The organism is Corynebacterium sp. NML120713 (assembly GCF_001875735.1).
Taxonomy (GTDB): domain Bacteria; phylum Actinomycetota; class Actinomycetes; order Mycobacteriales; family Mycobacteriaceae; genus Corynebacterium; species Corynebacterium pseudogenitalium.
On sequence record NZ_MLCR01000016.1, the window covers coordinates 56769 to 105669 of the forward strand.

Annotated in this window: 43 protein-coding genes; 23 read left to right on the forward strand and 20 right to left on the reverse strand. The window is 62.6% G+C overall.

The window, feature by feature from the left end; all coding sequences use genetic code 11:
- Window positions 1-39: 39 nt before the first annotated feature.
- Both BJP06_RS09040 and BJP06_RS09055 read left to right on the forward strand, forming a co-directional pair.
- Window positions 40-6258 (forward strand): G5 domain-containing protein, encoded by a 6219-nt coding sequence (locus tag BJP06_RS09040; protein ID WP_083433257.1) that lies wholly within the window; start codon window positions 40-42, stop codon window positions 6256-6258.
- A gap of 204 nt (window positions 6259-6462) precedes the next feature.
- Complete coding sequence (locus tag BJP06_RS09055; protein ID WP_083433258.1) at window positions 6463-8025, forward strand: alkaline phosphatase; 1563 nt, start codon at window positions 6463-6465, stop codon at window positions 8023-8025.
- A 14-nt stretch (window positions 8026-8039) separates the two neighbouring features.
- Here BJP06_RS09055 and BJP06_RS09060 read toward each other — a convergent pair whose 3' ends face one another.
- Window positions 8040-8699: a hypothetical protein gene (locus tag BJP06_RS09060; protein ID WP_070477328.1), complete on the reverse strand. Its 660-nt coding sequence runs from the start codon at window positions 8697-8699 to the stop codon at window positions 8040-8042.
- Window positions 8700-8996: 297 nt separating this feature from the next.
- Complete coding sequence (locus BJP06_RS09065) at window positions 8997-10544, reverse strand: AMP-binding protein (RefSeq protein WP_070975179.1); 1548 nt, start codon at window positions 10542-10544, stop codon at window positions 8997-8999.
- A 67-nt stretch (window positions 10545-10611) separates the two neighbouring features.
- Here BJP06_RS09065 and BJP06_RS09070 point away from each other — a divergent pair, with 67 nt between their 5' ends.
- Complete coding sequence (locus BJP06_RS09070; RefSeq protein ID WP_070363231.1) at window positions 10612-11424, forward strand: GDSL-type esterase/lipase family protein; 813 nt, start codon at window positions 10612-10614, stop codon at window positions 11422-11424.
- A 7-nt stretch (window positions 11425-11431) separates the two neighbouring features.
- Here the strand turns inward: BJP06_RS09070 and BJP06_RS09075 are convergent, their stop codons facing one another.
- The 11 genes from BJP06_RS09075 to BJP06_RS09125 form a co-directional block, all read right to left on the reverse strand.
- A complete protein-coding gene (locus BJP06_RS09075) occupies window positions 11432-12163 on the reverse strand; it encodes a thioredoxin domain-containing protein (RefSeq protein WP_246814886.1) in 732 nt (243 codons plus the stop codon).
- A complete protein-coding gene (locus BJP06_RS09080; protein WP_070477332.1) occupies window positions 12156-12497 on the reverse strand; it encodes a DUF2304 domain-containing protein in 342 nt (113 codons plus the stop codon). Before BJP06_RS09080 ends, BJP06_RS09075 begins: the two co-directional genes overlap by 8 nt.
- Window positions 12494-13177, reverse strand: coding sequence for a glycosyltransferase family 2 protein (locus BJP06_RS09085; RefSeq protein WP_070975203.1), 684 nt, complete (start codon window positions 13175-13177; stop codon window positions 12494-12496). The genes BJP06_RS09080 and BJP06_RS09085 overlap by 4 nt, the downstream gene beginning before the upstream one ends.
- A 13-nt stretch (window positions 13178-13190) precedes the next feature.
- On the reverse strand, window positions 13191-13982 hold the full coding sequence (locus BJP06_RS09090; RefSeq protein ID WP_071573620.1) for a glycosyltransferase: 792 nt from the start codon (window positions 13980-13982) through the stop codon (window positions 13191-13193).
- Between the two features lie 11 nt (window positions 13983-13993).
- Entirely contained in the window at window positions 13994-14842 is an 849-nt protein-coding gene (rfbA, locus tag BJP06_RS09095; protein WP_070975181.1) for a glucose-1-phosphate thymidylyltransferase RfbA, read from the reverse strand.
- Window positions 14843-14846: 4 nt separating this feature from the next.
- Window positions 14847-15194 (reverse strand): hypothetical protein, encoded by a 348-nt coding sequence (locus BJP06_RS09100; RefSeq protein ID WP_143110608.1) that lies wholly within the window; start codon window positions 15192-15194, stop codon window positions 14847-14849.
- A 10-nt stretch (window positions 15195-15204) separates the two neighbouring features.
- Window positions 15205-16497 carry a dTDP-4-dehydrorhamnose reductase gene (gene rfbD / locus BJP06_RS09105; protein ID WP_071573622.1) on the reverse strand — a complete coding sequence of 431 codons (1293 nt, stop codon included), beginning with the start codon at window positions 16495-16497 and terminating at the stop codon, window positions 15205-15207.
- Entirely contained in the window at window positions 16497-17483 is a 987-nt protein-coding gene (gene rfbB, locus BJP06_RS09110; protein WP_070975184.1) for a dTDP-glucose 4,6-dehydratase, read from the reverse strand. The genes rfbD and rfbB overlap by 1 nt, the downstream gene beginning before the upstream one ends.
- A gap of 6 nt (window positions 17484-17489) precedes the next feature.
- Window positions 17490-18671 carry a hypothetical protein gene (locus BJP06_RS09115; protein WP_071573623.1) on the reverse strand — a complete coding sequence of 394 codons (1182 nt, stop codon included), beginning with the start codon at window positions 18669-18671 and terminating at the stop codon, window positions 17490-17492.
- A 16-nt stretch (window positions 18672-18687) separates the two neighbouring features.
- A complete protein-coding gene (locus tag BJP06_RS09120) occupies window positions 18688-19827 on the reverse strand; it encodes an alpha/beta hydrolase family protein (protein WP_255365834.1) in 1140 nt (379 codons plus the stop codon).
- Window positions 19828-20430: 603 nt separating this feature from the next.
- The gene (locus BJP06_RS09125) at window positions 20431-21705 is read right to left on the reverse strand and encodes an alpha/beta hydrolase family protein (RefSeq protein WP_071573624.1); all 1275 of its coding nucleotides are present in this window, start codon (window positions 21703-21705) and stop codon (window positions 20431-20433) included.
- 107 nt (window positions 21706-21812) lie between these two features.
- On the opposite strand from BJP06_RS09125, the gene lpdA reads away from it, so the two are divergent.
- The 8 genes from lpdA to BJP06_RS09165 all read left to right on the forward strand — a co-directional run bounded on the left by lpdA (window position 21813) and on the right by BJP06_RS09165 (window position 29790).
- Window positions 21813-23225: a dihydrolipoyl dehydrogenase gene (gene lpdA, locus BJP06_RS09130; RefSeq protein ID WP_177224299.1), complete on the forward strand. Its 1413-nt coding sequence runs from the start codon at window positions 21813-21815 to the stop codon at window positions 23223-23225.
- Between the two features lie 542 nt (window positions 23226-23767).
- A complete protein-coding gene (locus BJP06_RS09135; protein WP_070363223.1) occupies window positions 23768-24541 on the forward strand; it encodes a succinate dehydrogenase cytochrome b subunit in 774 nt (257 codons plus the stop codon).
- Between the two features lie 22 nt (window positions 24542-24563).
- A complete protein-coding gene (locus tag BJP06_RS09140) occupies window positions 24564-26582 on the forward strand; it encodes a fumarate reductase/succinate dehydrogenase flavoprotein subunit (protein ID WP_071573625.1) in 2019 nt (672 codons plus the stop codon).
- Window positions 26582-27331 carry a succinate dehydrogenase/fumarate reductase iron-sulfur subunit gene (locus BJP06_RS09145; RefSeq protein WP_071573626.1) on the forward strand — a complete coding sequence of 250 codons (750 nt, stop codon included), beginning with the start codon at window positions 26582-26584 and terminating at the stop codon, window positions 27329-27331. Before BJP06_RS09140 ends, BJP06_RS09145 begins: the two co-directional genes overlap by 1 nt.
- A 30-nt stretch (window positions 27332-27361) precedes the next feature.
- Entirely contained in the window at window positions 27362-27730 is a 369-nt protein-coding gene (locus BJP06_RS09150) for a hypothetical protein (protein WP_070363220.1), read from the forward strand.
- Window positions 27731-27801: 71 nt separating this feature from the next.
- Complete coding sequence (locus tag BJP06_RS09155) at window positions 27802-29082, forward strand: DUF445 domain-containing protein (protein ID WP_071573627.1); 1281 nt, start codon at window positions 27802-27804, stop codon at window positions 29080-29082.
- Between the two features lie 13 nt (window positions 29083-29095).
- The gene (locus tag BJP06_RS09160; RefSeq protein WP_071573628.1) at window positions 29096-29485 is read left to right on the forward strand and encodes a CGLAU_01105 family protein; all 390 of its coding nucleotides are present in this window, start codon (window positions 29096-29098) and stop codon (window positions 29483-29485) included.
- Window positions 29485-29790, forward strand: a complete 306-nt coding sequence (locus BJP06_RS09165; protein ID WP_256472911.1) for a DUF2516 family protein — start codon at window positions 29485-29487, stop codon at window positions 29788-29790. The genes BJP06_RS09160 and BJP06_RS09165 overlap by 1 nt, the downstream gene beginning before the upstream one ends.
- A 6-nt stretch (window positions 29791-29796) precedes the next feature.
- On the opposite strand, the gene BJP06_RS09170 is transcribed toward BJP06_RS09165, so the two are convergent.
- From BJP06_RS09170 to BJP06_RS09180, 3 genes are read right to left on the reverse strand one after another with little or no spacing between them, the layout of a single operon-like run.
- Complete coding sequence (locus BJP06_RS09170) at window positions 29797-30525, reverse strand: DUF2993 domain-containing protein (RefSeq protein ID WP_070975190.1); 729 nt, start codon at window positions 30523-30525, stop codon at window positions 29797-29799.
- Between the two features lie 5 nt (window positions 30526-30530).
- The gene (locus BJP06_RS09175; protein WP_071573648.1) at window positions 30531-31349 is read right to left on the reverse strand and encodes an SAM-dependent methyltransferase; all 819 of its coding nucleotides are present in this window, start codon (window positions 31347-31349) and stop codon (window positions 30531-30533) included.
- On the reverse strand, window positions 31342-31818 hold the full coding sequence (locus BJP06_RS09180; RefSeq protein WP_070477357.1) for a DUF2505 domain-containing protein: 477 nt from the start codon (window positions 31816-31818) through the stop codon (window positions 31342-31344). The genes BJP06_RS09175 and BJP06_RS09180 overlap by 8 nt, the downstream gene beginning before the upstream one ends.
- Here BJP06_RS09180 and BJP06_RS09185 point away from each other — a divergent pair.
- The gene (locus BJP06_RS09185; RefSeq protein WP_071573630.1) at window positions 31780-32838 is read left to right on the forward strand and encodes a UDP-N-acetylmuramate dehydrogenase; all 1059 of its coding nucleotides are present in this window, start codon (window positions 31780-31782) and stop codon (window positions 32836-32838) included. The two genes, BJP06_RS09180 and BJP06_RS09185, sit on opposite strands and share 39 nt — an antisense overlap.
- 4 nt (window positions 32839-32842) lie before the next feature.
- Here the strand turns inward: BJP06_RS09185 and BJP06_RS09190 are convergent, their stop codons facing one another.
- Window positions 32843-34558, reverse strand: a complete 1716-nt coding sequence (locus tag BJP06_RS09190) for a long-chain-fatty-acid--CoA ligase (RefSeq protein WP_071573649.1) — start codon at window positions 34556-34558, stop codon at window positions 32843-32845.
- Between the two features lie 30 nt (window positions 34559-34588).
- Complete coding sequence (locus BJP06_RS09195) at window positions 34589-36286, reverse strand: long-chain-fatty-acid--CoA ligase (RefSeq protein ID WP_071573631.1); 1698 nt, start codon at window positions 36284-36286, stop codon at window positions 34589-34591.
- Window positions 36287-36414: 128 nt separating this feature from the next.
- Here BJP06_RS09195 and BJP06_RS09200 point away from each other — a divergent pair, with 128 nt between their 5' ends.
- The 3 genes from BJP06_RS09200 (at window position 36415) to BJP06_RS09210 (ending at window position 40125) form a co-directional block, all read left to right on the forward strand.
- Window positions 36415-37383, forward strand: a complete 969-nt coding sequence (locus BJP06_RS09200) for a MinD/ParA family protein (protein WP_071573632.1) — start codon at window positions 36415-36417, stop codon at window positions 37381-37383.
- A gap of 13 nt (window positions 37384-37396) precedes the next feature.
- Window positions 37397-38662, forward strand: coding sequence for a D-inositol-3-phosphate glycosyltransferase (mshA, locus tag BJP06_RS09205; protein WP_071573633.1), 1266 nt, complete (start codon window positions 37397-37399; stop codon window positions 38660-38662).
- 497 nt (window positions 38663-39159) lie between these two features.
- Complete coding sequence (locus BJP06_RS09210; RefSeq protein WP_071573634.1) at window positions 39160-40125, forward strand: serine protease; 966 nt, start codon at window positions 39160-39162, stop codon at window positions 40123-40125.
- Between the two features lie 543 nt (window positions 40126-40668).
- On the opposite strand, the gene BJP06_RS09220 is transcribed toward BJP06_RS09210, so the two are convergent.
- A complete protein-coding gene (locus BJP06_RS09220; RefSeq protein ID WP_071573636.1) occupies window positions 40669-41796 on the reverse strand; it encodes a hypothetical protein in 1128 nt (375 codons plus the stop codon).
- A 50-nt stretch (window positions 41797-41846) separates the two neighbouring features.
- On the opposite strand from BJP06_RS09220, the gene BJP06_RS09225 reads away from it, so the two are divergent.
- The 3 genes from BJP06_RS09225 to BJP06_RS09235 are packed head-to-tail and all read left to right on the forward strand — an operon-like array spanning window position 41847 to window position 44466.
- Complete coding sequence (locus BJP06_RS09225; RefSeq protein WP_071573650.1) at window positions 41847-42593, forward strand: phosphoglyceromutase; 747 nt, start codon at window positions 41847-41849, stop codon at window positions 42591-42593.
- A gap of 9 nt (window positions 42594-42602) precedes the next feature.
- Entirely contained in the window at window positions 42603-43742 is a 1140-nt protein-coding gene (locus BJP06_RS09230) for a cell wall metabolism sensor histidine kinase WalK (protein WP_083433259.1), read from the forward strand.
- 25 nt (window positions 43743-43767) lie between these two features.
- Complete coding sequence (locus BJP06_RS09235) at window positions 43768-44466, forward strand: response regulator transcription factor (RefSeq protein ID WP_070363208.1); 699 nt, start codon at window positions 43768-43770, stop codon at window positions 44464-44466.
- Here BJP06_RS09235 and BJP06_RS09240 read toward each other — a convergent pair.
- A complete protein-coding gene (locus BJP06_RS09240; RefSeq protein WP_070975687.1) occupies window positions 44448-45323 on the reverse strand; it encodes a hypothetical protein in 876 nt (291 codons plus the stop codon). The two genes, BJP06_RS09235 and BJP06_RS09240, sit on opposite strands and share 19 nt — an antisense overlap.
- A gap of 33 nt (window positions 45324-45356) precedes the next feature.
- Between BJP06_RS09240 and BJP06_RS09245 the strand changes: the two genes are divergently transcribed.
- The 5 genes from BJP06_RS09245 to BJP06_RS09265 all read left to right on the forward strand — a co-directional run bounded on the left by BJP06_RS09245 (window position 45357) and on the right by BJP06_RS09265 (window position 48565).
- On the forward strand, window positions 45357-46313 hold the full coding sequence (locus BJP06_RS09245) for a Ppx/GppA phosphatase family protein (RefSeq protein ID WP_071573638.1): 957 nt from the start codon (window positions 45357-45359) through the stop codon (window positions 46311-46313).
- Window positions 46313-47068, forward strand: coding sequence for a hypothetical protein (locus BJP06_RS09250; RefSeq protein WP_070363205.1), 756 nt, complete (start codon window positions 46313-46315; stop codon window positions 47066-47068). Before BJP06_RS09245 ends, BJP06_RS09250 begins: the two co-directional genes overlap by 1 nt.
- Before the next feature lie 45 nt (window positions 47069-47113).
- Window positions 47114-47917, forward strand: coding sequence for a pyrroline-5-carboxylate reductase (gene proC / locus BJP06_RS09255; RefSeq protein WP_071573639.1), 804 nt, complete (start codon window positions 47114-47116; stop codon window positions 47915-47917).
- A 227-nt stretch (window positions 47918-48144) separates the two neighbouring features.
- Entirely contained in the window at window positions 48145-48336 is a 192-nt protein-coding gene (locus BJP06_RS09260) for a helix-turn-helix domain-containing protein (RefSeq protein ID WP_070363204.1), read from the forward strand.
- Between the two features lie 127 nt (window positions 48337-48463).
- Entirely contained in the window at window positions 48464-48565 is a 102-nt protein-coding gene (locus BJP06_RS09265; protein WP_003855542.1) for a 30S ribosomal protein bS22, read from the forward strand.
- Window positions 48566-48901: the final 336 nt, after the last annotated feature.

Below are 48901 nucleotides of genomic sequence, written 5' to 3' on the forward strand. Positions count from 1 at the left end.
TTATCAGTTTCTTCTGAAGCAATTATGAGGAGTAAATTAATGGCCGAATCATCTCGGTGTTTACGTAAGTCAACGTCTACTGGCATCGCGGCGACATCCGCGATCGCGCTCGCACTCGGAGGCTTGAGCGTCGTCGCCCCTGGCCCGCTGGCGCCGCACGCTGTGGCCGCCACCATGTCCGGCGGTATCCGCGAGAAGTCCGGCGCGGTGGAGAAGGACGCCCAGAAGGCCTCCGACCTGCCGGCCGGCTCGTGTGTTATCGAAAGTGTCGAGCCGGATGGCAGTCAGGCTGGTTTCAGCTGGAACACCCTGGAACCAAGCGGGAGCAGCCCCTCGAAAACCCGGTGGGGCTTGAGTGTCTCCTTCGATAACTCGAAGGACCGCACGTTCGCTGATTGGAGCTTTACCAATTCAGGGCTGTTGGGGGCAGTTCTCGATACTGGACAGGTTCCCTCTATGGGAGCCGGTCAGACCTTTCTTGGTAACAATGTCACTGACAAGGCTGACGAAAACCTCGCTATTACCGCTTCTAGGCAACAACGAAACCTGAACCTCACTGCGAAATTGACCGACGCGAAAGTCAAGCAGTTCGCTGAGGCCACTGCCGCGAACCCGGTACGTTATGCGTGGCAGAGTAACTACACGAAGGACAATCCTAATGGCCCCAAGGCCACCCAGGGTTCAAGTGCAACTTTCACGGCTGTCGTAAACCCCTGGCCGAGCGAGAACATCGAATGTAACCCGATCACGGTGTCGTGGGAGGATTTCGGACAGCACGTCATCGTCCCTGGTGATGAAACCAAGGTCGGTAAGATTAACATTCCGGATGTGGCCAACGGTGGCACGGATGACTCCATGGGCCGCATGGTCGTGGAGGCCTACGACGGCAACGGCAAGTTCATCGGCACCACGGACCCAGCGTCGTCCGGTGGTAAGCAGCTCCTGCGTATCGACGAAGCGACCGGAGAGATCTACTTCACCTGGCCTGAGTACCGTGGAACCGACCTGGCAACTGACAAGAACGTGAATTTCTCCGTTCTGGCAAAGCCGCGTAGCGTGGACCAGCTCCAGGCCGCTGGTGAGAACAACAATGAGTTTGGCACCACTCAAGTCTTCGACAGCTCCAATTCGCTGACCCGTTACAACAAGGCGAACGTCATCGACTCCAAGGCCTTCTCCTTGGATGACACGGAGTACCACTCTCCGAAGTACGACAAAACGGATGCTTCGATCATCTCCGGCGTTGATAGCGCGACCGGTCCGCTGGCTACCGAGCCGCAGAAGGTCACCTTCACCCAGACCCCTGACCTGATTAAGGACCTGGCGAAGAAGAAGGGTGAAAAGGGGTACGAGGCCAAGGTCGAGCTTGACGAGAAGTACATTTTCGACGGCTGGACCGTCGAGATGGACGACGACTACAACGTCACCGTCACCGCTCCGGAGAACCCGAAGCCGGGTAGCTTTGCGCAGCCAAAAATCACTGTCGAGTACTCGAACGGCTCCACAGACGTACTCCAACTCATGGTGGTCGTTGACCCGAACAACACCCAGGTCACCGACCTGGTACGCCCAGGCCTGACCAAGGGCAAAATCGGTGAGGATCTTACCGCTCAGGTGGGCACCAAGTCCATCATGAAGGGCCACAAGCCAGTCCACCCGGCCAAGTTTGAGATCGACCAATCCACTGTTCCTGAGGGCTGGACTGTTACCGTCGATGAGACAGGCAAGGTCACCGCAAAGGCGGATGACTCTGTTGCACCGGGGACCGTCATCACCCCGAAGGTCAAAGCGACCTACCCAGACCAGACCACGGATGAGATCGAGACTCAGTTCCAGGCGATCGTGGACATCAAGATCCCGACCTACGACACGGTGACAGGTCAGCCAAATGCGAGCGTCAGCCTTACTCCTGAGATCCCAGAGCGCGGCCTGAGCGGTAACACGAACGACGAGGCCCCGACGCGCTACACCTTCGAGGACGGCACCAACCAGACCACCCTGACCAGCAAGGATGGCAAGACCTGGACCGTCTACGTTGACGAGAAGACTGGCGAGATCACGACCACGATTCCGAAGGGTGCGCAGGAAGGCGACATCCTGAACGTTCCGGTTAAGGCTCATTACAGCGATGAAGGCAAGCAGAAACCGCAGACGGTTGTCGGCACTGTCGTCGTCATCAAGGGAGACCTTGAGGCGAACTACAACGTTCAGGTCACTGCTCCGGGCCAGGAAGTGAAGCACCAGGTTGCGGACACGCCGGACGGCTCCAAGTTCTCCTTCGGAACCAAGAATGGCAAGCCGGTTCTTTCTCAGGAAGTCAACGGCTGGAAGTACACGGTCGACCCGAAGACCGGTGAAGTTTCCTCCACCCCGCCGGCGGATGCCAAGCCAGGCGACAAGAACACCGTCACGGTAACGGTTAACGCCCCGGGTGGTTTGACGACTCAGACACCGGTTACCACCGTGGTGACGCTGACCAACAACTGGGAGTCTGAGCCGGTTGTTCCGTCGCAGACGGTCTACCCGGGTGGTACGGCGACCTCGCCGATTGGCGTCGAGAAGCCTGCAGAGATCAACCTTCATCCGGACAAGCCGTTCACGATTGATCCGAAGGGCCTCGAGGCCACAGGTGAGAACAACGAGTTCGGTAACCCGACGTACAAGGTGAAGACGGCAAATGGCGACTGGATCGTCGGCCTGGATGACAAGGGCAACGTCATCTCCACAGCTCCGGAGACCGCGAAGCCGGGTGACAAGATCGATGTTCCGATCATCGTGACCTACGAGGACGGCTCGAAGGACAACACCACTGCGACGGTCAACGTCATCGACGTTCCGGAGCGTGAGGAACCGTTCAAGGTCGAGTACAAGTATGACGACTCCATCCCTGCTGGCGAGTACAAGGTTGAAACCAAGGGCGAGCCAGGCGCAGCGAAGATGCACAAGGACGGTACTTGGGAGCAGACCAAGGCACCGGTCAACGAGGTTGTCCTCATCGGCACCAAGCCTGCCGAGAGCGCCAAGGACGTCAAGTGGACGTTCCCGATTCCGTACCCGACCGAGGTTCGCGAGAACCCGGAGCTCAAGCCTGGTGAGATGAATGTTGTCCAGGAAGGCGAGAAGGGCGAAAAGACCTACACCGCTAAGTTCACCTCCAAGGGCGCTAAGGCACAGGTTGCTGAGGATGAAACCACCAAGGAACCGGTCACTCGCATCATCGAGGTTGGCCCGGGCATCCCTGATCAGGAACTGACCAGCAAGAAGACTCAAGAGGTCCCGTTCGAGATCGAGTACGTCTACGACGACACCCTCGAGTCCGGCAAGCAGGTTGTCGACGAAGAGGGTGTCCCGGGTGAGCAGACGATTACCTCCACCCAGAAGATCAAGGACGGCAAGCCGGACGGCGAGCCGAGCATCAACATCGAGCAGACGAAGGCCCCGAAGAAGGCCAAGATCCGCATCGGTACCAAGACCACCGGTGAGAACACCGAGACTTACAAGGCTGAGGCTCCGTACAAGGTCGTCGTTAAGTACGACCCGAACATGCCTGCCGGTGAGTCCAAGGTGACCACCAAGGGTGAACCAGGCGAGAAGACGGTGACGATCAAGCGTGACATCACCAACTCCAAGCCGGGCGATCCGCAGATCACTGAGGAGATCACCAAGAAGCCTGTTGACGAGGTCATCACCGTCGGCACCAAGCCGTCCGAGACCTCCGAAAAGGTCACCTGGACTGCTCAGGTTCCGTTCGACGTTGAGACCCGTCCGAACCCGGAGTTGAAGCCGGGTGAGATCAAGGTCGTCCAGAAGGGCGCGCCAGGCGAAAAGACCTACACCGCTGACTTCTCTGCCAAGGGTGAACAGGCAACTGTGACCCCTGAGGAGAAGCAGACCAAGGATCCGGTTAGCCAGATCATCGAGTACGGTCCTGCGGCCGAGGACACCTCTGTGGTGACCAAGACCGAGAAACCGGTTCCGTTCGAGACCGAGATTGTCTTCGACAACACCCTTAAGGAGGGTGAGCAGGTCGTCGATGAGCAGGGCGAACTGGGCACCGAGGTGGTTACCTCGACTCAGAAGATCAAGGACGGTAAGCCGGACGGCGAGCCGACCGTGACCACTGAGCAGACCAAGGCGCCGAAGAACGCCAAGATCCGCGTTGGCACTAAGACCACCGGTTCTACTACCGAGACCGTGGAGTCTCCAGTTCCATTCGGTGTGAAGATCGAGTTCGATCCGAACCTGCCTGCTGGCACCTCTGAGACGGTCACTGAAGGTAAGCCGGGTAAGAAGAAGGTGACGATCGAACGCGACATCACCAACTCCAAGCCAGGTGACCCGAAGGTTTCCGAGGAGATCACCGAAAAGCCGGTTGACCAGGTGATCAAGGTCGGCACCAAGCCAGCCGAAGCGCCTGAGGTCACCAAGAAGGTCACCTGGAAGGCGCCGCTTCCGTTCGACGTTGAGACCCGTCCGAACTTGGCGCTGAAGCCGGGCGAGATCAAGGTCGTCCAGAAGGGCAAGCCGGGTGAGACAACCTACACGGCTGACTTCACCGCAAAGGGCGACCAGGCTTCCGTGAAGCCTGAAGAGAAGCAGACCAAGGATCCGGTCAAGGAGATCATCGAGTACGGTCCGGGTCTCAAGGACGGAGATCTGATCAACCGGGTGAAGAAGCCGGTTCCGTTCGAGACCGAGGTCATCCTCGACGACACCCTTGAGTACGGCACGCAAAAGGTTGACCAGCAGGGCGAGCTTGGTGAAGATGTTGAGACCTCCACCCAGAAGATCGTCGATGGTAAGCCTTCCGGGGATCCAAAGGTCACCACTGAGCGCACCAAGGAGCCGGTCAAGCAGATCATCCGCGTTGGTACGAAGAAGACGCCGACTGATCCGGAACCGTCGATTGAAGCAAAGGAAGTCAAGCTTCCGTTCACCACGAAGATCATCTACGACGAGACGCTTGAACCAGGCGAGGAAGTCGAGGATCAGAAGGGTGAAGACGGCAAGGTTGAGGTGACCGTCGAAAAGGGTCAGCCTTCCGTGAAGACGACCAAGGAGCCGGTCCAGCGCATCGTCCGTGTTGGCACCAAGCCGCCGGCTGGTCAGGAGTGGAAGGAGCGGATCCCGTTCGAGGTGAAGGTCAAGTTCGACCCGACCATTGAGGCCGGAAAGCACAAGGTTGAGCAGGAAGGCAAGCCTGGCCTGGTTCACCACAAGTCTGACGGCACCGAAGAAACGCTCGTAGAGAAGCAAGATCACGTCATCCTCATCGGCACCAAGAAGCCGGCCGACCCGACTGACCCGGAGAACCCGGATCAGCCTGAGCAGCCGACGCCTGGTGGCGAGCTAGACATCAAGGTCCGCTACACCACCCGGATTGTCTACGACCCGAGCCTGAAGCCAGGCGAGGAAGTCGAAGACGTTGCGGGTAAGGACGGCCGCTACACCATCAAGGTTGTCGACGGCAGCCCCGTCGCCGAGATGGTGGAGAAGCCAGTTGAGCGCGTTGTTCGCGTTGGCACCAAGCCACCGGCGGGCACCAGCTGGACTGAGGAGGTCGCCTACGACTACGAGGTCGTTGAGGACCCGAACCTCGAATCGGGCAAGCACGAGGTTGTGCAGCCGGGTAAGCCTGGTCAGCGCATCCATAAGGAAGACGGCAGTGTCGTCGAGGTTGCTCCGCAGAAGCTGATCATCAAGGTCGGCACGAAGAAGAACCCGACTGACCCGAGCGAGCCTTCGAATCCGAACGAGCCTTCGACTCCTGCAGAGCCAGGCGCCAACGCCTCGTCCGAGAAGGCGAAGCGCTGCGCTGCGAACGCGTTCGCGGTCAACAGTCCGCTGCTGTGGCTGCTGCCAATCGGTCTGCTTGCTGGTATCGGCTACGGCGTGAACGAAGCGTTCGGCCCGCAGCTGCAGCAGGCTGGTGCTGAGCTGAACGCCCGCTTCCAGGAGTCCATGCCAAAGCATGACTGGGGCCACGGTCAGCAGGGTCGTCGCCACGAAGACCCGGAGTGGGTCCGTGAGTTGCGTGCGAAGGCAGACGCCGTGAACCGTCAGTTCGCTGGCTACGGCGAGCAGCTGCGCCCGCTGGGTATCGCGCTTGGCGCGATTGCCGCGGTCAGCATGCTGGGTGTTCTGATCGCCCAGGCCTGTGAGGAGGACGGCTTCAATAACGGCCTGACCATCCTCGGCTCGTCGAAGGGCGACACGCCTGCCGACAACGCCAAGCCTGGTTCTTCTGAGCAGAAGTAAACCGCGCAGAGCCGAATGAAAGGCGCCACCCACACCGGGTGGCGCCTTTTGGCGTTCCGCGCACTTGGAGGGTTTGCTCAGCGTTCACCCAAAATTGCGCCAACCATAACCGGAATGTCTCCGGAAACTCACATTGCTTTCGCAGAATCGATACGTCGCCAACCCGGCGAGCAACATCAAACACTGATTCTGTGAAGGATTCTCATGGCTTTTACCAACCCACGTGTCGCCGCTGCAGCAACGTCCGCAGTGGTGGCGCTCGCTGTCGTCGCAACGCCTGCAGACGCCGCTGAACCAAAGGCACCGAAGAACATCATCTACATGGTCGGCGACGGCATGGGCTACAACCATGTCGCCGCAGCCAACCTCTGGCAGACCGGCCAGTCCAAGTGGATGCTCAACGGTGACAACAGCATCAACAGCATCTCCAACGTCGACGGCAAACCAGTCCAAGCCTTCGAGCAGGAGGACAAGGGCTGGAAGCACACCTCCATGACCACCTTCCAGTACGGCAACGAGTACGACGAAATCAAGGCGTGGAGCGACCGCGACTGGATCAACAAGAACTTCACCGACTCCGCCGCAGCCGCCACCGCCATGGGCACCGGCGTCAAGACGGACAACGGCAAGATCGGCGTCGACCACAAGGGTGAGAAACTGGAGAACACCTCCCAGCGCGCCGTGAAGCAGGGCAAGGCCGCCGGCGTCGTGTCCTCCGTGCCGTTCAACCACGCCACCCCGGCAGGCTGGGGCGGCCACAACGAGAACCGCAGCAACTACACCCAGCTCGCCGACGAAATGCTCGGGCCCGACAGCCCACTGTCCGTCATCATGGGCGCCGGCCACCCGCTCTACGACGACAACGCCCAAAAAACCGGCAAGTTCAACCCCAAGTACATCACCGAGGAGACCTATAACAAGGTCGCCAACGGCGAAACCGACTGGAGCCTCGTCACCGACCAGGCGGACTTCGAGTCCCTCGCCAAGGCAGCCAACAAGGACGCCAAGAAGATCTTCGGTCTCGCACCCGTGGCCAACACGCTGCAGCAGGGCCGCGACGGTTCCGATGGCGAAGACAAGGCAAACGTCGGCCCGTACCTGACCGAGTTCAACAAGGGCGTGCCAACCCTGGCCACCATGTCGCTCGGCGCCCTGAACACCCTCAACCAGGACGAAGACGGCTTCCACCTCATGATTGAAGGCGGCGCCATCGACTGGACCGGCCACGCCAACACCATCGGCCGCTCCATCGAGGAGACCATCGACTTCTTTGACGCGGTAGAGGCCGTCGAAAAGTGGGTCGAGGAGAACTCCTCCTGGGAGGACACCCTGCTCATCGTCACCGCCGACCACGAAACCGGCTACCTCGCAGGCCCGCAGGACCCATCCAAGTACAGCGAGCTCAGCGGCGAAAAGGGTGCCAAGCCGGAGCACACCTACAACTCCGACAACCACACCAACCAGCTCGTCGGCTTCTGGTACAAGGGCGCAGGCTCCGACGACATCTACGAAGAGTCCACGAAGCACACGGATAAGATCCGCGGCTCCTACATCGACAACACCACCGTCGCCCGCCTCACCCTGGACAAGTGGTGGAACGGCGAAAAGCCAGCAGACAACAAGAAGCCTGCCGACGGCTCCTCCGCCGACTCCCCGTGGCTCATCGCCATCCTGTCCATCCTCGGAGTCGCCGGTCTGCTGGCTGTGATCGCACAGGCAGCACCATCCCTGGTGGACAACCTGCGCACGCAGCTGCCTAAGTTCTAGCAGCTACTACCTGTCTACATAGGAAGCATCGGCAACTTCACGCCGAGCTTCGGCAACGCGGCAATCAGGCCAATGATCGCGAGCACCGCCGCGATCACGCCACCAACAATCGCCGCCACGTTCAGCTCTGGCTCCGCCGTCGGGTACGCAACATCCGCCTGAGCGCCTTTCGCGCAGGCAGCGGCCGCGGCGGAGTCGGCGTCGTCAAGCATTGCCTGCTTCTCGGCGACCTTCCCAGCTGGCGTGGCGGCCCACGCCTTATACAGCGCCTCATCACTCTTCTCGACGCCAAACGGCACCTCAGCGCGCTTCATCTCCGGACCGACCTGGCGCTTGGCCGGGTCGATGCCCTCGAGCGTGCGTTCCTTCGTCGGCTTCGTCTCCTTCACCGTCTTCTGTGCCTCGGCGTACTTCTCGGCGAGCTTGGTTGGGCGCTTCGTGGCGTCCGGGTAAGCAGTATCCACGGCGGCCACGAAGTCGCGTGCCTGCTCATGCAGCCCAATCGCCTTCGACGCTTCGAACCAGGAGACAACGAAGCGCTGCTCGTCGGCAGAGAGCTGCACAGTGCACATGCCGTCCTTGTCCTTCACGTTCACCGTCGCGGCGTGGGCGGGTGCGGCAATGGTGCCGAGCGCGATCGCGGTGGCAGCAGCGCAGGTAACGATACGTTTCATGGTGTCCTCCTTGAGGTCGAGTGGGTGTACTGGGCGTACGTGTTTAGTTTCCGACACCGCATGTTGCGACAGCGTTAACGTGGGAATTCGGGGGTAGGTGGGGGTGGTTTGCGGCTGGTCTCCGGGCGGTTCTCGCTCCGGTCGAGGTGTTCAAGGAGTGCAACGCAGGTCGCCCATTTTCGCGTCGCCTGGCTGATTTTCGGCGACTAGCATCGCACGCTTCTAAGACCTCGACCGGAACGTTTTGGTGCGTCTCATGTGAGGCTGCTACGTGCTAACCCGCGCGCCGAATGCCCGCTACAACTCCCGCGGCACCACTTTGCCGGTGGCGTTGCGGGGGAGCGCGTCGACGAAGTGGACGTCGCGCGGAACGGAATGCTCGGCGAGGTGGTCGCGGACCCAGCCCTGGACGCTGGCAGCCGTCAGCGCCTGGCCGTCTGGATCGTCAGCGCGGACGATCCAGGTGGCGACGCGTTTGAACGTGTCGGGGTCGTCGACGCTGCCGACGTAGAGGTCGTCGATACCTGGCATGCGCTCGAGGACTGCTGCGACGGATTGGGGGTGGACGTTTTCGCCGCCGACGATGATCATGTCGTCGCTGCGGGACACGACGTGCAGGAGGCCCTGGTTGTCGAAGTACCCGAGGTCGCCCATTTCGATGAGGCCGTCGATAGTGACTATGGGCGTGTCGGGGTTGGTGTAGCCGCGCAGGGCGGTTTCGTTGTTGAGGAAGATGCGCCCGACGGTGCCGGTGGGGACTTCGCGGCCTGCGTCGTCGTAGATGCGCAGGGTGGTGCCGGGTGGGACGCGGCCGACGCAGGTCGGGTCATTGGCGACGGTGGTGGCGTCGGCGGCTGCGGCGAGGGCGAGTTCGGTGGAGCCGTAAATGTTGGCGACGATGGGGCCAAAACGGTCGATGAGTCGCTCGGCGAGCAGTGGGGTCAGGGCGTTGCCGGCGGTGCCGATGAAGCGCAGCCGCGAGGTGTCGTAGTCCTCCTCGAGGTCAAGCATGTGTTTGAGGAAGATAGGGGAGGAGATGAGGCCGTCACAACGGAAGTGCTCGAGTTGGCGGAAGGCGTTGGCAGGGTCGAAGACACGCTGCGTAACGATGGTGCCGCCGACCCCGAGTGTGATGTTGAGCGCGGACCAGCCCCAGGTGTGGAACATGGAGGCAGTCATCTGCACGGTGTCGCCGGCGCGAAACGGGATGGCTTCGAGGTAGCCGGCGGCGACGATGGGGAGGGCGGGCTCGGCGCGCAGGATGCCTTTGGGGATGCCGGAGGTGCCCGAGCTCATGAGCACGATGTCGCCGTGCTTCGGGAACAGCGGCAGCGCGGCGTCGCCGCCACCCATACTTATCGACGCCAACTTCGCCTCGTCAACTACCACCATGGCGGTGCCCATGTCTGGGATGCGGGGCAGGAACTCGTCGTCGGTGAAGAGGACGTTGATGTCGTTTTCCTCGATACACCCGCGGAGCTGTTCGGTGGAGGAGCCGACGTTGAGGAGGAAGATGGAGCCGCCGGTGTAGCCTTTGGCGCCCAGCGGCAGGATGATGCCGCGTCCGTTGCGGGCGATGACGCCGATGCGCGGCTGATCGGTGACGCTGAGGACCCAGCTGGCGACGTTGCGCGCTTGGGTGCGGAGGTCGCGGTAGGTGAGGAGGCCGGCGTCGTCGATAAGGGCGGTGCGCTCGGGGGCGGCGAGGTAGCCCTGTTCGATGGCGCGGGCGGTGGTGAAATGGAAGCGGAGCAGATTTGGTATAACCCCTAGCGCTGCTTTCGGGCTGTTGCCGAGGCTGATCATTCCGGCGCGGTGGGTGGCCCTGAGAAAGCGGAGAAACATTGCTCTATTCTATGACATCTGGCAAAGTAGGCGTAGTTCTTGTTGTAGATGTGAAAGAAGTGCACTTGTGTTTCGTAAGTTGACGGCGGCGATCGTCGCGACCGCGCTGGCCATTGTGCCAGCGCAGGCCACCGCGCAGCCGCGTAACATGGTGGTTTTCGGCGATTCAGTCATTGCCGACCCAACAGTCCACGACTGGGCGGCAGGAAAAATCGGCGCCACGCCACAAGGCTCCTCGGATGCGAAGGTCTGGTGCCCAACCGGTGCGAGGAATTGGGGCAAGCAGGCGGCTGCGCGCCTCGGGTTGCGGGCAATGGACTACTCCTGTGCCGGCACCGTTTCAACTCGCGTTGGCCCCTATTTCTCCCTGCAGGTTGACCGCGCGTTGCGCGACCGCGCCCTGAACCCGGCAACGGCCCGCGTCATCATCTCGACCGGCTTCAATGACACCTATTCGACCGGCGGCCGGTCCCCGGAGCAGGTGCGTCGCGCCTTCGTCGACGCGATGGTGCCGCAGGTGAACCGTATCCGGGCGGCGGCGCCGAACGCGCGCATCCAGATTGTCGGCTACCCGAAGATCACGCAGGGCGACCGCGTGTGCCTGTTTCAGCTGGGCAACAACATGCACGACGCCACCCCGATGCCCTTCGTGCAAGCGTGGGAGGACACCGCGCAGTGGATGCAGGTGGACCTGGCGCGCGCAGCGGGTGTCGAATTTTTGGACCTGAAGCCGTCCACGTGGAACAACAACATGTGTGCCCCGGACCACATCCGGATGTGGGCCGGGCTGGTCGATTTCGGCCCTTCGCCACGCAACATGCCGCTGCACGTGAACCAGCGCGGCCACGCCCACGTCGCGGACGTCATCGCGCATTCCTAGAAACTAGCTACTTGGCCAGCGCGTCCTCGATGGCCTGCTCGAAGGCCTCGTAAGGCTGCGCGCCGATGATTTCCTGGCCATTGACCAGGAAGGACGGGGTGGAGTTAAAGCCTGCACGCTGCGCTAGGTTGTTGGCGTCCTGCAGGGCGGCGTCGTACTTGTCGCTGGCGGCGTCGGCCTTGAACTTCTCCATGTCCGGCATGCCTGCGGCTTCAGCGAAGCGGACGAAGTCCTCCATGTCGAAGTCGGGGTGGCCTTTGGCCTTGATGGCCTCTGCCATGTAGGCGTCCTGGTACTCGAAGAATTTGCCTTGGTCGGCGGCAGCGCGGCCGGCGCGGGCTGCTTCGACGGCGGCCTGGCCGTTAACTACGAAGTCGTTGAACTCGATGCGCACCTTGCCCTCATCGACGTAGTTCTTGATGATCTGCGGCATGATCTCAACGTTGGCCTTGATGCAGAATGGGCAGTCCCAGTCGGAGAACTCGGAGAGGACGACGGGGGCGTCGACATCGCCGAGGGCCATTGGGTCGTTGGCGTCGCGGCGCTCGATCTCGGCGGCGGCCTCGTTCATAGTCGGTTCGGCGGCAGGCTCTTCGGCGGCCTGAGACGGTGCAGTCTGGGCGGTCTCCGTGGCGGGTGTCGCGGAGTTTGCGCCGATGACGTAGCCACCCACCCCGGTGCCGACCGCCAATACTGCCGTAAATGCCCACATCAGTGGTGGGATCTTGGTATCACTCATGGTGCTCCTTTGGTTGTTCTGCGTTTTGTAATGCTACCGCCCGCGCCAAACGAGCGTAGCGCAGCTCCTGCTCACGGAACCGGGTCCAGGTCGAGATGGTGGTGAAGAAGAACGCGATGATCAGCACGTACAGCATCAGGTCCGTGCCGCGGGCAACACCCAACCAGTTGGCAAGGATGGTGACGTCGTCGGGGCGCAGGATCGCCCAGATGGCGGCGATGAACATCGCGCCGAAGCCGATCTTCACCCACGCTTTCGCGTTCGCCTTTCGGCGGTTAGCAAAAAAGTAGAGCGCTAACAGGACGGTGGCGCAGATCAGCGCGAATTGGATCATGGGAGCCTCCCTGCCACGATGTTGTCGGCCAGGATGTTGACCCCGTTGATCAGCGACTGGCCCTTGCTCATCGAGTACTCGGTGTACAGGATCTCCACTGGTTCCTCGGCGACGCGCCACTTGCGCTGGTCGATCAGGGCGACGATCTCGGATGCGTGCGACATCCCGTTCATCCGCAGGTTCATCTCGTTGGCCACTTTGAGGTTGAAGGCGCGTAGGCCGTTGTGGGCGTCGCTCAGCCCGAGGCGACGAGTGCGCGGCGAGAGCATCACCACCGTGCGCAGCACCACGCGCTTGATCCATGGCACCTGCGAGGTGTCTTGGCCGGCGAAGCGGGTGCCCACCACGATGTCGAGCGGCTCCGTGCGCAGGCGTTGCACCATGCGCAGCACGTCCTTGACTTGGTGCTGACCGTCGGCGTCGAAGGTGACAAAGTACTTCGCACCCGGCTGGGCCCGCGCGTACTCCACCCCGGTCTGGATCGCAGCGCCTTGGCCCAGGTTCACCGGGTGATTGACCAAGTGGGCCCCGGCGGCGCGGATGGCGTCGGCCGAATTGTCGCGGGAGCCGTCGTTGACGGCCACGATGTTCGGGAACGTAGCCCGCGCATGCTCAATAACCTGCTGGATAACGGGGCCCTCGTTATAGCAGGGGATGATGAGCCAAGTGTCGTCATTCATGTTGACGCAGATGTTACCCGCCGCGGTGGAAAAGCCGCGCATAAACGCGCTTCAGCAGAGGCTTCGGCAGCAGGCGGTAGAGGGTGCGCACCGCGACGTTCACCATCGCGCGCGTGCGCCCGATCAGCCCGTAGCGCACCAGCCGGATCTGCATGTCTACCTCGGAGGTGAACATGTCGCTGCCGGTGCGGCGGTCGAACTGCTCGTCGGTGACGCGGAAGTACGTGAGCGGCTCCTGCATGTTGTAGAGCCTGTAGCCCTCGGCGATCAGCCGCGCGAACAGGTCGTAGTCCTCCATGAGGTGCACGTCCTGGTAGCCGCCCACAGCTTTGACGTCCGCGGTGCGGTACATCACGGAAGGGTGGTTCATGGGGGAGTTCATCTTGGCGTAGTGCGCGGGGTGCTCGGGCAGGCGCCGGATGCCGCCGGTGCGCTCCCCGTCGAATTCCTGCACCGCGGTGCCCACCACCGACACCTCGGGGTGCTGCTGCAAAAACTCGAGTTGTCGCTCGATGCGCTGGGGGAACGCCTTGTCGTCGGAGTCGAGCTGCGCCACGAACTCGCTGTCGATCGTCTCCAGTGCCGCCTGCAGCGCGGGGCCAGCACCGCGGTTTTCGGCACAGCGCACCACGCGCGCCCCATACTTCTCGACGACCCCCTCGACCCCATCCGCCACCGGCCCATCAAACACGACCACGACCTCGTCCGCGGGGCGGGTCTGCTCAGCGAGGGACTGTAGCGCCTCGGCGAGCTGGTCAGGAACGGTGCCGTGGTAGGCAGACAGGAGCGCTGTAACGGTGGACATGGATACCGATACTAGTTGCGTGCGGCGTCGAGAAGAAATGTGCCGTAGCCGGACTTCACCATCGACTCACCCAGGCTGACCAGCCTGTCCACAGAGATGAACCCCTGCTCGTAGGCGGCGACCTCCGGCGAGCCAATCACCAGCCCGGTGCGCTTCTGCAGCACCTCCACGTAGGCGGAGGCCTCCGCCATCGAGTCGATCGTGCCGGTGTCCAGCCACACGTCACCCCTGTTCAGGCGGTGGACCCGCAGCTGGTTCGCCTTCAGGTACGCCTCGTTCACGCTGGTGATTTCCAGCTCACCGCGGGCACTCGGGGTGATCGTCTTCGCGATGTCCACGACCTGATTGTCGTAAAAGTACAGCCCGACGACGGCGAAGTTGGACTTCGGGTGCTCCGGTTTCTCCTCAATCGAGGTGGCCACGCCATTCGCGTCGAAGTCCACCACGCCGTAGCGGTGCGGGTCGGAGACCTCGTAGGCGAAGATGGTGCCGCCGGTGCCGTCATGGCTTAAGTCCAGGGCGCCGTCGAAAATGTTGTCACCCAGCACGAGGGCCACCGAGTCATCCCCGATGAAGTCCTCGGCGATCAGGAACGCCTGGGCAAGCCCGTCAGGGGAGGGCTGGATGCCGTAGTGGAGCATGATGCCCCAGTCGGAGCCGTCGCCGAGGAGGCGCCGGAACGCGGGCGCGTCCTCCGGCGTGGTGATCACCATGATCTCCCGGATACCAGCGCTGATCAGCGTGGTCAGTGGGTAATAGATCATGGGCTTGTCATAAATCGGCATCAACTGCTTCGAAATACCCTTCGTAATCGGGTAGAGCCGGGTGCCGGACCCGCCGGCCAGAATGATGCCCTTCATCGACTTAGCGCTTCGGCAGGATCTTATCCAGCGGCAGCTTCTCGATCACAGCCAGCACCGTGGTCAGAATGCCCATGATGAACAGGACGAGCGCCGGGGTGGACACGTTCGACGTGTCGCCCGCGGACAGCGCCATCGCCGGGTCCGTCGGAGCGGTGTTCGTCGTGGTCGTTGGTGCAACCGTCGGGGTGACCGTCGCCGTCACCGTCGGGGTGACGGTGACCGTGGTGGTTGCTGGGGTCGAAGGAGCAGACGGGGTCGAAGTAGTAGAAGTCTGGGTGGAAGCGAACGCCGGGGTTGCCACCACCAGTGCCCCCGCCACCGCGAGAGCTGCAAGAGAAGTGCGATTCATGCAGTACAACCTACCCAAGATAGAGCGCCAACGCAGCTCTCCAGTTCATGGGGGCAAAGCCCGTCGCCTTAATCTTGTCCAGCGACAGCGTCGATTCCGCAGGCCGCGGCGCCTTGTCCCCGTACTCCTCCGAAGTCACCGGGTGTACCTGCGCGGGGTCCTTGCCCATCCCGATGAACACCGCCATTGCGATCTCGTCGCGGCCCACCGAATCCCCATCCGAAGTGATGTTGTACACCCCGTACTCTGCCTCGTTCGTGAGCAGGTGGCGGATGCCCTTCGCCAGGTCCTCCGCCGACGTCGGCCGCCCGCGCTGATCCTTCACCACCCGCGGCTTTGCGCCGGCCTCCGCGAGGGAGCGCATCGTCGCCATAAAGTTCGCCCCGTCCCCGAACACCCACGACGTGCGCACCACGTAGTGCTTGCGCGCCACCTGCGCCGCCGTCTCCCCGGCAGCCTTCGACGCCCCGTAGCGGCTCAGCGGGCTCGGCAGCTCCTCTTCCGTGTGTACCTCCTGCGTGCCGTCGAAGATGTAGTCGCTGGACACGTGCACCAACACCAAGTCGTGCTCATTGGCTACCCGCGCCAGCCGCGCCGGGGCCTCCGCGTTCACACGCCACGCGCCCGCCGGGTCATCCTCCGCGCCGTTGACATCGTTATACGCCGCACAATTGACCACCGCCCAGTACTGCGACCAGTCCACGCCCTCCAGATTCGTGATGTCCAGCTGCTCCCGCGTACAGAACTCCGCCTCATCCGGCCCGTAAAGCTCCTGCAGCGCCCGGCCCAGCTGGCCGTTCGCGCCCGTCACGAGGATTCTGCGCTGGGGGACTGGGGTGGCGTCGACAAGCATGGGGTGGGTGAGGTCAGCCTCCGAAAGCTCCGTGGGCTCCAGCGGCCACTCGACCTCCCTGTAGGAGCAGTAGGCGTACTGCGCGCCGGGCTGGTAACGCTCGTTGACCAGGTAAATGTACGTCGTGTCGTCCTCGAGCGCCTGAAAGCCGTTGGCCACCCCGCGCGGCACGAACACCGCCGTCTCCGGGCCGATCTCGCAGCTGAACGTCTCCCCGAACGTCGCTGAGCCCTCGCGCATGTCCACCCACGCCCCAAACACGCGGCCCGACGCCACCGACACCCACTTATCCCACGGCTCCGCGTGCATGCCGCGAGTCGCCCCGCGCCGCGCGTTGAAACTCACATTCTGCTGCACCGGCACCAGCTTCTGCCCGGCCCAGTTCTCCTTGAACCAGCCGCGGTTATCGCGGTGCACCGCAAGCTCGTGGACTTCCAACCCAGCAATCATTACTGTCCTCTCGCCTCATAACGCTTTTCGACGTCCCCCTTCGCCCCTTCCCACCACCAGCGGTTCTCGCGATACCACTCGATGGTTTGCTGCAGCCCATCGCGCAGATCTTTCGTGTAACGCGGCCGCCACCCCAGCTCGTTGGTGAGCTTCGTGGAGTCCATCGCGTAGCGCTGGTCGTGGCCGGGGCGGTCGTTGACGTGCTCGTACTCGCCACCCATCAGCTCGCAGATCATCTCGATGACCTGCTTGTTCGTGGTGTGGTCGTTGTCCGCGCCGATGTTATACGTCTCACCCAGCTTGCCGCGTTCCAGGATGGTCAGCACGGCGTCGTTGTGGTCGTCGACGTGGATCCAGTCACGCACCTGCGCGCCCGTGCCGTACAGCTTCGCGGGCTGCCCGCACAGGATGTTCGTGATCTGGCGCGGGATGAACTTCTCCACGTGCTGGTACGGCCCATAGTTGTTGGAGCAGTTCGAAATCGTCGCCTGAATACCAAAACTGCGGATCCAGGCCCGCACCAAATGATCCGAGCCGGCCTTCGTCGCCGAATACGGACTCGACGGCTTATACGGCGTCGCCTCCGTGAACTTCTCGTTGCCCGTCAGCGGCAGGTCTCCGAACACCTCGTCCGTGGAAATGTGGTGCAGCCGCGCCCCGTGCCTGCGCACTGCCTCCAACAACACATACGTGCCGATCAAATTCGAGTGAATAAACGGCGACGGGTCCTCCAACGAATTATCGTTATGCGACTCCGCCGCGAAATGCACCACCACATCCGACGCCCCCACCAAGTCACCCACCAGCGCCTCATTAGCGACGTCCCCCTCCACCAACTCCACGTCCAACCCCCGCAGATTCGCCGGGTTGCCCGCGTACGTCAGCTTGTCCAGGACCGTGACCTTGTAGTCAGTGCGCTCGGTGACCATCCGCACGAAATTCGCGCCGATGAAGCCCGCACCACCAGTGACCAGCATTGTTCCCATGGGCTTCTACCTTAGCCGGAGCGCCACCAAATGTACCGCCGCCCCCGCCAGCGGGCCCGCGAACAAGGCCGTGAGCACGACGGAGTGGACGTCGACACCCACGAGCCGCGGCATCACCCCCAGCACCGCGAACGCCACCGCCGTCGCCGTCAGCCACCCCGCGACGTACCAGCCGTGCCGCTCCAGCGACAGCACCGCCACCCCCGTAATAATCAGCGCGCCCATAAACGCCGACGCGAACGTGAGCACCCCAAGCGTCAACCCATCGACGTAAAACTCCGGGTCAAACGCCAGTTTTAGAATCCACGGGCCCACCGCCCACGCCGCGGCGAAGCCCACAACGCCCAGTCCGAGCACCGCAGCCACCGGCTGCACCAACGCCGCAAACAACGCTTCTCGACGCTCCACAAACCTCACCACCAGCGCCGACTGGAACCGCTGCAACGGCACCAATACTGGCGCCCGCGTCAAAATCACCGCGTTCATAATCGCAGCCACCGACGCCTGCGGGAACGCCGCGTTCACCGCCGTCGGGAATCCCGTGATCAGCGCCGCCGACGCCCCCGACGCCACCATCGCCGTCAACACCCGGCGCACAAACACCCCACGATGCACATCCAGCGGCACCCGCAAATGCTCCCGACGCAACACCACCAGCCAGCTCAACGCGCCGACCACCGTAATCACCAAAAACGCAGGCAGGCCCCACCCCAGCGCCCACGCCAGAAGCGCCAACACCAGCCGCACACCCGAATCCAGTGCCACCAACGCCGCGTAGCGCTCCCACAACTGCGCCCCCGACAGCACCCCGCCTAACACCGCCTGAAACACGTACATCACCAGGCCAACCTGCAGCAGAGCAGTGGCCGTCAGCGTACTTCCGGGAACAACGGTGCCGATGAACAGCGCGCCCGCCACCGCCGCCACAACGACCACCACCAGCGCCGTCCACGCCCCCAACCGCCACGGATTCGCCGAACCCCGCCGGCCATCCTCGCGCGCCGCCGCGACGGCACGCGTGGTCTCGTGGGTGAGGCCGTCGATAAGCCCGGTGGACGCGAAGAACAACCCCCAGTACGCAGCGAAGTAGCGGTAGGCCGAGTCGGCGTCGAGTGCTTTCGACGCCACCCACAACACCACAAAGCCGCTGACCGCCGCGAACAGCGTGGCAAAAGAAAGGTGCTTCACCTGGCGTTACATCGCCTTACATTCCGAACGACGGCGCGATCGTGGTAAACCACGCCTTGTGCAGATCCTCGCGCCAGTACGGCCACGAGTGCGTCCCCGCATTCCTGAACTCATACTGCGCCGGAATATTCAGGCCTTCCAGCTTCGCGCGCAAATCATGCGAACACTTATTAATCGCAGCCTCAATCACGCCGCCCTCAACCTGCAGAATCGCCGAACCGACACTCGCCGCAGGCTGCGGAAGCCCCTGGCCAACCAAGTAACTCACCTGATCCTGGCGGCCCGCCAGGCCGGTGCCCGTCGAAATGTACAAGCGGGTCCCGCGCAGCTTCTCCGCATTGACAAGCGCATCGTTATAGCGGTTATTCGGGCTGCCCATCGGGCCCCACATCATCTCCGGGGTCACCGTGCGGTAATCCAACGTTCCCGACGCCCGGTTCACCGTAATCCGGCCAAACTGGTACGCCTCAGGCGTCGACGTCGCCGCACACCCCGAGAAGGACGCCGCAGACTTATAGAACCCGGGGTAGTGTGTCGGCAACACCAGAGACGAGGTCCCCGACATCGAGAATCCCACAATCGAACGGCGATTCTTGTCCGCCCCCAGCAGCCCCTCAATCGGCCCCGGCAACTCCTTGACCAGGAACGTCTCCCACTTCTGTGGGCCGTTAATGTAGCGCGAGCGCACATTGTCACTCACCCAGTCCGTGTAGTACGAAAACGCGCCCTCCTGCGGAATCACAACATTGACGCCCTTGCCTGCGAAGAACTCGCGAGCATCACTCATGCTCAACCAGTCCTGGTGCTGCTCCGCACCACCAGCGCCGTTGAGCAGGTAGATCGTCGGCGCGTTCTGTACGCGCTGCCCCGCAGTATTCGTCGCAGGCAACACCGCCACCGGGATATCCCGGCGCATCGACGGCGAATACACCAAGAAGCTCAACACCTGCTTATGGTCAACCTTCTCGACCCACTTCTGCGGCTTCCCGTCCGTCTTCGCCAACGGTGGATTCGCAATTGCGTTCCAGGGCTTCACCGTACCCACGGGCTGGGCTGATGCTGCTGGCGTAACTGCTGGGATCGCCTGGAGTGCCGACAAAGGAATGGCTACAGCCATCGCTGTAGCCACAACCGAACGAGTGATGCGCTTCAACATGGAAGCCATCCTACTTTACAGATGTGGCAATTGGGGCTTCTGGTGTCACTTTGTTCGGCGTTTCGTGCAAGAATGTGGGAAGTATTTCGTTCTTACAGAATTTCTCTTTGAAAGAAGGTAGTTGCAATGAACCCGATCGAGTCCATGCAGGTCGCCATCAATAACGTCCTCGGTGAGCTGATCCACTTCGGCTCCTCGACGTCTTCCACCATCGCATACGGCATGGGCCTGTTCTAGGGGCTTGGCCCGCTTGAACCCGTCGCGCCACCTTTTGTTGGGTGGTGCGGCGGGTTTTGTGCTTGGTGCAGGGCGCTGCGCACCAAATTCCTAGTTTTCGGCGGGCAGGTTTTTGTTTCCCCAGGTCGCCGAGTAGGCGTGAAGGAATTTGGTGTCTTGTGGAAACGCTGGAGTGCCAAAAGGCGCAACCTTATTTAGGATAGACATTCAAACCTGCAGGTGAGAAAAGTGCTAGATGTTAAGGGTTGCGTCCTTTGGCACTGGTCGACCAGGGGGGCGCACCAAATCCCTAGTTTCGGCGGGATGGTTTGCGTTTCCCCAGGTCGCCGAAGGGGGCGTGAAGGAATTTGGTGTCTGGGGTGGGGGCTACAGCCCAAGCGCCGGCTTGATGGTCTGCTTCCAGGACAGCTCCAAGTCTTCCTTCCAGATGCGCCATGAGTGGGTGCCGGTGGCGCGCAGGTTGGCGTTGTATGGGATGTCGTTGGCCTTGAGCTTGACCAGCAGGTCGTGGGTGCAGGCGTTCATGGCGGCTTCGATCACGCCGCCCTCGACGATGAGGGTTTGGGCGTTCGCGGAGGCCTGGACGAAGTCCATGTCGCGGGTCTTGCGGAGGAAGCCGACGGTGTCACTTTCGGCGAAAAGGCCCGTTGCGCTGGAGATGTACAGCTTGGTGCCCTTGAGCTTCTCGGCGTTGACGAGGGCGTCGTTGTGTCGGTTGTACTCGCTGCCGGCGCGGCCCCACATCTCCTCGGGCTTGGCGCCGCCGCGGTTGACGGTGAGGTTGACCCAGCCGTTCGGGATGCCCGTCGAGGTAGCGGCGCAGCCGGAGAAGGAGCCGACGGCGGCGTAGCGTCCAGGGTTGTGCTCGGCAAGGAGGAGTGCTGAGGTGGCGGACATGGAGAACCCGACGACGGCGCGCTTGTCGTTGGCCTCGAGGTAGGGCTCGATGGCGTCGGGAAGCTCGGAGCCCAAGAATGTGGACCACAGCTGTTTGCCCTGCAGGTAGCGGGAGTTCGGCTCGTAGAGCCAGTCGATGTAGTAGGAGAACGCACCCGCCATCGGGATGACGACGTTGACCGGCTCGTCTTCGAAGACCTTCTTCACCACGGTTCCGGCCTGCGCGATCCAGTCAGTATCCTGCTCGGAGCCACCGGCGCCGTTGAGGAGGTAGATGGTCGGTGCGTTTGGTACGCCCGCGCGGATCACACCGACTGGGATGTCGCGTTCCATGGCGGGGGAGTAGACGCTGAGCTTCTCGGAGCCCTTGATGCCGTCGATGTTGGTGAACCAATACTGGTCGCCGCCGCTGGGTTTCTGCGGTGCGGTCTCCAGCTTCTTTACGCGCGCGATGGCATCGTTTGTGGTTTCGGCACCCTCGGCTGTGGGGATGTCGGCGTCATCAAGCGTGGGTTCGGTGCTGTCTTCCTCTACGACTTCGACGACCGTCGTTTCCTCAACCTTGGTTGTGGTCGTGGTGGTCTTCGAGGAAGAGGTCGTCGTCGCCTCACTTATCGACGTCTCCTCTACGCTCTGGGCGGCAGAAATAGTCGTTGCCTGTTCGGATGGTGTAACGGCATACCAGCCTCCTGCAGCGATCGCGACGGCGGAGGCTCCGGCGATGGCTGGGCGCGCAATATTCACGGGGTGCTCCTCAACTATTTGTAGGTGGTGAAGGGGGTCCTTCAAGCATTCTATTAAAGTGTCCGATATTGAAGCGAAAACGTTACAAGCAACGTATTCTATGGGGCGTGACTAAAGAGCATTATGACGTTGTTGTCCTCGGCGCTGGCCCTGGTGGCTATGTCGCCGCCATTCGAGCATCGCAGCTTGGGCTGAAGGTTGCGGTGATTGAGAAGCAGTACTGGGGAGGTGTGTGCCTCAACGTTGGGTGTATCCCCTCGAAGTCGTTGATTAAGAACGCGGAGATCGCCCACATCTTCAACCATGAAGCGAAGACGTTCGGCATCAAGGGTGATGTCGAGTTTGATTACGAAGACGCCCACAAGCGCTCCCGCAAGGTCTCCGAGAAGATCGTTGGTGGCGTGCATTACTTGATGAAGAAGAACAAGATCCAGGAGATCCACGGTCTTGGCTCCTTCACCGATTCCAACACGATCGAGATCACCGAAGGTGACGACAAGGGGAAGACCGTCACCTTCGACAACTGCATCATCGCGACCGGCTCCGTCGTGCGCACTCTGCCAGGCATCGAGCTGAGCAAGAACGTTGTCTCCTTCGAGGAGCAGATCCTCAACGAGGATGCACCGAAGTCCATGGTCATCGTGGGTGCGGGTGCTATCGGCATGGAGTTTGCGTACGTGCTGTCCAACTACGGCGTGGATGTCACCGTTATCGAGTACATGGATCGCGTCCTGCCGAACGAGGACAAGGACGTGTCCAAGGAGATCGCGAAGGCGTACAAGAAGCTCGGCGTCAAGCTCATGACCGGCCACGCAACCACCGCGGTGCGGGACAACGGTGACTCGGTCGAGGTGGACGTCAAGAAGAATGGCACCGACAAGACTGAAACGCTCACCGTTGAGCGCGTCATGATCTCTGTCGGCTTCGCCCCGCGCGTCGAGGGCTACGGCCTGGACAAGGCTGGTGTCGAGCTCACCGAGCGTGGCGCCATCGCTATCGACGACCGCATGCGCACCAACGTAGACGGCATTTACGCCATCGGCGACGTCACCGCGAAGCTGCAGCTCGCGCATGTTGCGGAGGCGCAGGGCATCATCGCCGCCGAGACCATCGCGGGTGCCGAAACCCTCGAAATCGAGGACTACATGATGACGCCGCGCGCCACCTTCTGCAACCCTCAGGTCGCCTCCATGGGCTACACCGAGGAGCAGGCGAAGGAGAAGTGGCCAGACCGCGAAATCAAGGTCGCGACCTTCCCGTTCTCCGCGAACGGCAAGGCAGTCGGCCTGGCTGAGACCGCGGGCTTCGGCAAGATCGTCGCCGACGCCGAATACGGCGAGATCCTCGGCGCTCACCTGGTTGGCGCCAACGTTGCCGAGCTGCTGCCGGAGGTCGTCCTCGCACAGCGCTTTGACCTCACCGCTGGCGAAATCGCCCGCTCTATCCACATTCACCCAACCCTGTCTGAGGTACTGAAGGAAGCGGCCCACGGCATCGAAGGCCACATGATCAACCTGTAGCCTTTTTCTTCTCGACGCCCGGTCCCGCCTGCTGGTGGGACCGGGTTTTGCGCTGTGTGGGTGGGGTTCTCGCTCAGTTGCCCTGCCTTCGCGCCTTCATACATTGCTCCGGTTGAGGCGTTAGAGGAGTGCGATGCTGGTCGCCTCTTTTGGCTGACCCTATCCGATTTTTGCCGACCTGCATCGCACGCTCCTAAGCCCACGCTTCGAACGTTTTGGGGGCGCGCTGACGGGGTAGTAAAAGGACCGCTCACCCTCCCATTTCCCGATGTTTGAAGCAGACTCTTGACTACCGACCTTTGGGGGTAGTTCGAAGATTTTATAGACGTTACGCGCAGGTCGTGAGTAACATCACAAATTAGGTTTACCTTGGTTTGTTCTCATACTGAATATGTGCAGGGTGTCGCCATGCTTAAAATTTCGAAAATTTGCCAAGCGCGTCCGGGCGGTGAATTTTGGGTGAAAATCAGGCGAAAGAAACATGCTCTGACTAGGCAATAGTGAAGAATGGTGCCTAAAGTGGTTACGACACTGGAGGTGCCATGACTGTACAAAAAACAGACCGTGAAGCAATTCGTCACGGAAAAATTACTGAGAAGCCGCTACGAGAGCGGCCAGGGTTCCCAACATGGGCAGTAAAGCTTGAAATGGCCATCACTGGCCTCATCTTCTCGCTCTTCCTTCTTGTTCATATGGTGGGCAACCTGAAGATTTTCATGCCGCTCAAGGCTGATGGCGGCGCACACATTGATGACTACGGCGAGTGGTTCCGCACGTTTGGTGAACCACTGTTCCCGCGCGGGGGATTCCTGTGGATTCTCCGTATCGTCCTGCTGACCTGCCTGATCCTGCACGTGTATGGTGCGTTCACTCTGAAGAAGCGTTCCGCCGAGTCGCGCGGTACGTTCAAGCGCACGAACCTGATGGGAGGCTGGCAGTCCACCGCTACGCGTTGGATGCTGGTGACCGGCGTCATCCTGCTGCTGTTCATCATTTTCCACATCCTGGATCTGACCGCGGGCACGGTTGTTGCTTCTGAGCAGTTCGTTCATGGCAATGTCCGTGACAACCTGATTGCAACCTTCGCTCCTGAGCGTTGGTACGTGACCCTGTTCTACCTGGTTGCCATGCTGGCGCTGCTGCTGCACCTGACGCACGGTGTGTACTTGGCAGTTTCTGACCTTGGATGGCTCGGCGAGCGTGGGCGCGGCGTAATGGTCGTGTTGGGGTACGTACTGCCGTTCATCGTTGTTCTTGGAAACGTCATCATGCCACTGGCCATCATGGCTGGTCTTATCCCGGGATACACCCGCTAACGGCTGATTAGGAGAAACTTTAATGACTACCTCTTTGAACCAGACGCAGGACGAGGTGTTCCGCCAGCCGGAGTCCTCGGCTCCTGGCGTCACCATTGGCCGCATTCTTGATAATGCAATGCCGGACCGCCACAAGGTTCGGATGAAGGACATGTGGGAGTACCAGAAGGACCACATGCAGCTGGTGTCCCCGCTGAACCGTCGCAAGTTCAAGGTCCTCGTTGTGGGCACGGGCTTGGCTGCCGGTGCTTCTGCCGCCGCATTGGGCGAGCTGGGCTACCAGGTACAGGTCTTCACGTATCATGACGCTCCTCGTCGTGCACACTCCATTGCCGCGCAGGGTGGCGTCAACGCTGCTCGCGGCAAGAAGGTTGATAACGACGGCGCGTACCGCCACGTGAAGGACACTGTCAAGGGTGGCGACTACCGCTGCCGTGAGGCTGACTGCTGGCGCCTGGCCGTCGAGTCGGTCCGCGTGATTGACCACATGAACGCGATTGGTGCTCCGTTCGCGCGTGAGTACGGTGGCTCCCTGGCTACCCGTTCCTTCGGTGGTGTGCAGGTCTCCCGTACCTACTACACCCGTGGCCAAACGGGCCAGCAGCTGCAGCTGTCCACCGCTTCGGCGCTGCAGCGTCAGATCCACTTGGGCAACGTTGAGATCTTCACGCACAACGACCTGATCGATCTGATCATTACTGAGGAAGACGGCAAGAAGCGTTGCCGCGGTATTGTTACCCGCAACCTGATTGACGGCTCCCTGACCCCGTTCACCGGCCATGCTGTTGTGCTGGGTACCGGTGGTTACGGCAACGTGTACCACAAGACCACGTTGGCGAAGAACTCGAACTCCTCCGCGATGATGCGTGCGCACGAGCTTGGTGCGTACCTGGCGTCGCCGGCGTTCATTCAGTTCCACCCGACCGGCCTGCCGCTGAACGCGAGCTGGCAGTCGAAGACGACGCTGATGTCCGAGTCCCTGCGTAACGACGGCCGCATTTGGACCCCGAAGGAAAAGGGTGACGACCGCGACCCGAACACCATTCCAGAGGACGAGCGCGATTACTTCCTGGAGCGTCGTTACCCGGCGTTCGGTAACCTCGTGCCGCGTGACGTTGCGTCTCGTGCTATTTCGCAGCAGCTTAACGCCGGTTTCGGTGTTGGCCCGCTGCACAACTCGGCGTACCTGGACTTCAAGGATTCCATCGAGCGCCTCGGTGAGGACACTATCCGTGAGCGTTACGGCAACCTCTTCGAGATGTACGAGGACTCCACCGGCGAGAACCCATACAAGGCCCCGATGCGTATTGCGCCGACGGTGCACTTCTCCATGGGTGGCCTGTGGACCGACTTCAACGAGATGACGTCTATCGACGGCCTCTTCGCAGCCGGCGAGTGCTCCTGGACCTACCACGGTGCGAACCGCCTGGGCGCGAACTCGCTGCTGTCCGCATCGGTTGACGGCTGGTTCACCATTCCGTTCACGGTGCCGAACTACCTGGCGGATCACCTGAACGAGCCGGTGTACGCAGAGGATGCACCTGCATCCGTTGAGGCTGTACAGCGTGCGCAGCAGCGCATCGACAGCCTGATGAACATCAAGGGCTCCGACCCACACGGTCCGGAGTACTACCACGTCAAGCTGGGCGAGATCCTCTACCTGCACTGTGGCGTGGCACGTACCGCCGACAGCCTGCGCGAGGGCATCGACAAGATCCGCGCACTGCGCGATGACTTCTGGGCGAACCTCCACATCCCAGGCCGCGCTGATGAGATGAACCAGGTCCTCGAGGCTGCGCTTCGCCTGGTTGACTACATCAACCTCGGCGAGCTGATGTGCATCGACGCACTTGACCGCGACGAGTCCTGTGGTGCTCACTACCGCATGGACCACCTCACCGAAGACGGCGAGGCCCGCCGTGACGATGAAAACTGGTGCTTCGTTTCCGCATGGGAGACCGTGGGCAACGACCAGTTCGTGCGTCACGCCGAGCCACTGTACTTCGATTCGATCCCACTGATGACGAGGAACTACAAGTAATGAAACTGACACTTGAGATCTGGCGTCAGGCCGGACCCGATACTGAAGGCCACTTCGAGACCGTCGAGGTGCCGGACGCAGTTGAGCAGATGTCTATCCTGGAGCTGCTCGACCACGTCAACAACCAATTTGTTGAGGAAGGCAAGGAGCCTTTCACCTACGCTTCTGACTGCCGCGAGGGCATCTGCGGTACCTGTGGTTTGACCATCAACGGTCGCCCACACGGTGCGGACCAGAACGTCCCTGCATGTCTGCAGCGCCTGGTGAACTACAACGACGGCGACACCCTCAAGATTGAGCCGTTCCGCTCCGCTGTGTTCCCGGTCATCAAGGACCTCGTGGTTGACCGCTCCGCGCTCGACCGCGTGATGCAGCAGGGCGGCTACGTCTCCGTCTTCCCGGGTACCGCCCCAGACGCAGACACCCTGTCCGTCAACCACCACGATTCCGAGCTTGCACTCGACTACGCAGCCTGCATCGGCTGTGGTGCTTGTGTGGCTGCGTGCCCGAATGGCGCCGCGCACCTGTTCACTGGTGCTAAGCTGAAGCACTTGAAGCTGCTGCCACTGGGCAAGCTGGAGCGTGGCCGTCGTGCACGCAAGATGATCGACGAGTTGGAAACCAACTTCGGTCCTTGCTCCCTGTACGGCGAGTGCGCAGACGTCTGCCCTGCAGGCATTCCGCTGGATGCGGTCGGCGCGATCAACGCCGAGCGTGTCCGCGCGGCCGCCCGCGGCGGCGACGACTAAACAGAGAATAAAACGAGGAAGGAAACAACGATGGCGTCCCAACATGCTGTAGCTGATATCCGCAGTGAATCGTTCCCTGAGTACGAGGGCAAGATTCAGGACCTGTACGTCGAAGGCTACGACCCGGTGTCGTACTCCGCGCCGCACTCTTCGCTGCTGCGCTACTCCACGTGGGTAGCGATGGGCCTGATCTTGGCGTCACTGTTCGGTATGGGGCTTGCCATCTGGGGCGCAACTGTTGGCACGTACGGGTATGGTGCGTCTGCTGAGGTCAGCAGCCAGCTCATCCTGTACGGCCTCGTAGAGGCGGTTGTGACGTTAGTGCTCGGCGCGTTCCTCATCGTGAAGGGTCGCGCGGCCTACCGTCAGTACCGCGAGCAAACCGGTCGCGTCAACTAGCGGCTACCTCCAGGTCTCCCCGTCACCACGCTCAATATGGTGGCGGGGAGATTTTTGCTTTAATCAAGTGCATGGCTACACACGCGTTAATGGAGCTCACCGAGGCGGACGAACAGCGCCGCAGGACACTGCGGAAGTACAAGATCGGGGTGACGGCCCTGCTTGGGCTGATGGCCGTGATCTTCCTGACGTGTTCGTGGTGGCAGTCGCAGGGCACCGCGCCGTTGTGGGTGGGGTACGTGCGCGCGGCGGCGGAGGCCGGGATGGTCGGCGGGCTGGCGGATTGGTTCGCGGTCGCGGCGATCTTTAAGCACCCGATGGGGCTGCCTATCCCGCACACGGCCCTGGTGCCGAACAAGAAGGACCAGGTGGCTGACGCGCTGAGTGACTTCGTGAGTGAGAACTTCCTCAACGCGGAGACCATCACCGAGAAGGTGATGGCGGCGGGCATCCCGGAGCGTGCCGGAAGGTGGTTGTCGCTTGAGAAGAACGCGAAGCGGGTGTCGGAGGAGGTCGGCAAGTTTACGGTCAAGGCCGTTGAGGCGGTCGACCCTGCGGAGGCTGAGGAGTTCCTCAACTCGCAGGTCATTGACCGGTTCGCGGAGCCGATCTGGGGCCCGCCGATCGGGCGCGCGCTGGAGGGCTTCATCGCGGACGGCAAGATCGAGCCGGTGGTCGACGACATCGTCGCCTGGGGCAACGAGCGCCTCGCCGGCATGGAGGACGCCATCGTCCGCACCATCGATGAGCGCATGCCCGCTTGGGCCCCGAAGTTCGCCAAGGACCTGGTCGGTGCGAAAGTTTATAACGAGCTGGTGGCGTTCATGGCGGACGTCGATAAGGACAAGGACCACGAGGCTCGCCGAGCTATTCGACGCCAAATCAACCAGTTCGCGCAGGACCTGCAGTTCGACGGCGCCATGATCACTCGTGTGGAGGAGCTGAAGGCGGACGTGATGGCGTCGAATGCGGTGCAGAACGCGGCCGCTGGGCTGTGGGGGCAGGTGTCGGCGGCGATTATTGAGTCGGCGTCGGATCCGGAGAGTTTGGTGCGTCGAAAGATAGCCCTGACAGTGCACGAGTGGGGCGAGAAGCTGGTCAACGAGCCGGCGACTCGTGAGGCGGCCGAGCGCAACCTGCAGAAGTGGACGCACTTCGCTGCGGAGAACGGCGCGGGCCAGATCGTCGGGATCATTTCGGAGACGATTCAGAAGTGGGACGGGCACGAAGCCGCCGACAAGATCGAGCTGATGGTGGGCAAGGATCTGCAGTACATCCGCGTGAACGGCACGATCGTGGGTGCATTGGCCGGACTTGTTATATACGCTGTGTCACAGTTGCTGTTTTTCTAAAAGGAGAATGATGATGTCTGAGAACAATTCTGGTCTGCGCGATATTGCGGATGCGTTGCTGGTTGCTGGGCAGTCGGTCGGGGAGGCCGTCGGCAAGCTGGGCGGCGATGTGACTGATCAGCTGAAGCAGGCTGTGGACAATGCTCGCAGCACGTTTGACGGTGCGGGCGACGACAAGGAGCTGAAGGACGCAGTGTCCTCCTTTGCGAGCGACGCCGAGTCCATCGTGCGCAACATCGGTGATTCCGCGGAGGCCGGCGAAGCCAAGGACGCGTTCAAGCTGGTCGCTGAGGAGATCCGCGATGCGTTCGGCAACATCGACGCTGATGACGCGAAGCAGCGCATCGAGTCCGTGGTTGCGCGTGTGCAGGAGCGCGTCGCTGACCTGGGCGGCAAGAAGTAATGTCCCTCACTGCTGAGCAGCTGATCATGTCGCTGCCCGTGATGGCGAACGCGCTGCTGTTTTGGGTGCTGGCCATCGCGGGCATTGTGGCGGCGGTGATGGCGGCGTCGACGCGCCCGGACGCGTTTGAGGCGGCGGGGCGTCAGTCGAAGGGCACGTGGGTGGCCATCCTGGCAGGTTCCGCGTTCGCCTGCATGCTGTCGTTGCCGTTCGTGGCGTGGATCGGCGCGGTCGCTATCGGTGTGTACTACTTCGATGTGCGGCCGCAGATCAACAACATTTTGCGGGGGAACTACGGCTGGTAAGCAGGCCTACTGCTGGTAGGCCTGAAGTTCGGCGAAGTCCACGTTGTGGCCCTGCATGGTAACGCGGAGGCCGCCGGGGACGACGTCGAAGCCGGTGATGCGCATCGTCTGGTCGGTGTACTCGGCCACGCCGTTGGTGAGGGCCTCGGTAATCGCGGAGGAGATCTCATCCGGCAGCGTGTTGCCGAACAGCGAGGTGTCGACGGCCTGGACGGAGAACCCGCCGGCGTCGTCAATTTCGGGGCGAAGTGAAACCGCAGCGGCGCCACCGCTGAACTCGACGGTGAATGTGCCGTCCTCGGGGGAGGTGGTCACCTCGGACACGTTGATGAGCGCGGAGAGGAAATCGCTGCCGATGTTCTGCTGCAGCTGCGTGTTCAGCATCGCGCGCACGAACTCGCTCGGAACCTCGGTGGTGGCGGTCAGGGTGTCCGCGACGGACTTGCCGCTGGCGTCGACCTTGATGGAGTCCATCTCCACAGTGGAGGCTGGCTGGCCGGTGGTTTCGTCGCCGTTGACCACCAGTGTGGATGGCGTGGTCACCGTGACGTGCGGGATGGTGCCGCGCAGCATGCCCAGCGTCAGGGGGGAAGCGCCGAAGGAAACCTCGGTGCCCTCCGGGGCTTGGTCACGCATCTGGCTGCCGATGTAGGCGCGTGAGCCGGCCTCGGCGGCGATGAATAGGACCAGGATGGCGGCGAGGATGCCGATCAGGACTTTCCAGACGGTTTTCATGCGCACTAGTGTAGCGACTCACCTTTGGGCGCCACAGCCGCCCAGTCGACGGTGACGGTGTTATCGCTGAGGCGGCGGCGCACCGGAGTGATCGGCCAGTCACGGGCGAGCGCCTCGCGGGCGTGGCGCCACCGCACGCGCGGGCCGTGCGGTTCCCAGCCGGCGGCGTGTTCCCAGGCGGAGTCGGCGTCGCGAAGAAAGTCGTGGATGGGCTCGCCCGGGACGTTGCGGTGGATGAGCGCCTTCGGTAGGCGTTCGGCGAGGTCGCTGGGCGTCGAAATGTCGAATGGGTCCCAGGACAGGGTGAGGGTTTGGGGGCCGGTGGCGTCGAGAAGTACCCAGGTGCTGCGGCGGCCGAGCTCGTCGCAGGTGCCCTCGATGAAGAGACCGCCGGGTGCGAGCTTGGAGGTGACGGTGCGCCACACGTCGGGGACTTCCGCGACGTCGTACTGGCGCAGCACGTTGAACGCGCGCACAAGCTGCGGCTGGTAGCCGGCGAGCTCAAACCCGCCGAGCTCGAAGCGGACGCCGTCGCGCGGCGGGAGGACCCGCTCGGGGTTGATCTCCAGGCCCACGACCTCGACGTTGGGGTTGATGCGCCGCAGCCAGCCCGCCCACTCGCAGGTGGTGGTGTGGGAGGCGCCGTAGCCGACGTCGAGTGCTAGTGGGGTTCCTTCGCGCAAAAGCGAAATGACCCGCGCGTTGTGGCGGGTCCATCGATCGCAGCGTCGCAGTCGGTTGATGCCGGTCGTGCCCCGGGTGATCACCCCGTAGGGCTGCCCGTGGCCCGCCTGCGAGCGCAGATTGTGGTGGTGCTTAGAGATTGTTGGAGATCCATTCCTCGGTGAGCTTCGCCTCGTTCTCGACGATCTCCTCGAGCGCCTCAGCAACCTTCGGCTCCAGCGCAGCGCCCATGAACGGGATGTCTACCTTTGCCTCGTTGTCGTAGGCCAGGGAGGTGGTGTCGCCGTTGTCGGTCAGCGTGATCTCGCCGCCGAAATCGACCGGAGTGCCCTTGACGTCACCGGTGAAGGTGATCGGGTCGGTGCCGGTGTTGACGGTGCGCTTCAGCTTCAGGTCCTGCGAAATCATGGCCTGCGCTGCCTCAGGCAGGATGGACTTCGGCAGGATCTCGAAGAGGACGGCAGTGGAGCCGTCGAACTCGTGGAGCTCGCCCGGTTCGGGGGAGAGCTTCTCCGCGATGAACGCCCAGTAATCCTTGCTTGCGAAGGCGTCGCGCACCTTCTGGGCAGGATGGTTGATGGTTACGGTGATTTCACTACGTGCAGTCATAGTGAACAGACTACCGTTGATGGGGTGTCTGATACATCTTTTGCCTCAATGACAACTCTGCGCGTCGGCGGCACCCCCGCTGATGTGATCCGCTGCGACACCGCCGAGGACCTCGCTGCGACGGTCGCGCGCCTCGACGCCGCAGGCACGCCGCTGCTCATCGTTGGTGGCGGCTCCAACTTGGTGGTCGCCGACGGCCCGCAGGCAGTCACTGCTGTGCTCGTGCGCAACCCCGGCATCGAACTTATCGACGCCACCACCCTCCGCGTCGGCGCCGGCACCGTGTGGGACGACGTGGTTGCCTACGCCGTGGAGCACGGCCTGGCGGGCATTGAGGCCCTGTCCGGCATCCCGGGCTCCGCGGGTGCCACGCCGGTACAGAACGTGGGGGCCTACGGCGCCGAGATCGCTGACGTGCTGCACCGCGTCCGCCTGTGGAACCGAGAGACCGGCGTGGACGAGTGGGTTACCCCGGAGTCGTTGGAGCTGGCATACCGCTACTCCAACCTGAAGTTCACCCACCGCGCCGTGGTCCTCGAGATCGAGCTGAAACTGACCAAGTCGGACCTGTCGGCGCCGCTGCGCCACCTCGGCGGCAAGCGGGTCCCACTCGCGGAGGCACGCGCATCCGTCCTGGAGACGCGCCGGGCGAAGGGCATGGTGCTCGACCCGGCCGACCACGACACCTGGTCCGCAGGCTCCTTCTTCACCAACCCGGTGGTGGACGCCTCGGTCGCAGATGCGATCGGTATTGAGGGGATGCCGCGCTACCCACAGGAGGACGGGCGCGTGAAGCTCTCCGCCGCCTGGCTCATCGAGCGCGCCGGGTTCCCGCGCGGCTACCCCGGCGAGCACGCCCCGGCCCGCCTGTCCACCAAGCACACCCTGGCGCTGACGAACCGGGGCAACGCCAAGGCCGACGACATCGTGGCCCTGGCCCGCGACGTGCAAGCCGGTGTGGAGCGCGCATTCGGCGTCCGGCTCGTGCCGGAGCCGGTGTGGGTCGGGATGTCGATCTAATCACCTACAGGCGGGACAGGAGCTCTTCCTGCACCTTGCGGCGCGACAGCTTGCCCAGCTGGTCCTTCGGCAGTTCCTCGAAGTGGTAGAAGGTGCGCGGCACTTTGTAGCGGGTGAGGTTCTTGCGCGCGAAGTCCTTCAGGCCGTCCGGGTCGAGTGGGGCGCCGTCGCGAAGTGTCACGCAGGCAACGACGTCCTCGGAGCCGTCCTCGCGCGGGCGGCCGACGACGGCGACGTCGACAACATCGGGGTGGGTGCGCATGACCGTTTCCACCTCGGCGGGGTAGACGTTGAACCCGCCGGTGATGATGAGCTCCTTGAGGCGGGAAACGAGCTTGATGAAGCCGTCCTCCTCCATGACGCCGAGGTCGCCGGTGCAGAACCAGCCGTCGTGGAAGGCCTGCTCGGTGGCTTCAGGGTTGTTGAGGTAGCCCGCGAAGACCTGCGGGCCGCGGGCGAGGATTTCGCCGGGCTCGCCGTAGGGCATGTCCTCGTCCAGGTTGTCGGGGTTGACGATGCGGATCTCGGTGTCGGGGAAGGGGATGCCGATGTAGCCCGCGCGGCGGTCCGCGGTGCCCGGGTTACCGATCAGGATCGGGGAGGTCTCGGTCAGGCCGTAGCCTTCGACGAGGTGGCCGTGGGTGACGCGCTCCCACGCCTCGATCGTCTCGACGGGCAGGGAGGCCGCGCCCGAAAACCCGGTGTTGACACCGTTGATGTTGAGGCCTTCGTTGTTGGCGGCGTCGATAATTCGCTCGAACACGGTGGGCACGCCGGGGATGAAGGTGGGCTTGAACTTCTTGATGGAGCCCATGACGAGGTCCATTTTTGGCGCCGGCAGTAGGTCGACCTCGGAGCCGATGAGCACCGTGAGCGTCAGCGAGAAGGTGAGGCCGTAGGCGTGGAAGAACGGCAGGGTGGCCAGCATGCGCTGCTGCGACTCGGACTGCAGGTCCTTGACCCACGCGACGCCCTGCCAGGCGTTGGCGTGCAGGTTCTTGTGGGAGAGCACCGCGCCCTTCGGCTCCCCGGTGGTGCCGGAGGTGTAGAGGATAAGGGCTGGGTCGTCGGGTGCAATGCCGGCCTCGGTGGCCAGATCGTCGCCCTCGCCGCCGATGGCGGAGCCGAGCAGCGTCTCCCACGGCACCGTCTTGAGCACAGTGTTTGAGCTTTGCACGGTGAGCTGCTCGCGGGCGTTGCGGATCTTCGCGATCGGGATGCGCAGCGCGAGCTGCTGCAGCTTCGGCATCGCCTTGGTCATGTCGACGGAGATGACCGTCTCCAGGTCGGTGCTGGCGCGCAGCGCCTCGAGGGTGTCGGCCGCCTTATCCCAGGCGATGGCCACGCGGGCGCCGTGGTTCTTAAACTGCGGGCGAAGCTCGTTCGCGGTGTAGAGCGGGTTGTGCTCGACGACGACGCCCCCAAGCTTCTGCACCGCGAAGAACGCGATGACGTGCTGCGGGCAGTTCGGCAGCAGGATGGCCACGCGGTCGCCCTTGCGCACGCCGAAGGCCTTGAGCCCGGCGGCGGCGCGGCGGACTTCCTTGTCCAGCTCGCCGTAGGTCATGGAGCGGCCGAAGAACCTGGTCGCTGGCTTGTCGGCGTTGCGTTCCAGGTTGTCGTCGTAGATGCCTGGCAGCGTGGTGAACCCGTACTCGAGCGAGTGCGCGGTCCACTCCGGGTAGTACTGCAGCCATGGCTTTGTGGTGTTTGCGTCCAAGGTCATGGCCCTACCCTACGCTACCGTAACCTATTGTGTGGACTGCAGCATGGCCACCAATTCTTGCTGGACCGCGCGGCGTCGGATCTTGCCGGTCTGGTCCCGGTTCAAGTCCTCGAAATGGTAGAAGGTGCGCGGCACCTTGTAGCGGGTCAGGCGCTGGCGAGCGTGCTCCTTCAACCCTTCCGGGTCGAGCGGGGCGCCGTCGCGAAGCGTGACGCATGCGACGACGTCCTCGGAGCCGTCCTCGCGCGGGCGGCCGACGACGGCGACGTCCTCGACGTCTGGGTGCGTGCGCACCGCCTCCTCGACCTCGTCCGGGTAGACGTTGAATCCGCCGGTGATGATGATTTCCTTGATGCGCGCCACCAGGCGGATGAAGCCGTCGGGCTCCATGACGGCCATGTCGCCGGTTCGGAACCAGCCGTCGTGGAAGGACTTCTCGGTGGCCTCTGGGTTGTTGAGGTAGCCGGAGAACACCTGCGGGCCGCGCGCGAGCAGCTCGCCGGGTTCGCCGTCGGGCATGGTCTCGCTGGGGTTGTCCGGGTTCGCGATGCGGATCTCGGTGTTCGGGAACGGCACGCCGATGTAGCCGGGGCGCCGGTTGCCGTCGAGGGGGTTGCCGCACAGGATCGGGGAGGTTTCGGTGAGCCCGTAGCCTTCGATGAGCTGTCCGCCGGTGACGCGTTCCCACAGCTCAATGGTGCTTTGCGGCAGGGTTGCGGCACCGGAGATCGCGCTGTGGAAGGAGGAGAGGTCCACATGCTTTTCGACGGCCCACTCCGCAATCCGCTCGTACAGCAGCGGCACGCCGGGCAGGAGGGTGGGGCGCGTCTTCAAGATGGCTTGCTGGTAGAGCTTCGGCTTCGGCGCCGGGACGAGCACCATCTGGCCGGCGACGGTCAGCGGGAACCCGTAGTTCAGGGCCAGGCCGTAGATGTGGAACATTGGCAGGATGGCGAGCACCTTCTCGTTGACGGCGCCCCAGTCCTTCACCCACTGGGTGCCGGCGGCGAGGACGGAGAGCACGTTGGCGTGCGTCAGCGGCACGCCCTTGGGGGTGCCGGTGGTGCCGGAGGTGTACAGGATGAACGCGGTGTCGGACTGTGCGATGGTCGGCAGATCCGTCGGTGTTGCAGGTTTCGCCACGAGGGATTCCCACGAGATCGCCTTCGGTGCGGGTGTGTGCAGTTCCTCGCGCTGGGCGCGCACCGACCCGAGCGGCACCTGCAGGGCGAGCTGCAGGTGGCGGGGCATGGCGTCGATAAGGTTGACGGCGATGACGGTCTCGAGCGCCGTCGTTTCCTGCAGCGTGTGGAAGGTCTCGGCCTCCCGGTCGAAGACGATGGCCACGCGCGCGCCGTGGTCCAGGAACTGTTTCTCCAGCTCGTAGGCGGTGTAGAGCGGGTTGTGCTCGATGGCGACGGCCCCGATGCGCAGGATCGCGGTGATGGCGATGACGTGCTGCGGGCAGTTCGGCAGCGCGATGACAACGCGGTCGCCAGGTGCGACGCCGAGGCGCTGCAGGGCGGCGGCGAAGCGGTTGACCTGCTCGTTGAGGGCTTGGTAGGTGAGTGTTTTGCCCATGAACCAGGTGGCTGCGCGGCCCGGGTGGGTGGTTGCGGCGGTATTGAACAGGCTGACGAGGGTGTCGCTGCCGACGATCGGGTGCGGGTCGGTCCATTCGGGGTAGTGCGTAAGCCAGGCTTTGGTTTCGTAGGCGCCCATAAACACTCCTTTTGTTAGCTAGTCGAAAGTAGGTGAGGGAAAGTATAACCTACGGTTTGGTAGGTTTTGCTAGTTTTCCACATCAGGTACGCTCGTGAGCCACTGGGGAAACACAAGGGGGGATTCCATTGACCACATTTTTCGACGCCACCACCGACCTCACACCGCCAACCGGCCTCGACCAAAGCAACCTGGTCGATCCCGTGAAAGCACCGCCAAAACAGGGCTGGCGCAAACTCGTCCACAGCGCCAGCCGCGGCCGCATCAACCCTGGGCGCTCCCGCGCCCAAGCCGAACGCGACGAACTCATCGACGCCATCCGCGCACCCCTGCGCGGCGACTACCGGATTGCCGTCATGTCGCTGAAAGGGGGCGTCGGCAAGACAACAACCACCATCGCCCTCGGCGGGGTGTTCGCCGAAACCCGCGGCGACCGCGTCATCGCCATCGACGCCAACCCGGACCTCGGCACGCTCGCGCAACGCGCCACCGCCAACTCACCCGCCACCATCCGCGACCTCCTGCTCGCGAAAGACACCTCGCGGTACCCGCAGGTCCGGGCATTTACCAACCAGGCCAGCTCGCGCCTCGAAGTCATCGGCTCCGAACGCGACCCGGCCGTCAGCGAAGCCTTCTCCGAGCTCGACTACCGCAAAGCCATCGACATCCTGCAACACCACTACAACGTCATCCTCACCGACTGCGGCACCGGCCTCATGCACTCCGCCATGGCTGGCGTCCTCGACCTGGCCAACGCGCTCGTCCTGGTCACCTCGCCAGCCCTCGACGGCGCCCAATCAGCTGCCGCCACCCTCGACTGGCTCAGCCTCCACGGCTACGACCAGCTCGCCTCCAACGCGGTCGTCGTCATCAGTGCGGGCGCGCCGGGCAAACCCACCATTGATATGGAGCGCCTCACCGAACACTTCGCCGCCCGCACCCGCGCCGTCCACGCCATCCCATACGACCGCCACCTGGCCGAAGGTGCCGTCGTCGATATGGACCGCCTCGCACCCGACACCCTGCGCGCCTACCAGCAGCTCGCTGCGACCGTCGCAGCCGACTTCGGTTCGTGGCACCGCCACGCGGTGATGTAATACGCTGGCGGGCATGCGCGTCGCCATGATTTCAATGCACACCTCGCCCCTCGAACAGCCCGGCATCGGGGACGCCGGGGGGATGAACGTGTACATCCTCAACATCGCCCAGCAGCTCGCGCGCCAGGGCATCGAAGTCGACGTGTTCACCCGCGCCACCCGCCCCAGCCAGCCACAAATCGCCGAGGTCGAACCGGGCTTCCGGGTCATCCACATCGTCGCCGGCCCCTACGAAGGCCTGCCCAAAGAGGAGCTGCCCACGCAGCTCGCCACGTTCGCCGGCGGCATCGTGCAGTTCTGCCGAATTTACGACGCCCACTACGACATCATCCACGCCCACTACTGGCTGTCCGGCCAAGTCGGCTGGCTCCTCGCCGAACTGAGCGACGTCCCCCTCATTTACACCGGCCACACCTGGGCCGCCGTCAAAAATGCCTACGCATCCGGCGCCGAAAGCTCCGAAAGCGAAGCCCGCCGCATCTGCGAACAGCAACTCGTGGACAACGCCGACCGCCTCGTGGTCAACACCGAAGACGAAATCACCGAACTGTCCCGCCACTACGACGTCGACCCCGCCAAAATTGCCGTGGTCACCCCCGGCGCCGACACCGAGCTCTACACCCCCGGCACCAACCGCAACACTGAAATGTCACGCCGCCACCTCGGCATCCCCGTCCACGCCAAAGTGGTCGCTTTCGTTGGCCGTCTCCAGGAGTTCAAGGGCCCGCAGGTGCTCATCCGAGCCATCGGCAAACTGGTTCGCGATGGCGTCGACTTCCCCCTGCGCGTCCTCATTTGCGGTGGCGCTTCGGGCGGTGGGGTGAGCGTCGACACCTACCAGCGCCTCGCCGAGGAAGAAGGCGTGGGCCACATCGTGCGCTTCCTCGGACCCCGGCCGCCCCAGGAACTCGTGAACGTGTACCAAGCCGCCGACATCGTCGCCGTGCCCAGCTACAACGAGTCCTTCGGCCTCGTCGCCGTCGAAGCCCAAGCCACCGGCACCCCCGTGGTCGCCGCGGCCGTCGGCGGCCTGCCGATCGTCGTCGCCGACGGCGAAACCGGCACCCTTGTCCACAGCCACGACCCCGCCGACTGGGCCAGCGCCATCGGTGAGCTCCTCCACGACGACGACACCCGCATCGCCATGGGCCAAGCCGCTGTCGCCCAGGCCAGCAAGTTCAGTTGGCGCGAAAGCGCCCACGCCCTCACCGGCATCTACCAGGACACTCTCGACCACTTCGACCGCGGCCTCTGCGACCGGAAAGCCATCGGCAGCTAGCTGCATGTTTTTGGGGGAACGCCTTTTGTGTTTTCCCAGTTCGGAGGCTCGCGGAAGGGAATTTGGTGTCACCCAGCTGCCTCGAGTGACAAAAGACGCAACCTAATTTGGGCTAGACATTCATGCCCGCTGGTGGTAAAAGTGCTAGATGTTTTGAGGTGCGTCCTTTGTCACTGGCTCCCAAATCTATGCGCCAAATTTCTGCTTTTAGAAGGGCGCCGTTGCGTTTCTCCCAGGTCGCTCCTCTATCCGCTCCGGCTCCGGCTCGGGCGGGAATTTGGTGCCCAGCCCGGTTCGCGCTGGCGGCCAAGACGCGTTAGAACCGTTCCGGTCGAGGCATTGGAAGCGTGTGATGCTGGTGGTCATTCAAAATTGCCGCGGGGTTGGGTGAAATCTATTCGGAGTATGTAGGGCCAATAAGGCGTAAATCCTAGTGGCGCTATGCTACTGTAAAGTCGAAAAGGATCGGACCGTTAATCTTTCGTTAAGGAGTTACTGTGCGGTATCGAGTTTTGATTGAGGGTCTTCTGCTTGCCTTCGCTTTTGGCGTTGTAGGGACGCCGGTGAGTGTTGTGCAGGCTCAAGAGGCTGGAGAGCAGGTCAACGAATTATATGAAGGTGGTGAGGAACAACATTGGGAGGATGAGTCTGATGGAAATGAACCGTACGATGAGGGGTTGGACTGGTTCACTACCAATAAAACTCCTACATATGACAATAGGATCGGTGCCTTATATTTCTCTGACGGATTAGTTTCGAAGCGAACATGTACGGCCAACTATGTTGGAGATTATTACTGGCTGACGGCTCGGCACTGTGTTAAAGGTAAATTGAATTCAATTGGATTTATCCAGCAGTCTGATGGTGAATTTGCAGGGATTGAGTTAATTGAAATGGCTCCCAACCCGGAGCACGATCTTGCGCTCATACGTGTGGGAACTGGAATTAATGCTAGAAAATTTGAGTTGAGTGCGAGGTCGCCACGAGTGGGTGACGGTGTTCGAGTAATTGGCTATTCGGGGCAGGTTGGGCAGCCCAATAATTTTTCGTCGGCAGCAGATTTTCGTGTGGGGGTAGTTGATTACCTGGTTCATACCACCACGGGAGACGTTTACTCTGACCAAGTGCGTTTGGACCCAACCGGCGACGCCAATTTGTGTCACGGTGACTCCGGTGCAGCGGTTTTTGCCGGGAATGAGATAGTCGGGGTTGCTTCGACTACTAAAGTCCAGATTGATAGCTCTGGGCGGGAGCAGTGCATTGGGTCTGGATCCGCTGCAAAAATCGACTCTGAATTGGGGTGGATACAAAAAACGGTACAAAACCAAAGCTTGACTCAAGCTCAGAAGCACCGAGCTTGGCGAGGCGGTGTTACGGCGAAATTTAACCGCAAATCCCTTGGCGTCCATGAGCACTCGAAGCTCCCAGGCAGTTCTTGTGGGGGATCGTCGTGCGGAAAGTGAAGATGATGAAATTTAGATTTCTTGTACCCGGATTGGTCACGGTGGCTGTGGCGGCATCTGGGGCTACTCATAGCGCTTGTGCCGAAGTCACGGAGCCCCAAGCAGCAAGCAGCGTAGCGGAGTCAAGCAAAACAGACAACGTGTTCGATTTCGCCGATACGATGGGGTATGTATTCAAGCATCGTGAGGTGTCTGGAGAGATGCTTGAGGCGATTGTCTGGGGAGTGACATCAGAAGAAAAAGCAGCGAAGTGTCGTGAGCTGCGGAAGTCTCCAGTCCAGCCTGCAATTGGTGAACCTATTTGCCCGTCCCAACCGTACACTCAAGCAGACGTGGCCCTAGCGAATTATGCCTCCACGTTTGCCAAAGGGTCGCCGATTTTGGCCTTGCGGATAGCTCTAGCGGTCTTGGCTGCGCTTGGTGGGGCTGTGTACGCGGCTGGCCCTCAGTTAGCGGCTTGGGGTGTGCCGGTCCCCTGGCTGTGAGGTTGTAAAACCAAAAGGTTGTCGGACGGGCTTTGCCAAGGGATGGCGCCTTTGTCCATCAATTGAGTGAAGCCGTCCCAAGCGCCTCCACCGCCGCGGCGGCACCCCACTTGCCGAGTTGTTGCGCGTGGTGATCGACCGCACCGGAGACGTCGGCGGCGAGGCGTTGCGCCTGCTCAACGGTGCGGACCTGGCTGGCGCGCTGGGCGGCAACGTCGGCGTCGCGTTGGGCTGCGGCGACGGCCTCGTCGAAGCCCTGCTTGCCGGTCTTGCGCGGTTTCAGTTCGGGGTTGTCCTGCATGATCTGGCCCATCAATGCCCCTTGCTCCTGATTGAGCGGGGTGAAGTCGGCGTGGGGCGCGGTGGAATCGGGGAGTGTGAAGGCTTCGTTGACTTTGCCGTCGGGGACGTTGAAGGCGTCTTCGATGATGCGATCAGCACGCTGGGCTTTGCCGAGGGGTCCTACGCCCATGGAGCTGACACCGAGGACGGCGCCGTCGCGTGGGTCGTAGTTGATGCCGCCGGAGTCGCCGTGCTCGTAGTGCAGCCCCCAGGAGTAGATGCTGTTGCGGGAACGGGCGAGTTGGTGGCCGCAGGTGCGGCCGGTGGTGGCGCCGTCTTTGCAGATGGGTTGGCCGAAGTTGGAGGTGTCGAAGTAGTTGTAGGGCAGGTTGCGGGTGTCCTGGATGTAGCGCAGTTCGCGAGGTGCGCCGTGGGCGTGGCCGTTGGCGTCGCGGGAGAAGGACATGCGGGTGGCCGGGGCGTCGGGGGCGGCGGTGACGACGCCCCAATCCGGGGTGTTGACGGTGTCCCAGAAGAACTGTGAGGGGAGGTAGACGTCGGCGTAGTCGGTGGAGGGTTTGAGGTTGGTTGGGGTGCCGATGGGGCGGTAGCTGGCGTCGATAGGTACTTCGACGCGGTGGGTGCGCATGACGTCGGTGGGTTCGTTGTCGACACCCTCGGAGAGGTCGAAGCAGTGGCCGGCGGTGAGCATGACGAGCTGGCCGTTGATGGTGCCGTTGAAGCCTTGGGAGCAGGACGCGGCGCTGGCGTGTTCGGGGATGGAAATTGTGTGATTGCCCACTCGTATTGTGGTCGGTGGTTGCTCTGGGAGGACACGAAATGGTGCCCCAGGTGCGAGAAGTGCGACGGAGAGCGTGGCGGCGACGGCGTTGGCGTGGATCATGAGACCCAACCTTAAAGAAAAATCATACGATTCGTGGCATGATTGGTGCCATGACGAATGGAAAGTTGATTCTTGTCCGTCACGGACAAAGTGAATGGAACAAGTCCAACCAGTTCACCGGCTGGGTCGATGTCAATCTGACTGAGCAGGGTGAGCAGGAAGCCGTCAACGCCGGTAAGTTGATGGCAGAAAAGGGCGTGCTGCCGGACATCGTGTTCACGTCGCTGCTGCGTCGTGCGATCCGCACCGCGAACATCGCGCTGAACGCTGCGGACCGTCACTGGATTCCAGTTGTGCGTAACTGGCGCCTCAATGAGCGTCACTACGGCAAGCTGCAGGGCCTGAACAAGGCCGAGATCCGTGAGGAGTACGGTGAAGAGCAGTTTATGAGCTGGCGCCGTTCCTACGACACTCCGCCACCAGAAATCGACGCCGACAACGAGTACTCCCAGACCGACGACGTGCGTTACGCGTTCCTCCCAGAGGTGCCACGCACGGAGTGCCTGAAGGACGTTGTGGAGCGCTTCCTGCCGTACTACATCGACGTCATCCTGCCTGAGGTTCTCGACGGCAAGACGGTCATGCTGGCTGCGCACGGTAACTCGCTGCGCGCCCTGGTGAAGTACCTGGACAACATCTCCGACGATGACATCGCTGCCCTGAACATCCCGACCGGCATGCCGTTGGTCTACGAGATTGACAGCAAGGGCAAGGTGCTCAACCCAGGCGGCACGTACCTCGATCCGGAGGCGGCTGCGGCAGGTGCTGCTGCGGTTGCTAACCAGGGCCAGAAGTAAGTAGCCACATTGTCCCCGCTACTGGCGTTTTTAGGGGGCGTAGTTCTCGCAGCGCTTGCTGCACCGTTGGTGCGGCGGGCGCTGCGTTGGCGTTTACGCAACCGGGTTGATGGTGGTTCGGATTCCCGCAGGGCGGCTACGATTAGTGAGGTGCTGCAGTTGGCGGTGCAGGGCTCGCCGACGGGGATTGCGGTGATGAACCAGGAGGGCAAGGTGCTGCTCTCGAACGCGAGGGCGCACGATATGTCGCTGGTGTATGACCGCACGGTGCAGCCGGAGGTGTGGGAGACCGCCCAGCAGGTTTTTGAAGATCAGGAGACGCACGTCCTTGACCTTGACCTGCCGATTCGTGCGACGGGGTCCCGCATTCGGAACGTGCGCGTGGTGGTCAAACCGCTGACGCTGACGGAGAACTCCTACGTGATTGCTTACAGCACGGACGAGTCGGAGAACGTGCGGATGGAGCACGCGCGCCGCGACTTCGTGGCGAACGTCTCGCACGAGCTGAAGACGCCGGTTGGCGGGATGGCGCTGCTCGCGGAGGCGCTGCTGCAGGACCCGGATGACCCGGAGATGGTGGACTACTTCGGCACGAAGGTGCTGAAGGAGGCCCACCGGATGGGCGACATGATCACGGACCTGATTTCGCTGTCGAAGCTGCAGGGCGCGGAGGCGTTGCCGGAGATGGATCCGGTCAGCCTCGACGAGGTGATTGACGACGCCATCACCCGCAATCACGTCACCGCCGAGGGCCGCAACATCGACCTGATCCGTGGGGAACCCACCGGGATTACGGTGATGGGGGACCAGTCGCTGCTGACGTCCGCGGTGAGCAACCTGGTGTCGAACGCCATTAACTACTCGCCGGACGGCCAGCCGGTGAGTATTACGCAGCAGGTGCGTATGTCCGGGAAGCAGAAGGTGGCGCTTGTGCGCGTCACTGACCGCGGGATCGGGATTGCGCTGGAGGATCAGAAGCGCGTGTTTGAGCGTTTTTACCGCGTCGATAAGGCGAGGTCGCGCTCGACTGGGGGGACTGGCTTGGGTTTGGCCATCGTGAAGCATGTGGCGCAAAACCACGGGGGTACTATCAGAGTGTGGTCGCGCCCGGGGACCGGGTCGACTTTCACGCTCGAGTTGCCGATGTAGCTTTTGCAGGAGGGTTTCCCTAACCGTGTCTACGAAGATCCTGATCGTTGAAGATGAAGAGTCCCTGGCGGATCCGCTGTCGTATCTGCTGGAAAAGGAGGGCTTTTCCACGGTGTGGGCGGCCGACGGCCCGGCGGCGCTCGAGGCGTTCGAGGCCAACGAGGTCGATCTTGTTCTGTTGGACCTGATGCTGCCGGGCATGAGCGGCACGGATGTGTGCCGGAAGCTGCGCGCGAGTTCGTCCGTGCCGATCATTATGGTCACGGCGCGCGATTCGGAGATCGATAAGGTGGTGGGCCTCGAGCTCGGCGCGGATGACTACGTGACCAAGCCGTACTCGACTCGCGAGCTCATTGCGCGCATCCGGGCGGTGCTGCGCCGCGGCGGGGAGTCGGCGGCGGAGGAAAAGGACGAGCCGAGCCGCGACGTACTCATCGGCGGCCGCGTCACCATGGACGTCGAGCGCCACAGCGTGCTTGTCGACGGCCAACCAGTCCGCATGCCGCTCAAGGAGTTCGACCTGCTGGAGTACCTGATGCGCAACGCCGGCCGGGTGCTTACGCGTTCCCAGCTCATCGACATGATCTGGGGTGCGGACTACGTCGGCGACACCAAGACCCTGGACGTGCACGTCAAACGGCTGCGCTCAAAGATCGAGGAGGAGCCGTCGAAGCCGAAGCAGCTGGTGACGGTGCGCGGCCTGGGCTACAAGTTCGAGGCCTGATCGCTGGCCGGGTGCGTGGTCTTCGCCTCACGCGGGAGTTTCGCGCGGGCGGCGCAGTGCGCGGCGAGGACCTCGTAGGGCTTCTCGCCAATGAGCTGCTGTAGCTCCTGCTTCATCGACTGCCACACGGGTGTACCGCCGGTGTGGCAGGCGGGCGCGTCGGTGCACCACCAGTCGAAGTCTTCGCCGCCGCCACCCCACTGGCGCCGGTCGTACTCGCCGATGGTGGTGCGCAGGATCTCCTGGCCGTCGGCGCGTTCCTCCCAGGAGTCCTCCCGGGAAAACGGCACTTGCCAGCACACTTCCGGTTTGGATCCGATGATGTTGCGGCCTTCCGCCATCGCCCACTGGTGCAGGGAACAGCCCGGGCCGGTTTCGGCGCCGGTGCGGTTGGCGAAGATGCAGGCGCCATCCACCACGCGCGTCTTGATGTGTGGGCCGTCGTCCTCTTCTTCGGTGTCGTCCCACTCCAGCCAGGGCTCGAGGATGGTGGGGTCGGCGGCTGCGATGTAGGAATCGACGTCGCGGGGGCGCAGCTGCCAGTACTTCGCGGGCATCTCGGCGACCGCATTATAGAGGTCGTCGCGGTCCGTTTCGTCGGAGAGGTACGCGCCGTGGATGCAGCAGCCGACAACGGAGAAGTCCTCATCAATCCCGTGGCACTGCGGCGTGCCAAACCGGCACGACCAGGTGGATTCCACCCACGTCAGGTCGATGCTGAAGTAGTGCAGCGGGTCCTCCGGGTGCATGAACACGAACCATTCGCGGGGGAAGTCGGTGGGCACTTCGCGTCCCGCGAGGATCGAGCGGCCGGCGGGGGATTCGGCGGGGAATCCGAGAAAAACTGGTTGATTCACACCAACACACCGTAGACGCACTACGCTGAGGGGGTGCGATTAGGTGTATTAGACGTAGGCAGTAATACGGTGCATCTCGTGGGGGTAGATGCCCGCAGCGGTGGCCGCCCCACCCCGATGAGTGACTGGAAGCAGCCGCTCCGGCTCGTCGAACTCCTCGACGACGAGGGCAATATTGAGCCTCGGGGCGTCGACAAGCTTGTCGACGCCGTGGGGGAAGCCGCAGGCCTAAGCAGCAAGCTGAAGTGCGAGGAGTTCCTCGCCTTTGCGACGTCCGCCGTGCGCTCGGCGACGAACTCCGAGGATGTGCTGAAGAAGGTTGAGAAGAAAACCGGCGTGCGCCTCGAAGTCCTCTCCGGCGAGGAGGAGGCGCGGCTGACGTTCCTCGCAGTGCGCCGCTGGTACGGGTGGTCCGCGGGGCGCATCACCAACCTGGACATCGGCGGCGGCTCCCTGGAGATGTCCACCGGCACCGAAGAAAGCCCCGACCTGGCCGTGTCCCTCGACCTGGGCGCCGGGCGGCTCACCCACGAGTGGTTCGAATCCGACCCGCCTGAGCGTAAAAAGATCAACCTTTTGCGCGACTACATCGACGCTGAACTCGCCGGGCCCGCCCGCGAGTTCCACGCGCTGGGGGAGGCGGGGCTGGCCGTCGGCACCTCGAAGACGTTCCGCTCCCTCGCTCGGCTAACCGGCGCTGCACCCTCCTCAGCTGGGCCTTTCGTGAAGCGAACCCTCACCGCGCCGGGCCTGCGCCAGCTCATCGCGTTCATCTCCCGCATGACCGCAGCCGACCGCGCGGAGCTCGAAGGCATCAGCGCTGACCGCTCACACCAGATCGTTGCGGGTGCCCTAGTTGCAGAGGCTGCCATGCGAGCGCTTAAGCTTGATAAGTTAGAGATCTGTCCATGGGCGCTACGAGAAGGCGTGATCCTCCGTTGGATCGACCAAGGGCATGACTTAGGAGATGACGAAGGAGACAACGACTGATGTCTGAGGACAAGCAGCTGACGGTTGCGGAGCTCCTCGCCCGGGCCCAGAAAACCAACCCGGACGTGGGTAAGCGTCCCCGCCGACGCCGCAGCTTGGAGGAAGGCGGCGTCTCGGTCGCGGAGCTGACCGGCTCCTTCAAGGCTGTCGACGCCCGCCCGGCCGAAGCGAAGCACTCCAGCGTGCCACTCGACGCACCAGCCGAACCCGCACCGGCGAAGCCTGAGCCTGCTGCAGAGAAGCCTGCGGCCGAGAAACCTGCGGCTGCAAAGCCTGCGGCCGAGAAGCCGGTTGACCCGCCCGCGCCTGCGCCTGCCGCGCAGAAGGCCAGCCCTTCCGAGGACGAAACGACGCAGATCCGCGTCGTGGAGGACACCAAGGAGCCAGCGCAGCGCACCAAGGCTGAGCCTGCTGAGAAACCCGCCGAGGAAGACAGCCTCGACCTCTTCGACGACGACCATGTAGAGGATGTGGACGTCGAAAAGGTGGAGCCTGAAGCCGACGACGGCGCCGTCAACCCCATCATGCTGGTGCTCTTCGTGTTCATCGGCGTGGTTCTGGGCGTGCTCGGGTTCATGCTGTTCAGCTGGATCTGGGCGAACCTGGCAACCGCACTCGCAGCCATCCTGGGCGCCGCCGCTGTTGCGGGCGTCGTCTTCGGTGTGCGCGCGATGCACACTGGCCGCGATGGTCTGACCATGACGCTCGCGGGCGTTGCCGCCCTGGTCATGGCGTTCGGCCCGGCCCTGCTCTAAGGGCGTTTTCCACCACAGCGCCCCCGTGGCGCTAGTGTGTGGTGCATGGAAAAAATCGCAATCATTGGCGTTGGCAATATCGGCGAGGCCCTGCTGCAGGGGCTGATCGCCTCAAAGGTCGAACCGCACCACATCATTGCCACCTGCCGCTCCGAAGAGCGCGTGGCGGCGCTCGCCGAGCGCTACGCCATCCAGGCCACGACGGACAACGTCGAGGCCGCCGCCGACGCCGACGTTGTCTTCCTGTGCGTCAAACCCAACCAGATCATTGACGTGATCGGGGAGATCGCGGAGACTGTCGCGAGCAATTCGGTGCCCACCGTGCTCGTCTCGATGGCCGCCGGCGTCGACATCGCCGACATGGAAGAGGCAATCTCGTCCGCGGGCACTCCGATCATGCGCGTGATGCCCAACACCCCGATGCTCGTGGGCAAGGGCGTGCTCGCCGTCTCCGCCGGCCGCTATGTGGAAGACGAGCAGCGGGAGGCCGTCGAAAAGCTCTTGACGTCCGCGGGCCGCGTCGTCGCCGTCCCCGAAAAGGCAATGCACGCCGTCACCGCGCTCTCGGGTTCGGGGCCCGCCTACTACTTCCTGCTCACCGAAGCACTTATCGACGCCGGCGTTGCCCTCGGACTGCCCCGGGACCTCGCCACGGAACTGGCCACCCAAACCTGCGCCGGCGCTGGGGCGTTACTGGACCAGCACCCCGACCCCGTTGGCCTGCGCGCCGCCGTCTCCTCACCGGGCGGCACCACCGTCGCCGCAATCCGGGAACTCGAGGAGTCCGGCCTACGCGCCGCGATCTACCGCGCCACCGACGCCTGCGCGACGCGCTCCGAAGCTTACTGAGCCGATTGCGCCGGTTGCGCCGATTGCGCCGGTTGCGCCGGTTGTGCCACAGCAGTCACCGCTTTCACACCAGATACGGGGTGTTTCTCCAGGCACTTTGAAAAATTATCGGCACATGAGTCGCATTAGGCCCAGTGTTCACGATAAGGTTGTTTGAAGCACGTGCGTGTTTCGTCCTGCAGGAGGGGAAGCCTGCAGCGCGACCGTGCTGAAGGGTTTATGAATTAATGGCAAATGAAGATAAAGGCAAGTTCTTAACCGTCGCTGAAGTCGCCGAAATTATGCGCGTCTCCAAGATGACGGTCTACCGCTTGTTGCACTCGGGTGAGCTGCCGGCAGTACGCGTCGGCCGCTCCTTCCGCGTCAACGAAACGGCGGTCAGTGAGTACCTCGAGTCCTCCGTGTACGACGTCGGATAACTAGCACTCACCTTGCCCGAACCTTTTTGAGTGCCAAACACCTTGGTTGTATGCTTACACCCATTGCGTACACCACGAGTGAATGCTGGCACGTCAAGAACGTACTACGAAGAAACGAGGAAACCTTATGGGTTCAGTGATTAAGAAGCGCCGCAAGCGTATGTCCAAGAAGAAGCACCGCAAGATGCTTCGCCGCACGCGTGTTCAGCGTCGTAAGCTTGGCAAGTAAGCTTTTGCAGCGCCCGCACCACATGGTTGGAGCGGGCGTTTTTTCATGCGTGTGGCTCGCGCTCCATACCGGTGAGCGAGCGAATTAGCCTGGGGAAATGCGGACTTAAGTGACAAAATGTGTGCTTTTCTCGGCGTGTCGACTTAAGTGACAAAATGTGTGCTTTTTGGGGGCCGGGATGGGTGGGTTGTGGGGTGTTGTGCTGGGGTTATGAGCGTCCTGCCCAGCCGTGTCGGATGGCCCAGGAGGGGTTGAAGTCGGTGTCGATGCCGGTGTCGTAGACTTTCGGCCGGCCGTCGGGTGAGTTGGCTTGGTCGCGTTCACGCATGTGTGCCT

What these genes read in the sequence shown, in the direction of transcription:
- BJP06_RS09040 (WP_083433257.1), top strand. Translation starts at nt 40, where the DNA reads ATGGCCGAATCATCTCGGTGTTTACGTAAGTCAACGTCTACTGGCATC.
- BJP06_RS09055 (WP_083433258.1), top strand. Translation starts at nt 6,463, where the DNA reads ATGGCTTTTACCAACCCACGTGTCGCCGCTGCAGCAACGTCCGCAGTG.
- BJP06_RS09060 (WP_070477328.1), bottom strand. Translation starts at nt 8,699, where the DNA reads ATGAAACGTATCGTTACCTGCGCTGCTGCCACCGCGATCGCGCTCGGC.
- BJP06_RS09065 (WP_070975179.1), bottom strand. Translation starts at nt 10,544, where the DNA reads ATGTTTCTCCGCTTTCTCAGGGCCACCCACCGCGCCGGAATGATCAGC.
- BJP06_RS09075 (WP_246814886.1), bottom strand. Translation starts at nt 12,163, where the DNA reads ATGAGTGATACCAAGATCCCACCACTGATGTGGGCATTTACGGCAGTA.
- BJP06_RS09080 (WP_070477332.1), bottom strand. Translation starts at nt 12,497, where the DNA reads ATGATCCAATTCGCGCTGATCTGCGCCACCGTCCTGTTAGCGCTCTAC.
- BJP06_RS09085 (WP_070975203.1), bottom strand. Translation starts at nt 13,177, where the DNA reads ATGAATGACGACACTTGGCTCATCATCCCCTGCTATAACGAGGGCCCC.
- BJP06_RS09090 (WP_071573620.1), bottom strand. Translation starts at nt 13,982, where the DNA reads ATGTCCACCGTTACAGCGCTCCTGTCTGCCTACCACGGCACCGTTCCT.
- rfbA (WP_070975181.1), bottom strand. Translation starts at nt 14,842, where the DNA reads ATGAAGGGCATCATTCTGGCCGGCGGGTCCGGCACCCGGCTCTACCCG.
- BJP06_RS09100 (WP_143110608.1), bottom strand. Translation starts at nt 15,194, where the DNA reads ATGAATCGCACTTCTCTTGCAGCTCTCGCGGTGGCGGGGGCACTGGTG.
- rfbD (WP_071573622.1), bottom strand. Translation starts at nt 16,497, where the DNA reads ATGATTGCTGGGTTGGAAGTCCACGAGCTTGCGGTGCACCGCGATAAC.
- rfbB (WP_070975184.1), bottom strand. Translation starts at nt 17,483, where the DNA reads ATGGGAACAATGCTGGTCACTGGTGGTGCGGGCTTCATCGGCGCGAAT.
- BJP06_RS09120 (WP_255365834.1), bottom strand. Translation starts at nt 19,827, where the DNA reads ATGTTGAAGCGCATCACTCGTTCGGTTGTGGCTACAGCGATGGCTGTA.
- BJP06_RS09135 (WP_070363223.1), top strand. Translation starts at nt 23,768, where the DNA reads ATGACTGTACAAAAAACAGACCGTGAAGCAATTCGTCACGGAAAAATT.
- BJP06_RS09140 (WP_071573625.1), top strand. Translation starts at nt 24,564, where the DNA reads ATGACTACCTCTTTGAACCAGACGCAGGACGAGGTGTTCCGCCAGCCG.
- BJP06_RS09145 (WP_071573626.1), top strand. Translation starts at nt 26,582, where the DNA reads ATGAAACTGACACTTGAGATCTGGCGTCAGGCCGGACCCGATACTGAA.
- BJP06_RS09150 (WP_070363220.1), top strand. Translation starts at nt 27,362, where the DNA reads ATGGCGTCCCAACATGCTGTAGCTGATATCCGCAGTGAATCGTTCCCT.
- BJP06_RS09155 (WP_071573627.1), top strand. Translation starts at nt 27,802, where the DNA reads ATGGCTACACACGCGTTAATGGAGCTCACCGAGGCGGACGAACAGCGC.
- BJP06_RS09160 (WP_071573628.1), top strand. Translation starts at nt 29,096, where the DNA reads ATGTCTGAGAACAATTCTGGTCTGCGCGATATTGCGGATGCGTTGCTG.
- BJP06_RS09165 (WP_256472911.1), top strand. Translation starts at nt 29,485, where the DNA reads ATGTCCCTCACTGCTGAGCAGCTGATCATGTCGCTGCCCGTGATGGCG.
- BJP06_RS09170 (WP_070975190.1), bottom strand. Translation starts at nt 30,525, where the DNA reads ATGAAAACCGTCTGGAAAGTCCTGATCGGCATCCTCGCCGCCATCCTG.
- BJP06_RS09185 (WP_071573630.1), top strand. Translation starts at nt 31,780, where the DNA reads ATGGTTGATGGTTACGGTGATTTCACTACGTGCAGTCATAGTGAACAG.
- BJP06_RS09180 (WP_070477357.1), bottom strand. Translation starts at nt 31,818, where the DNA reads ATGACTGCACGTAGTGAAATCACCGTAACCATCAACCATCCTGCCCAG.
- BJP06_RS09195 (WP_071573631.1), bottom strand. Translation starts at nt 36,286, where the DNA reads ATGGGCGCCTACGAAACCAAAGCCTGGCTTACGCACTACCCCGAATGG.
- mshA (WP_071573633.1), top strand. Translation starts at nt 37,397, where the DNA reads ATGCGCGTCGCCATGATTTCAATGCACACCTCGCCCCTCGAACAGCCC.
- BJP06_RS09220 (WP_071573636.1), bottom strand. Translation starts at nt 41,796, where the DNA reads ATGATCCACGCCAACGCCGTCGCCGCCACGCTCTCCGTCGCACTTCTC.
- BJP06_RS09225 (WP_071573650.1), top strand. Translation starts at nt 41,847, where the DNA reads ATGACGAATGGAAAGTTGATTCTTGTCCGTCACGGACAAAGTGAATGG.
- BJP06_RS09250 (WP_070363205.1), top strand. Translation starts at nt 46,313, where the DNA reads ATGTCTGAGGACAAGCAGCTGACGGTTGCGGAGCTCCTCGCCCGGGCC.
- proC (WP_071573639.1), top strand. Translation starts at nt 47,114, where the DNA reads ATGGAAAAAATCGCAATCATTGGCGTTGGCAATATCGGCGAGGCCCTG.
- BJP06_RS09260 (WP_070363204.1), top strand. Translation starts at nt 48,145, where the DNA reads ATGGCAAATGAAGATAAAGGCAAGTTCTTAACCGTCGCTGAAGTCGCC.
- BJP06_RS09265 (WP_003855542.1), top strand. Translation starts at nt 48,464, where the DNA reads ATGGGTTCAGTGATTAAGAAGCGCCGCAAGCGTATGTCCAAGAAGAAG.